Annotated in this window: 46 protein-coding genes (1 of these 46 cut by a window edge); 15 read left to right on the forward strand and 31 right to left on the reverse strand. The window is 74.5% G+C overall.

The features are described 5' to 3' along the window. Positions 1-194 precede the first annotated feature (194 nt). Positions 195-599: a hypothetical protein gene (locus tag MCM47_RS05745; protein ID WP_238859192.1), complete on the forward strand. Its 405-nt coding sequence runs from the start codon at positions 195-197 to the stop codon at positions 597-599. A gap of 162 nt (positions 600-761) precedes the next feature. Here the strand turns inward: MCM47_RS05745 and MCM47_RS05750 are convergent, their stop codons facing one another. Beyond that, positions 762-2,414, reverse strand: a complete 1,653-nt coding sequence (locus MCM47_RS05750) for a cytochrome bc complex cytochrome b subunit (RefSeq protein WP_238859194.1) — start codon at positions 2,412-2,414, stop codon at positions 762-764. Positions 2,415-2,789: 375 nt separating this feature from the next. Between MCM47_RS05750 and MCM47_RS05755 the strand changes: the two genes are divergently transcribed. Continuing rightward, positions 2,790-3,197 carry a hypothetical protein gene (locus tag MCM47_RS05755; protein WP_238859195.1) on the forward strand — a complete coding sequence of 136 codons (408 nt, stop codon included), beginning with the start codon at positions 2,790-2,792 and terminating at the stop codon, positions 3,195-3,197. 68 nt (positions 3,198-3,265) lie between these two features. Here MCM47_RS05755 and MCM47_RS05760 read toward each other — a convergent pair whose 3' ends face one another. Then, a complete protein-coding gene (locus tag MCM47_RS05760) occupies positions 3,266-3,691 on the reverse strand; it encodes a DUF2267 domain-containing protein (protein ID WP_238859196.1) in 426 nt (141 codons plus the stop codon). Between the two features lie 244 nt (positions 3,692-3,935). On the opposite strand from MCM47_RS05760, the gene MCM47_RS05765 reads away from it, so the two are divergent. The 5 genes from MCM47_RS05765 (at position 3,936) to MCM47_RS05790 (ending at position 12,348) form a co-directional block, all read left to right on the forward strand. Then, positions 3,936-4,292: an STAS domain-containing protein gene (locus tag MCM47_RS05765; RefSeq protein WP_238859197.1), complete on the forward strand. Its 357-nt coding sequence runs from the start codon at positions 3,936-3,938 to the stop codon at positions 4,290-4,292. A gap of 280 nt (positions 4,293-4,572) precedes the next feature. Continuing rightward, positions 4,573-8,796 carry a HAMP domain-containing protein gene (locus MCM47_RS05770; protein ID WP_374209091.1) on the forward strand — a complete coding sequence of 1,408 codons (4,224 nt, stop codon included), beginning with the start codon at positions 4,573-4,575 and terminating at the stop codon, positions 8,794-8,796. A 5-nt stretch (positions 8,797-8,801) separates the two neighbouring features. After that, positions 8,802-11,171 carry a SpoIIE family protein phosphatase gene (locus MCM47_RS42500; protein WP_308222288.1) on the forward strand — a complete coding sequence of 790 codons (2,370 nt, stop codon included), beginning with the start codon at positions 8,802-8,804 and terminating at the stop codon, positions 11,169-11,171. Positions 11,172-11,318: 147 nt separating this feature from the next. Continuing rightward, positions 11,319-11,921, forward strand: a complete 603-nt coding sequence (locus tag MCM47_RS43970; RefSeq protein WP_374209080.1) for a hypothetical protein — start codon at positions 11,319-11,321, stop codon at positions 11,919-11,921. Between the two features lie 73 nt (positions 11,922-11,994). Then, positions 11,995-12,348: a hypothetical protein gene (locus MCM47_RS05790; protein ID WP_238859198.1), complete on the forward strand. Its 354-nt coding sequence runs from the start codon at positions 11,995-11,997 to the stop codon at positions 12,346-12,348. A gap of 83 nt (positions 12,349-12,431) precedes the next feature. On the opposite strand, the gene MCM47_RS05795 is transcribed toward MCM47_RS05790, so the two are convergent. Further along, on the reverse strand, positions 12,432-13,352 hold the full coding sequence (locus tag MCM47_RS05795; RefSeq protein ID WP_238859199.1) for a LysR family transcriptional regulator: 921 nt from the start codon (positions 13,350-13,352) through the stop codon (positions 12,432-12,434). A gap of 65 nt (positions 13,353-13,417) precedes the next feature. Between MCM47_RS05795 and MCM47_RS05800 the strand changes: the two genes are divergently transcribed. Continuing rightward, positions 13,418-14,200: an NAD(P)-dependent oxidoreductase gene (locus MCM47_RS05800; protein ID WP_238859200.1), complete on the forward strand. Its 783-nt coding sequence runs from the start codon at positions 13,418-13,420 to the stop codon at positions 14,198-14,200. On the opposite strand, the gene MCM47_RS05805 is transcribed toward MCM47_RS05800, so the two are convergent. The 3 genes from MCM47_RS05805 to MCM47_RS05815 form a co-directional block, all read right to left on the reverse strand. Further along, positions 14,115-14,564, reverse strand: a complete 450-nt coding sequence (locus MCM47_RS05805; protein ID WP_238859201.1) for a hypothetical protein — start codon at positions 14,562-14,564, stop codon at positions 14,115-14,117. The genes MCM47_RS05800 and MCM47_RS05805 overlap by 86 nt on opposite strands. A gap of 36 nt (positions 14,565-14,600) precedes the next feature. Continuing rightward, positions 14,601-16,391 carry a serine/threonine-protein kinase gene (locus MCM47_RS05810; protein ID WP_238859202.1) on the reverse strand — a complete coding sequence of 597 codons (1,791 nt, stop codon included), beginning with the start codon at positions 16,389-16,391 and terminating at the stop codon, positions 14,601-14,603. Positions 16,392-16,857: 466 nt separating this feature from the next. Next, complete coding sequence (locus MCM47_RS05815) at positions 16,858-17,739, reverse strand: MBL fold metallo-hydrolase (protein ID WP_238859203.1); 882 nt, start codon at positions 17,737-17,739, stop codon at positions 16,858-16,860. A gap of 150 nt (positions 17,740-17,889) precedes the next feature. On the opposite strand from MCM47_RS05815, the gene MCM47_RS05820 reads away from it, so the two are divergent. The 5 genes from MCM47_RS05820 (at position 17,890) to MCM47_RS05840 (ending at position 23,119) form a co-directional block, all read left to right on the forward strand. Next, positions 17,890-18,972, forward strand: coding sequence for an AraC family transcriptional regulator (locus MCM47_RS05820; protein ID WP_238859205.1), 1,083 nt, complete (start codon positions 17,890-17,892; stop codon positions 18,970-18,972). Positions 18,973-19,407: 435 nt separating this feature from the next. Beyond that, positions 19,408-20,502: a sugar ABC transporter substrate-binding protein gene (locus MCM47_RS05825; protein ID WP_238859207.1), complete on the forward strand. Its 1,095-nt coding sequence runs from the start codon at positions 19,408-19,410 to the stop codon at positions 20,500-20,502. 113 nt (positions 20,503-20,615) lie between these two features. After that, complete coding sequence (locus MCM47_RS05830) at positions 20,616-21,404, forward strand: ATP-binding cassette domain-containing protein (RefSeq protein WP_238859209.1); 789 nt, start codon at positions 20,616-20,618, stop codon at positions 21,402-21,404. Beyond that, complete coding sequence (locus MCM47_RS05835) at positions 21,401-22,678, forward strand: sugar ABC transporter permease (RefSeq protein ID WP_238859211.1); 1,278 nt, start codon at positions 21,401-21,403, stop codon at positions 22,676-22,678. Before MCM47_RS05830 ends, MCM47_RS05835 begins: the two co-directional genes overlap by 4 nt. 204 nt (positions 22,679-22,882) lie before the next feature. Then, on the forward strand, positions 22,883-23,119 hold the full coding sequence (locus MCM47_RS05840) for a hypothetical protein (RefSeq protein ID WP_238859213.1): 237 nt from the start codon (positions 22,883-22,885) through the stop codon (positions 23,117-23,119). 136 nt (positions 23,120-23,255) lie between these two features. Here MCM47_RS05840 and MCM47_RS05845 read toward each other — a convergent pair whose 3' ends face one another. From MCM47_RS05845 to murQ, 4 genes are all read right to left on the reverse strand, one after another. Next, positions 23,256-24,137 carry a Rieske (2Fe-2S) protein gene (locus tag MCM47_RS05845; protein WP_238859215.1) on the reverse strand — a complete coding sequence of 294 codons (882 nt, stop codon included), beginning with the start codon at positions 24,135-24,137 and terminating at the stop codon, positions 23,256-23,258. A gap of 317 nt (positions 24,138-24,454) precedes the next feature. Next, positions 24,455-25,213 (reverse strand): SOS response-associated peptidase, encoded by a 759-nt coding sequence (locus MCM47_RS05850; RefSeq protein ID WP_238859218.1) that lies wholly within the window; start codon positions 25,211-25,213, stop codon positions 24,455-24,457. A 115-nt stretch (positions 25,214-25,328) separates the two neighbouring features. Further along, complete coding sequence (locus MCM47_RS05855; protein ID WP_238859220.1) at positions 25,329-25,715, reverse strand: hypothetical protein; 387 nt, start codon at positions 25,713-25,715, stop codon at positions 25,329-25,331. 199 nt (positions 25,716-25,914) lie between these two features. Continuing rightward, positions 25,915-26,805 carry an N-acetylmuramic acid 6-phosphate etherase gene (gene murQ, locus MCM47_RS05860; RefSeq protein ID WP_238860030.1) on the reverse strand — a complete coding sequence of 297 codons (891 nt, stop codon included), beginning with the start codon at positions 26,803-26,805 and terminating at the stop codon, positions 25,915-25,917. Between the two features lie 220 nt (positions 26,806-27,025). Here murQ and MCM47_RS05865 point away from each other — a divergent pair, with 220 nt between their 5' ends. After that, a complete protein-coding gene (locus MCM47_RS05865; RefSeq protein ID WP_238859221.1) occupies positions 27,026-27,685 on the forward strand; it encodes an endonuclease in 660 nt (219 codons plus the stop codon). A gap of 172 nt (positions 27,686-27,857) precedes the next feature. Here MCM47_RS05865 and MCM47_RS05870 read toward each other — a convergent pair whose 3' ends face one another. From MCM47_RS05870 to MCM47_RS05915, 10 genes are all read right to left on the reverse strand, one after another. Next, a complete protein-coding gene (locus MCM47_RS05870; RefSeq protein ID WP_238859222.1) occupies positions 27,858-28,538 on the reverse strand; it encodes a DUF6445 family protein in 681 nt (226 codons plus the stop codon). 171 nt (positions 28,539-28,709) lie between these two features. Next, a complete protein-coding gene (locus MCM47_RS05875) occupies positions 28,710-29,279 on the reverse strand; it encodes an SRPBCC family protein (protein ID WP_238859223.1) in 570 nt (189 codons plus the stop codon). A 74-nt stretch (positions 29,280-29,353) separates the two neighbouring features. Then, a complete protein-coding gene (locus MCM47_RS05880; RefSeq protein WP_238859225.1) occupies positions 29,354-30,700 on the reverse strand; it encodes a carotenoid oxygenase family protein in 1,347 nt (448 codons plus the stop codon). Positions 30,701-30,752: 52 nt separating this feature from the next. Beyond that, the gene (locus MCM47_RS05885) at positions 30,753-31,193 is read right to left on the reverse strand and encodes an SRPBCC family protein (RefSeq protein WP_238859226.1); all 441 of its coding nucleotides are present in this window, start codon (positions 31,191-31,193) and stop codon (positions 30,753-30,755) included. Positions 31,194-31,244: 51 nt separating this feature from the next. Next, positions 31,245-32,687: an MFS transporter gene (locus tag MCM47_RS05890; RefSeq protein WP_238859227.1), complete on the reverse strand. Its 1,443-nt coding sequence runs from the start codon at positions 32,685-32,687 to the stop codon at positions 31,245-31,247. Positions 32,688-32,749: 62 nt separating this feature from the next. Beyond that, positions 32,750-33,205 (reverse strand): SRPBCC family protein, encoded by a 456-nt coding sequence (locus MCM47_RS05895; RefSeq protein ID WP_238859228.1) that lies wholly within the window; start codon positions 33,203-33,205, stop codon positions 32,750-32,752. An 82-nt stretch (positions 33,206-33,287) separates the two neighbouring features. Then, positions 33,288-35,993 (reverse strand): AAA family ATPase, encoded by a 2,706-nt coding sequence (locus MCM47_RS05900; protein WP_238859229.1) that lies wholly within the window; start codon positions 35,991-35,993, stop codon positions 33,288-33,290. A gap of 326 nt (positions 35,994-36,319) precedes the next feature. Beyond that, the gene (locus MCM47_RS05905) at positions 36,320-37,318 is read right to left on the reverse strand and encodes a YdcF family protein (protein ID WP_238859230.1); all 999 of its coding nucleotides are present in this window, start codon (positions 37,316-37,318) and stop codon (positions 36,320-36,322) included. 183 nt (positions 37,319-37,501) lie between these two features. After that, entirely contained in the window at positions 37,502-37,984 is a 483-nt protein-coding gene (locus tag MCM47_RS05910; protein WP_238859231.1) for a hypothetical protein, read from the reverse strand. A gap of 242 nt (positions 37,985-38,226) precedes the next feature. Next, on the reverse strand, positions 38,227-39,492 hold the full coding sequence (locus MCM47_RS05915; RefSeq protein ID WP_238859232.1) for an MFS transporter: 1,266 nt from the start codon (positions 39,490-39,492) through the stop codon (positions 38,227-38,229). A gap of 78 nt (positions 39,493-39,570) precedes the next feature. Here MCM47_RS05915 and MCM47_RS05920 point away from each other — a divergent pair, with 78 nt between their 5' ends. After that, complete coding sequence (locus tag MCM47_RS05920; RefSeq protein ID WP_238859233.1) at positions 39,571-40,179, forward strand: MarR family winged helix-turn-helix transcriptional regulator; 609 nt, start codon at positions 39,571-39,573, stop codon at positions 40,177-40,179. Between the two features lie 109 nt (positions 40,180-40,288). Here MCM47_RS05920 and MCM47_RS05925 read toward each other — a convergent pair whose 3' ends face one another. The 11 genes from MCM47_RS05925 to MCM47_RS05975 all read right to left on the reverse strand — a co-directional run. Next, on the reverse strand, positions 40,289-41,746 hold the full coding sequence (locus MCM47_RS05925; protein ID WP_238859234.1) for a phosphatidylinositol-specific phospholipase C domain-containing protein: 1,458 nt from the start codon (positions 41,744-41,746) through the stop codon (positions 40,289-40,291). Positions 41,747-42,174: 428 nt separating this feature from the next. Beyond that, positions 42,175-43,044, reverse strand: coding sequence for a 1-acyl-sn-glycerol-3-phosphate acyltransferase (locus MCM47_RS05930; RefSeq protein WP_238859235.1), 870 nt, complete (start codon positions 43,042-43,044; stop codon positions 42,175-42,177). Next, positions 43,041-44,006, reverse strand: a complete 966-nt coding sequence (locus MCM47_RS05935) for a GNAT family N-acetyltransferase (RefSeq protein ID WP_238859236.1) — start codon at positions 44,004-44,006, stop codon at positions 43,041-43,043. The genes MCM47_RS05930 and MCM47_RS05935 overlap by 4 nt, the downstream gene beginning before the upstream one ends. Before the next feature lie 522 nt (positions 44,007-44,528). Next, positions 44,529-45,908 (reverse strand): serine hydrolase, encoded by a 1,380-nt coding sequence (locus MCM47_RS05940; RefSeq protein WP_238859237.1) that lies wholly within the window; start codon positions 45,906-45,908, stop codon positions 44,529-44,531. A gap of 173 nt (positions 45,909-46,081) precedes the next feature. Beyond that, positions 46,082-48,361: a restriction endonuclease gene (locus MCM47_RS05945; protein WP_238859238.1), complete on the reverse strand. Its 2,280-nt coding sequence runs from the start codon at positions 48,359-48,361 to the stop codon at positions 46,082-46,084. An 86-nt stretch (positions 48,362-48,447) separates the two neighbouring features. Further along, on the reverse strand, positions 48,448-49,797 hold the full coding sequence (locus MCM47_RS05950; RefSeq protein ID WP_238860031.1) for a M1 family metallopeptidase: 1,350 nt from the start codon (positions 49,795-49,797) through the stop codon (positions 48,448-48,450). Positions 49,798-49,928: 131 nt separating this feature from the next. Continuing rightward, on the reverse strand, positions 49,929-53,966 hold the full coding sequence (locus MCM47_RS05955) for a Pls/PosA family non-ribosomal peptide synthetase (protein ID WP_238859239.1): 4,038 nt from the start codon (positions 53,964-53,966) through the stop codon (positions 49,929-49,931). 392 nt (positions 53,967-54,358) lie between these two features. Then, on the reverse strand, positions 54,359-55,225 hold the full coding sequence (locus tag MCM47_RS05960; RefSeq protein WP_238859241.1) for an NmrA family NAD(P)-binding protein: 867 nt from the start codon (positions 55,223-55,225) through the stop codon (positions 54,359-54,361). A 150-nt stretch (positions 55,226-55,375) separates the two neighbouring features. Then, positions 55,376-55,831 (reverse strand): hypothetical protein, encoded by a 456-nt coding sequence (locus MCM47_RS05965; protein ID WP_238859243.1) that lies wholly within the window; start codon positions 55,829-55,831, stop codon positions 55,376-55,378. 198 nt (positions 55,832-56,029) lie between these two features. Then, the gene (locus tag MCM47_RS05970; protein ID WP_238859245.1) at positions 56,030-56,572 is read right to left on the reverse strand and encodes a MarR family winged helix-turn-helix transcriptional regulator; all 543 of its coding nucleotides are present in this window, start codon (positions 56,570-56,572) and stop codon (positions 56,030-56,032) included. Between the two features lie 167 nt (positions 56,573-56,739). Then, positions 56,740-57,671 carry the 3' portion of an FAD-dependent monooxygenase gene (locus tag MCM47_RS05975; RefSeq protein ID WP_238859247.1) on the reverse strand. The gene runs 277 nt beyond the window's last position, so 932 of the gene's 1,209 nt are visible here — the last part of the coding sequence; its start codon lies off the right edge, out of view — the gene reads right to left on this strand; it ends in the stop codon at positions 56,740-56,742.

A 57,671-nucleotide genomic window follows, 5' to 3' on the forward strand; every position in this document is an offset into this window, starting at 1 on the left:
CGGCCTGCTCGGGCGCGGGCGGCGGTCGGGGCGGGCCCCGGCGCGTCGCGGGTCGCCGCCGCCGCGGTCACTGGTAGTAGTTGCGTGGCTGTGCCGAGGGATCGTGTGGTGCCGGGCGGCCGACTCGACGAAGGTGTGCGCCGCTGCCGCCGTGCTGCTCGCCGCGGTGCCCGGGTTCTGGACAAGGAGCGGTCATGGGTGGCAGGCAGCGCCGGCCGAGAGTGCGGAGCCCCCGGCCGGGCGGGAGTGCCGGGGCCGGCCGGGTGCGGGTGGACGCCCGGGTGGAGATCGCCCGCCTGGAGGGCTACCTGGCCTGGGAGGCGGAGGTGTCGGCGGCCGATCGGGACGCCAAGGCCTTCGCCGCACAGTTCTCCTGGCTTTCGTCGGGAGAGCGGGAGAGCCTCGAACAGGCCTACGCAGTCGAGCGGTTGCGCTATGCCGAGGACGTCGTCGACCGCGCCGTGGAGCGATGCCGGCAGCTCGCGGCCCGTTACCGGGAGGAATGCCACAGGATCTGCGCCCGCTGGGCGGCGGTCTGCCTCTCGGTCGCGTTCGGCGTGGTGCTGATCGCCGTGGCGCCGTTCGCGCTGCGTCCCTGACCGGCCGTCCGCCCACCGGCCGTCCGCCCACCGGCCGTCCGCCCACCGGCCGACCGGCCACCGGCCGTCGGCCCACCGGCCGACCGGCCGACTTCCGGCCCGGAACGCCGGGGCCCGCCGCACCGTCGAGGTGTGGCGGGCCCGGGTTCGCCGGTCGCGGGATCAGTGGTGGCCGTGGCCGCTCGCGATCTCCTGGTGCTCCTCGGCGGTGGGCTTGGTGATCTGGCTGCCCCGGCCGTAGAAGCCGCGGGAGAGCTTGACCCGGGTGCGCTCCAGCAGGCCGACCTTGCGGGGCACGCCGTTCTCGTCGACCTCGGGCGGCAGCTTGTGCGGCTGCGGCTGCTCGTGCGAGGTGAGCGTGTACAGCCGGTCCTGCGGCAGCGGGGCGTGCACCTCGACGTACTCGCCGTGCTGCAGCCGCTGGATGACGCCGGTCTCCCGGCCGTGCAGCACCTTCTCCTTGTCCCGGCGCTGCAGGCCGAGGCACCACCGCTTGGTGATCACGAAGATCACCACGGGGACCACGAAGAAGCCGATCCGGGCGGCGTTGGTGATGGCGTTGATCGACAGGTGGAAGTGGGTGGCGAGCAGGTCGTTGCCGCCGGCGGCGAGCAGGACCAGGTAGAGGCTGATCCAGGCCGCACCGAACGCCGTCCGGACCGGTGCGTTGCGCGGGCGGTCCGCGATGTGGTGCTCGCCGCGGTCGCCGGTGATCCACGCCTCGAGGAACGGGTAGGCCCAGATCGCCACCAGCACCAGCGGGAAGATCATCAGCGGGACGAACACCCCCATGTTGAGGGTGTGGCCCCACAGGCCGATCTCCCAGCCCGGCATGATGCGGATCAGGCCTTCGGAGTAGCCCATGTACCAGTCGGGTTGGGCGTCCGTGGAGACCTGGTCGGGCCGGTAGGGCCCGTACGCCCAGATCGGGTTCACGGTGGCGATCGCCGACATGAAGGCGATGACGCCGAACACCAGGAAGAAGAACCCGCCGGCCTTGGCCATGTAGACCGGCATCAGCGGCATGCCGATGACGTTCTGCTCGGTCCGGCCGGGCCCCGCGAACTGGGTGTGCTTGTGGTAGAAGACCAGGATCAGGTGGGCCACCAGCAGACCCAGCATGATCCCCGGGATCAGCAGGATGTGCACGGTGAACAGCCTCGGCACGATGTCGACGCCGGGGAACTGGCTGCCGAAGAGGAAGAACATCAGGTAGGTGCCGACGATCGGCACGGCGAGGACCGCGCCCTCCATGAACCGGATTCCGGTGCCGGAGAGCAGGTCGTCGGGCAGCGAGTAGCCCATGAACCCGTCGAACATGCCGAGGATGAGCAGTCCGGCCCCGAAGAGCCAGTTGAGCTCGCGCGGCTTGCGGAACGCGCCGGTGAAGAAGACGCGCATCATGTGCACCAGCATGGCGGCGACGAACACGATCGCCGACCAGTGGTGGATCTGCCGCATCAGCAGGCCGCCGCGGATGTCGAAGCTGATGTTCACCGTCGAGCGGTAGGCCTCGGACATCTGGATGCCGCGGAGCGGGATGTACTGCCCTTCGTAGATCACCTCGGCCATGGAGGGCTTGAAGAAGAGCGTCAGCCAGACGCCCGTCAGGATGATGATGACGAAGGTGTACAGGGCGATCTCGCCCAGCATGAAGGACCAGTGGTCCGGGAAGATCTTGCGGAGGTTCGACTTGGCCAGGGCGTAGATCCCCAGCCTGCCGTCGGTCCAGTCGGCGAGGGCCTCGACCTTGTTGGCGGGCTCGGCCCGCGTGCTGGTGACCGGTCCCGGGCTCGACTGCTGGTCGGCTCTCACGACGGGCTCCCCGGCGTCCGCTGCGAACCGACCGGGGAGCCTGCCTGCGGGGCTGCCGGCCGGCGGAGTGTTGTGATCATGGGACCTCTCGATACGGGGCGGCCGGGAGGTCCGGCGTCGCGGATCCGCCGATCCGCCGGCCCCGTTGCTCAAAGTGATGGAGCGCTTACTCTGCCATGCTGTCGGCAGCGGGCCGCCTGTGCACGTCCATCGGCCCGTCCGGCGGCTCGTGTCGGTCCGTCCGGGGGGTCTTCGCACCGTTCGGCCGCCGGTGGGGGGTGCCAGGGGCCGCCCGAGTGCTGGTGGCGTCTCGCGGAACCGTTTCGCCGCGCGCCGTACGCCGGGAACGCGTGGTCCCCGTCCTACGCTGCGCCAATGGTGGATCACCGTGAACTCTTCGAGGACGTGACCGCGACCCTGGCCCAGGCCGGGTTCGACACCGGGCAGGGGCCGTCCGGCCTGCGGATCGGCCACCGGCCGCAGGGCGTGGTGGTCGGTTGGACGCCGACGGAGGCGTGCGCCGACGGCCCGTCCGGGGGGCCGGACGGCGGGGAGGCGAGGGACGGCGTCGGCGTGGCGGACGGCGCGGCGGGCCCACTCCCGGCCGAGATCGTCCGGACGGCGGTGAGCGGCGCCGTCGCCGTCGTCCTGCGGGCCTCCGGCTACCAGGTGACCGAGACCGGGCCCGACGGCGTGCTGGTCACCGCCGGCCCGCCGCCGGCCGAGACCCCGCCCGATGCGCGGGCCGAGGCGGCGGCCGTCCCCGAGCAGTGGTGGGGCTGACGGCGGCGTCGGCACAGCAGCGATCCGGCCCCGTTGCGGTGCCGGGGCGGCGCCGTCGCCGGGCCGGGTCAGTCCGCGGGGGCGGCGCGGCGGGAGGGCAACAGTTCGGCGATGTCGTGCGGCAGCACGGCGGCGATCTTGTCCATCAGCTCAGGCGCGAGCGCCGCGTCCAGGACTTCGAGGACGGCGGCCGACTCCCGGATCCCGCCGTCGTCGCTCGTCCCCGCCCGGGCCGCGACCCGGCCGGCGAAGACGGTCAGGCTGAACCGCTCGCCGGAGGCGTGGGCCAGTCCGTGTTCCTCCGCGCGGTGTGCGGTCTCCCGCACGGGGGTCGCCAGCTCGGGCGGGAGCTGGGCGGCGACGTGCGTGGCGAGCCCGGCCGGGAGGCGCTCGCCCAGCGTCTGCAGGACGGCCGCGGTGGCGCGCGCGGCGGCGGCCCGGTCCGGTAGGCCGGTGAGCTGCTGCACGGTGGCGATGATCTCGTCGTACTTCATGGCCGAGTCCCCTTCCGCCCGCCCCGGCGAAGCTCTGTCTGCGAGGCTACGCCGCCCACTTCAAGGGCTGCCACAGCACCGCGCCCCCGGGACCCACAGGTCGCCGTCCGGCCCCGGTACCCCGGGCAGGACCGCGACGGCTCGACCGCGCGCGCCCGACCGGATGAGCGGGGCTGTGGCACCGCCTATGGTGGAAGGACCCGGCGGACGCGGGCGCGAGGAGCGGATCCCGAGGGAGCGTCGCATGCCGAAGAACGAGGACCGGACGACCGAGCCCGGCGATCTGACCGTCTCCGCCCGCCCCTGGTCCGGCGGGACCGTGCTGACCCTGCGCGGCGAGCTGGACCTCGGCTCCGTCGACCGCCTCGACTCCGCGCTCGACTCCGCGCTGCAGACCGCCGGCACGACCGTCGTGATCGACTGCGGCGGTCTGGACTTCTGCGACTCGACCGGCCTGAACGCGATGCTGCGGGGGCGGGCGATCGCCGACGCCGGTGGCAGCCGGATCGAACTCGTGCGCCCCAGCCCGCTCGTCCTGCGGATGCTCGAACTCACCGGCGCCAAGGATGCCTTCCGGATCCGCGATGAGCCGCCCGACTGACCGGCTGCCACGCCCCGGGCCGGTGCGCCGCCGTCCCGGGGGGGGCGTGGCAGCCGGCCTCCGCCACCTGTCACCGCGCGCGAACGGATGGCAGAGTGGTAGCTGGGGCGGCGTAGCCGCTCCCGCGGCCCGGTGGCGTCCGGACGGCCCGCCCCGCCGTACGGACGATCCGTCGATCCGGAGGACGGTACCCGTGAGCGATGCACCGGTGACGCCCCCGTACGGGCGCGGGCCAGTACCGGAGGACGCGGAGCAGCAGGCCCGGGCCGCCGACCAGGGCCTGCGGCAGTTGCTGGCCGGCCTGACGGCGGTGCGCGACGGCGACTTCCGCACCCGGCTGGCCCCCGGGCAGCCCGGGGTGCTCGGGGAGATCGCCGACGTCTTCAACGGCATGGCCGACCAGCTCTCCCGGGTGGCCGCCGAGGTGACCAGGGTGGCGCGGGAGGTGGGCACCGAGGGGCGGCTCGGCGGGCAGGCCGACGTCCGGGACGTCTCCGGGACGTGGCGTGACCTCACCGAGTCCGTCAACGCGATGGCGGGGAACCTGACCTGGCAGGTGCGCAACATCGCGCAGGTGACCACGGCGGTGGCCCGCGGCGACCTCACCCAGAAGATCGAGGTGGATGCGCGCGGCGAGATCCTGGAGCTGAAGATCACCGTCAACACCATGGTCGACCAGCTCTCCTCGTTCGCCGACGAGGTGACCAGGGTGGCGCGGGAGGTGGGCACCGACGGTCGGCTCGGCGGGCAGGCGCAGGTGCCCGCGGTGGCCGGTACCTGGCGCGACCTGACCGACTCGGTCAACTCCATGGCGGGCAACCTGACCAGCCAGGTCCGGGCGATCGCCCAGGTGGCGACCGCCGTCGCCGAGGGCGATCTGACCCAGAAGGTCTCGGTCGCGGCGCGCGGCGAGATCCTGGAGCTGAAGACGACCATCAACACGATGGTCGACCGGCTCTCCTCGTTCGCCGGCGAGGTGACCAGGGTGGCGCGGGAGGTGGGCACCGACGGTCGGCTCGGCGGGCAGGCCGACGTCCGCGACGTCTCCGGGACGTGGCGTGACCTCACCGAGTCCGTCAACGTCATGGCGGAGAACCTCACGGCGCAGGTGCGCTCGATCGCCGAGGTGACCACCGCGGTCGCCGAGGGCGACCTCACGCAGAAGATCCGGGTCGACGCCCGGGGCGAGATCCTGGAGCTCAAGGAGACCATCAACACGATGGTCGACCAGCTCTCCGCCTTCGCCGACGAGGTCACCCGGGTCGCCCGGGAGGTCGGCACCGCCGGGAACCTCGGCGGGCAGGCCACCGTCCGGGGTGTCTCCGGCACCTGGAAGGACCTCACCGACAACGTCAACGTGATGGCGTCCAACCTGACCGGGCAGGTCCGCTCGATGTCGGAGGTGGCCACCGCCGTCGCCCGGGGCGACCTCTCCCGGAAGGTGACCATCGAGGCCGAGGGCGAGGTGGCCGCCCTCGCGGACGCGATCAACACGATGGTCGACACCCTGTCGGTCTTCGCGAGCGAGGTGACCAGGGTGGCCCGCGAGGTCGGTACCGAGGGCATCCTCGGCGGCCAGGCCCGGGTGCCCAACGTCGCCGGGACGTGGAAGGACCTCACCGAGAACGTCAACTCGATGGCGACCAACCTCACCAACCAGGTGCGCAACATCGCCCAGGTGACCACCGCGGTCGCCAACGGCGATCTCACCCGCAAGATCGACGTCGACGCGCGCGGTGAGATCCTGGAGCTCAAGACCACCATCAACACCATGGTCGACACCCTCTCCGCCTTCGCCGCCGAGGTCACCCGGGTGGCCCGCGAGGTCGGCAGCGAGGGCCGGCTCGGCGGGCAGGCCGAGGTCGAAGGCGTCTCCGGCACCTGGAAGCGGCTCACCGAGAACGTCAACGGGCTGGCCGGCAACCTCACCCGGCAGGTCCGCGCGATCGCCGAGGTCACCAGCGCCGTCGCCGCCGGCGACCTCACCCGCTCGATCACCGTCGACGCCTCCGGCGAGGTCGCCGACCTCAAGGACAACATCAACGCGATGGTCGGCTCGCTGCGCGAGACCACCCGAGCCAACCAGGAGCAGGACTGGCTCAAGACCAACCTCGCCCGCTTCTCCGCCGCCATCCAGGGGCGGCGCGACATCCGGGCCGTCGCCGAGATGATCACCGATGAGCTCACGCCGCTGGTGGGCGCCCAGTTCGGCGCGTTCTACCTGGCCGAGGAGGCGCCGGAGGGCACCGAACTCGTCCTGATCAGCAGCTACGGCCGCCCGGCGGGCGAGGGCCTGCAGCGCGTGCGGCTCGGTGAGTCGCTGGTCGGGCAGGCCGCCCGCAACCGTCGCGGGATCACCGTCGACGACCTGCCGCCCGGCTACGCCACCATCGCCTCCGGGGCCGGCCGGACGGACGCCCGCTCGCTGGTCGTCCTGCCGATCGCCCTGGAGGAGTGGCTGATCGGCGTGCTGGAGTTCGCGTCGGTGCACGCGTTCAGCCAGGTCCACCGGGACTTCCTGGCCCAGTTCGCCGAGGCCTGCGGCGTCAACATCGGCACCCTGCTCGCCAACGCCCGCACCGACGAGCTGCTCGGCGAGTCCCAGCGGCTGACCGCCGAACTCCAGGACCGCTCGGAGGAGTTGCAGCAGGGGCAGGAGGAGTTGCGGCGCTCCAACGCGGAGCTGGAGGAGAAGGCGGCACTGCTGGCGGAGCGCAACCGCGACATCGAGGCCAAGAACCTGGAGATCGAACAGGGCCGTCAGGAGCTGGAGGAACGGGCCCGGCAGCTCACCCTCGCCTCGATGTACAAGTCCGAGTTCCTGGCCAACATGAGCCACGAACTGCGCACCCCCCTCAACAGCCTGCTCATCCTCGCCCAGTTGCTCGCCCAGAACTCCAGCGGGAACCTGACGGCGAAGCAGGTCGAGTACGCGGGCGTCATCCACTCGGCCGGCTCCGACCTGCTCCAGCTCATCAACGACATCCTCGACCTCTCCAAGGTCGAGGCCGGGAAGATGGAGCTCAGCCCCGAACCGTTCCCCGTCCGCGAGCTGTTGGAGTACGTCGACTCCGTGTTCCGGCCGCTCGCCGACCAGAAGGACCTGGACTTCACCGTCACCGTCGACCCCGCCGTTCCGGCCGAACTCGTCACCGACCAGGCCCGGTTGCGGCAGGTGCTGCGCAACCTGCTCTCCAACGCGGTCAAGTTCACCGACGTCGGGCGGGTCGAGCTGCGGATCGAGCACGCCGCCGAGGCCGCTCTGCCGAAGGAACTCGGCCACGCCACGGCGGCCGTGGCCTTCCGGGTCGAGGACACCGGGATCGGCATCGCCCCCGAGCACCTGGACACCGTCTTCGGCGCGTTCCAGCAGGCCGACGGCACCACCAGCCGCCGCTACGGCGGAACCGGCCTCGGGCTCTCGATCAGCCGCGAACTGGCCCGGCTGCTCGGCGGCACGATCACGATCCGCTCCGTCGTCGGCGAGGGCAGCTGCTTCACCCTCTACCTGCCGGTCGGCCCGCACGCCAGCGCGGTGCGGCCCGCGTCGGCGGGCGTGGGCGAGGCGGCGGGCGCGGCGGCGGACGAGGCGAACGCGAAGGACGGGGCGACGGCAGCGGAGACGGGCGGCGGGTGGGCCCCGCAGGCGCTCGTGGTCGAGCCGGAACCGCCCGGCCTGCTCACCCTGCTCGCCCACAGCGCGGCGGCCGCGCCCGGCGAGCGGACGGCCCCGGCCCGGGTCCGCAGCGTCGGGCACCCGGCCGAGCTGCGCGCCGCGCTCGGCGACGGCCCGTACCGGTTCGTCGTCCTCGACGTCGGCGGCTCCGCCGACCTCGCCCGGGAGGCGCTCGCCGCCCTCGCCGAACTCGGGGAGGGGGCGGCCGGGGAGGGGCGGCGCGGCGACGAGTGGCCCGTCCTGCTCGGCTACCGCGACGACGGCGTAACCGGCCGGGGAGCGGACACACCGGCGGGGCCCGAATCCGACTGGGACGGGGTCGAACTCATCAGCGGACTGGACGAGTTGCGCGACCGGATGGCGGGGTGCCTGGGCGGTGACCGGCGGTCCGACCCTGCCGGGGCCGGCGCCCCGGCCCCGGCGGCGGGCCGCGGCCCGGCCGACGAACCGCTGGCCGGCCGCACGGTCCTCATCGTCGACGACGACGTGCGCAACGTCTTCGCCCTCACCTCGGCCCTGGAGGAGCGCGGCGTCTCCGTCCTGCACGCCGCCGACGGCCGGGCCGGCATCGACCTGCTGCGCGCCCACCCCGAGACCGCCGTGGTCCTGATGGACGTGATGATGCCCGGTCTGGACGGCTACGCCGCGATCGCCGCCATCCGCGCCGACGAGCGGCTGGCGCACGTCCCGATCATCACCGTCACCGCCAAGGCGATGCCCGGTGACCGGGACAAGAGCCTGGCCGCCGGCGCCGACGACCACGTCACGAAACCGGTCGACACACCCGCACTGCTCGACCGGATGCGCGACCGGCTGGCACCGCCGTGACCGGCGTGGCCGGGCGGCAGGCCGGTGACCCCGGCACCCCCGGGAGCGCCCGCGGACTGGCCGACACCGTCCGCCGACTCCAGCAGGACCTCGACCGGCTCCGCGCCCAGGAGGCCGCCCGCACGGCGGTGGACCTCGCGACCGGCATCCTCGCCGAGCGACTGCGCTGTTCCCCCGACGAGGCGGCCGTCCACCTCGCCCGGGTCGCCAGGGAGGCCGGGGTACGGGTCGCCGATCTCGCCGCGGACATCGCCGGCCGTCCCGGGGCGACGGTCGAGGTCCGGGTGGGTGCGGTGGTCCGTCGCGCCGACGAAGAGGCCCCGCCGGCATCGGGGACGCGACCCGACGAACGGTGGGCGGGACCGGCGAGCCTTCCGCCGATCCGGGCCCTGGCCGCCGTCCCGGATCTGCAGCAGGCCGTCGACGCGGTATTCGCCCAGACCGCCCGGCCGCTGGGCAGCACCGCCGTCGCCGTCTGGCAGCAGCTGCCCGGGGGCGGCCTCGTGCTCGCCGCCCACGCCGGCATCGGTGCCGCGGAGGCCGAGAGCTGGAGCCGGGTGCCGCCGGGCGTCGACACGCCGGCCGGGCGCGTGGTCCGCTCCGGCCGGGCGCTCTGGCCGGAGCCGGCCGGTGGTGCGGACGGCCCCCGGACGGCGGCCGTCCCGGGGACGACCGCCACGCGCGCCGGTGACCGCGCCGTCCTCCCGTTGGTCGACGGCGGCCGCTGCCGCGGCGCCCTGGAGCTCCGGTGGCCGGGACCGGCCCCCGCCCTCAACCAGTCGCTGCGCCGGCAGCTCCACGCCCTCGCCGAACTCTGCGCCGGCCTGCTCGGCGAGGGCGCCCCGGCCGCTCCCGAGGCCGCAGCGGACCAGGCCGGACCGCTGCTCGACGGCCTGCTCACCCCCGGACTGCTGCTCGCGCCGGTGCTCCGCGACGGCGAGCTCGTCGACTTCCGGATCGACCAGGTCAACGCCCACTTCCGCGACCCGCTCGGCCGCCGCCGAACGGCGCTCGAGGGCACCACGCTGCTGGAGAGCTATCCGACCGCCTCCGCCACCGGTCTCTTCGACCGGCTGCAGCACGCCCACCGCACCGGTGAGCCCCAGCCGGCCGAACTGCTGCACCTGGTCTTCCAGAGCGGTTCCACCCCGCTGCCCGCGACCGTGCGGATCGCGGTCGCCCCGTGGGGCCGGCGCCTCCTGGCCAGCTGGCAGGTGGAGACCGACCGCTCCCGGGAGGGCGACCAGGCCGCCCTGCTCCGCCAGGCCCAGCGGATCGCGCGGGTCTGCGGCTTCGAGGAGCACACGGCCACCGGCCGGATCCTCTGGAACGAGGGCCTCCGCGAGCTGTACGGCCTGCCCGCCGAGGCCGACCCCGTCCCGCTCGCGCGGCTGGCCGACCACGTCCACCCGGACGACGCGCCCGCCGTCCGCCGCCTGCTCGACTCCGTGGAGCGGCGGCACCGCACGTCCGCCGCCGTCTTCCGGCTGGCGCAGCCGGACGGCACCCACCGCTACACCCGGGTCGTGGTCGAGCCGGTCCTGGACGAGGCGCGGCGGGTGACCGGCGTCCGCGGTGCGTACCAGGACGTGTCGTCCCAGCGCTGGACCGAGGTCGCGCTCGGCGCCACCCGGGAGCGACTGGCCGACAGCGAGCAGGAGACGGCCGAGAGCGAACAGCTCGCGCTCCGGCTCCAGCAGGCGATCCTGCCGGCCGAGCCGCCGCCGCTCGGTGCCACCGGGCTGAGCGCTGCCGTCCGCTACCGCCCGGCCGCCAAGCGTGACCGGGTGGGCGGTGACTGGTACGACGTCCTGCCGCTGCCCGACGGGCAGGTCCTGCTGGCCGTCGGCGACGTGGCCGGCCACGGCGTGGGCGCGGCGACCGGCATGGTGGCGCTCCGGCACTCGCTGCGCGGCCTCGCGGTGACCGGCGCGGGGCCCGGCCGGCTGCTGGAGTGGGCCAACACCCTCGCGCTCCGCGAGCCGGGCCAGGTCACCGCCACCGCGGCGTGCGCCCTCTACGACCCGGCGGCCGGCGAGATCCGCTGGGCCCGGGCCGGCCACCTGCCGCCGATCCTGCTCGGCGCGGACGGCGCGCACGTCCTGCCGCTGCCGCACGGTGTGCTGCTCGGTGCCATGGAGGACGCGGAGTACGAGGAGTACACCACCCGACTGGTGTCCGGGGAGGTCCTGCTGCTCTACACCGACGGCCTGGTGGAGCGGCGGGACCGCCCGGTGGAGGAGTCGGTCGACCAGCTGATCCGGGCCGCGGGCGCGCCCGGCGCCGACCTGGAGCGCTACCTCGACCGCCTGCTGGAGGTCAGTCCGGCCGACACCGACGACGACACCTGTCTGATCGCCGTCCGGGTGGAGTGAGCGACCGGGCCGGTGGGCCCGGGGCCGCGAGGGCGGCGAGGCCCGCCCGGACCGGGGCTTCGTTAGGTCCGGCGGAAGCGGGGTAGACGCGGCCGGGCAGGAAGGCGAACCGGATGCGGGGGAGCACGGACTGAGAGGACGACCGCCATGCTGCTGCTCGGACTTCTGCTGATGGCGACCACCGGCGCCTTCGCCGGGCTGCTGATCGCCGACAATCTCGACGGCGGCCCCGACTACACCGCGAGCGTCCTCGGCAACGACGTGGCGACCCTGAGCAGTCTCGGGATCTTCCTCGCCGGCATCGCGCTCGCCCTGCTCTTCTGCCTGGGCCTGGCCATGATCGCCCGAGCCCGTCGGGCGCGCCGCTCGGCGCGCCTCGGCGCCGCGCCGGCCTACCGGACCGGGGAGGCCGCCCCGGCCGCCCCGGCCGCGCGGGCCGAGCGCCGCCGGCCGTACGACCGTTGGTACGGCGTGCCGTACACGGACGCCGAGCGGGCGGCGCGCAGCGGCGGGCCCGAGCCCGGGACCGGGGCTCCGCAGCCCGACGGCCCCGGCCGGCCCGGAGCCGCGGAAGCGGAGGCCGGATCCGGCGTGGCCGGCACCTCCCGAGCGCCCGGCGCGCCCGGCACCCCCGAGGGCTCCCAGGCGTCGGATGCGCAGCTCGCCGAGGAGCAGGGCGGCCGGGAGACGCCCGGGCCGGCCGTCCCGGCCCGCTCCGGCGGCCGGTTCCGGCACATGCTCGGCCGCTGACGGCAACCCCTTTGGCGCCGGGGGGTGCTGACGGATTGCCCGGCGCCCCGGGGGTGGCCCTACGATGGTGATCATGACCAAGGAACCCGACCTGGACCGCGACAGAACCGACGTCCGGGTGAGCATCATCGGCGGCCACAAGCTCGACGGGAAGACCCTCCACGAGCGGACCCTCACCGCCTCGCTGATCGGTGGGGCCGACATCGACCTCACCGACCTCGACCTCCCCGACGGGGCCGAGCTGAAGATCACCAAGCTGAGCCTGATAGGCGGCGTCAGCCTCACCGTGCGGCCCGACGTCCGCGTCGTGGTCGGCGGCGTGCGACTGGGCGGCGTGAGCGACGACGGCCCCACCGTGGCCGGCGGCCCGACCGTCCGGGTGGACGCCTGGGGCCTGCTCGGCGGGGTGCGGGTCAACCGGGTGTAGGCGCCTGCGGCACGCCCCCGCGCTCTTCCGGATGATCGTGGGTTCGGGGGAGCCGCCGGTGACCGGACGTCGCCGATGTCGGGTCATTCCCGCTGGTCAGGCGCGGCGGCCGGCGCGCCTGCCGCCGCCTGGCGCAACAGGGCGAGGAAGACGGCGGTGGCCGGCGGCAGCGACCGGGCCCGCAGCGTGGCCGTCTGCACCAGCCGCACGGGAGTGTCCTCGGGGTGCAGGGCCACCAGCGCGACGTCCGGGCGGGCCGCACGGGCGGCCAGGGAGGGGATGAGCGTCGCGCCGAAGCCGGCGGCGACCAGGCCCAACTTGCCCGTCCACCCCGCCACCACGTACTCGACGCGCGGCCGGAAGCCGCTGCGGACGCAGGCGGCGAGCAGGGTGGACTCGGTGTTCCGGCTGCCCGCGATCCAGTCCTCCCCGGCCAGTTCGGCCAGCCGCAACCGGTCCCGCGCGGCCAGCGGGTGCTGCCGGGGGAGCGCCACCAGGACGGGATCCTGGACCAGCGGGCGGAGGTCGAACAGCTCCCCGTCATAGCCCTGTTCGGGATAGCCGGCGACCACGGCGAGGTCGATGGCCCCGTCCTGGAGCCGGCCGAGCAGCTCCGCCGAAAGGCCCTCGGTGAGCGAGATCGCCACTTGCGGATGAGCCGTGCGGAAGGCCGCCAGCGCCCCCGGGACGAGCGCCGCGTTGGCACTGTCGAACGCGCCGACCCGCAGCCGGCCGAGGTTCAGCTCGGTGAGCGCCGCCAACTCCCGCCGGGTGCCGTCGAGTCGGTCGAGCATCGCCTCGGCGTGCGGCAGCAGGGCCCGGCCGTGCTCGGTCAGCCGGACGCCGCGCGCCAGTCGGTCGAACAGCGCCACCCCGAACTCCGCCTCCAGCGTGGAGACCTGACGTGATATCGCCGACTGGCTGAACCCGAGCCGGTCCCCGGCGGCGGTGAACGAGCCCAGCCGTGCGGCGGTGCAGAAGACTTCGAGCCATCCCATGTCCATACCGCATGGCTACCATGCGAGACATTCGCTTGTCGTCTGCCTCGGCCCTCCCTAGCGTGGAGGCCATGGAGAAGATCGCATTTCTTGGACTCGGCCGCATGGGTCTGCCGATGGCCCGTCGACTCGCCGGCAACGGATACCCGCTGACGGTCTGGAACCGGAGCCCCGGCCGCGCCGGCGGTCTCACCGAGGCCGCGAGCCCGGCCGAGGCGGCCCGGGGCGCCGGACTCGTCATCACCATGCTGGCCGACCCGGCGGCGGTCGAGGCGGTGGCCGGGCAGGTCGCCGACGCGCTCTCGCCCGGCACGCTCTGGATCGACATGTCGTCCATCGGCCCGGACGCCACGGCCGCCCTGCGCGACCGGCTGCCCGACGGTGTCGCACTCGTCGACGCTCCGGTGCTGGGCAGCGTCGTCCCCGCCGCCACCGGCGCGCTGACCGTCCTGGCGGGCGGCCGGACCGAGGACCTCGACAGGGCGCAGCCCGTGCTCGGGACGCTCGGTACCGTGCTGCGCTGCGGCGGGCCGGGCTCCGGCGCGGCGCTCAAGCTCGTCGTGATCAGCGCGATGGTCGGGGGAGTCGCGCTGATCGGCGAGACACTGGCACTCGCCGACTCGCTCGGCCTGTCGGAGGAGCTCGCCCTCGGCGTCCTGGCCAACGGTCCGCTCGGCGGAGTGGTGGCCCGTGCGCGCAGCCGGGACTCGGACTTCCCGATCCGGCTGGCCGCCAAGGACCTCGGCCTGGCGGGCGGAGGCCCGGTGCTCACCGCCGTGCGCGAGCTGCTGCTCGCCGACCCGGACCTCGCGGAGCAGGACCTCTCCCGGATCGTCGACGCGATCCGCCGGTAGTCACGCGGGCTGCCGCCGGGTACGGACCCGCCCGGTCCCTGCGGGCGACCAGTCGCTCCGGCCGCTCCTTGCCGGCGTGGTACCGGCGCCACTGGTCGTCGAGGTCGGAGTAGCGGTAGGTGGGCTCCCGGACGGTGCGCCGCTCGATCTGCTCGGCCAGGTGCGGATCGCGCAGCCCCTTGGCGAACGCCAGCCGGCCGCTGTCGTCGGTGGGCGGTTCGTCGTCGTAGGCGAACAACGAGCATGTCCACCGGCCGCGTTCGACGGCCAGGAGCACCCGGGCCTGCCGCACCTCGGGGGCGAAGAGCGTCTGGGAGGCGATCCGGTAGCCCGCCGGCCGGTCCTCGGCCCGGTGGAAGTCCATCGACGTGTGGGTGACGACGGCCGGGCCGGCGCGGACTCAGGAGAGCTTGCGCAGGGCCGTGGTCATCAGGGCCGAGGTCTCCTCGGCGGGTGGGAAGGGGTGGCTGTCGGTGGCGAAGAACTCGACGAGGTAGCCGCCCCTGGCGGCGGTGAACTTCTCCACGACGGCGGGTGCGTAGGGGCTGCCGTCCTCGCTGCAGGTCAGCGTCTCCCGGCGGCCCACGATGTCGAGGCCGGGGGCCTGCGGGGCCGGCAGGGCGGTGACGGCGATCTCGCAGCGCATGGAGGTTCGACCGGTCTTGAGGTCCACGGTGAAGGACGCGCACTCGGCGATCTCGTCCCGGACGGCCTGGAGGTGCCGGGCCGCTGTGGCGGGATCGACCTTCCGGAGGCCTTCGTTGAAGCCGTAGCGGGTGCTCGTGTCGCTGCCGTCCCGGATGTACTCCACGGTGTCGTCCTGCGAGTGCTTCCAGACGACCTGCCGGCTGCGGGCCGCGCACGGCCAAGTGCCGGAGACGGGCTTCAGGTAGCCCATGTCGCCCGCACCCCAGTCGTTCCGGTAGCCGGCCGGCAGGTCGTTCTTCTGCAGGAGCTTGGACTCGATCTCGCCGGTCTGCGAGAAGTAGGGCACCGCGAAGGCCACGCCCAGCGCGGTGGCGCCCGCGACGAGGGAGGCCGTGATCACGCCCCACCGCCGCCTGGGGCGGCTGCCGGGGGCCGCCTCGGGCACTTCGGGGGCGGGAACGCCCGGCGCAGCGGTCCCCGGACCGGACGCGTTCGGCGCGGCCGCGGCCGCGGCCGCGGCCGGTGTCGGAGCCGGGGTCCGAACCGGCGAGGCGTCGAGGACGGTGAACGGCGTGGTGGGCGCGGGGACGGCCGGCCCGGTCGGGTGGGCGGCGATGACGTGCGTGGGTGCCTCGCTGCCGACGGCGGGCGGCGGCGCTGTCGCGGTCGCGGTCGCGGGGCGGGGCACGGCGGCCGCGGCCGGCCCCGCGAGGAGCGCGGTGGCCGCCTCGACGGTGAGCCGTTGCCGCGGGTCCTTGACCATCAGACCGCGGATGACCGTCGCGAGGGTGCCGGTGTGCCGCAGCGGCGGGGCCTCCTCGGAGACCGTTGCCAGCAGCGAGGCGGTCGGCGTGGCCCTCCGGAACGGGGACCGCCCCTCGACGGCCTGGTACAGCGCGACGCCGAGGGAGAAGAGGTCCCCCGCCGGCCCGTCGCCCTCGCCCTGGATCCGCTCGGGCGCCATGTACTCGACGGAACCGATGACGGCGCCGGACACCGTCAGCGCGGTCTCCTCGTGCCGCAGGGCGATGCCGAAGTCGGTCAGCAGGATCTGGCCGTCGTCGGCCAGCATGATGTTGGCCGGCTTCACGTCCCGGTGCACGATGCCCGCCGCGTGCGCGGCACCGAGCGCGGAGAGCATGGCGGTGGCGATCCGGGCGGCCTGCTCGGGTGCGAGCGGCCCACCCGCCTCCAGCCGGTCGGCGAGCGAGCTCCCCGCGACGAGCTGCATCACCGTCCACGGAACCCCGTCCGCCACCACGACGTCGTGCACGGCGACGACGTGCGGGTGGTCGCGGAGCCGGGCTGCGCTGCGCGCCTCGCGCTGGGCCCGGAGCAGCCGCTCGCCGGTCTCGGCGGCGTCCATGGCCGGGGCGAGCCAGACCTGCTTGACCGCGACGTCGACGTGCAACACGGTGTCGGCCGCCTGCCAGACCTGCCCGAACCCGCCGGCCCCCAGCCGGCGCACCAGCCGGTACCTGTCCGCGATGACCAGGCCCTCGCGTGCCTCTTCGCCCGCCGTACCGCCAACCGCGGCTGCCATCGCCGTCCCCCCTCGTCGACCCGCGCCATGATAGCGATCACGTCTCGACGGCCGGTCGGGACGGTCGTGTCCGCGGCTGCTACTCGCCCACTCGCCTCCGGCCCGCTCCGGGCCCGGTGTCGACGTTCCTCGCTCCAGCGCTCCTTCGTCGCTCGTCGCTCGTCGCTCTCGACACCGGCGCGGCCCTTCGGCTCGGGGCGGGCTGCTCCTCGCCCACTCGCCTGCGGCCCGCTCCGGACCCGGTGTCGATGGTCGGGGGCGGCCGTTGGCAATAGGCTCGGACGCGCCCGTGCCGCTTCGGGACCGCCGAGCCCGTCGCGGAGCGCTCTCCGGCCGGACGACGTCGCCGGAGATCCGGCCCGCCGTCTCGGGGCCCGCCGCCGCCGGCCGCCGCTGCGGTCCCGCCCGGGTGCGGGTGCGGGTGCGGCCGACGGCGGCCGGCGGAGGCGAGGTGACCTCGGCCGGTTCAGCCCGCCCAGCGGGTGACCTCGAACCCCGAGCCGTTGCGCCGCACTTCGGCCGCCCCCGTGCCGCCGAAGTGCGCCGGGACCACCAACTCCCGCTCGTCCGCCGCACGCTGGAGGACGCGCAGGCGGCTCGCCGCGGCCCGCTCCGGATCCTCGCAGAAGCAGCTGTTGAAACCGGGGTGCAGGATCTGGACCGGGCTGTGCGTCAGGTCGCCGACGAACACGGCCCGTTCGCCGTGCGAGGCGAGCCGCAGGACCGAGGAGCCGGGGGTGTGGCCGGGCGCCTCCTCCAGAGTGAGGGCGTCGTCGATCCGGTACTCGCCCTCCCAGAGCACCGCCTTCCCGGCCTGCTGGACCGGCAGGACGCTGTCGGCGTACATCAGTGCCGGCGTGCCCGTGCGGTCCCGCTCGGCCTCGACCGCCAGCCAGACGTGGTCGGCGGCCGGCATCAGGTAGACGGCGTTGGGAAAGGCCGGTACCCACGTCCCCTCCTGGTCCACGGTGTTCCAGCCGATGTGGTCGACGTGCAGGTGGGTGTTGACCACCACGTCGACGTCCTCCGGCTGCACGCCGGCCGCCGCGAGCCGGCCGAGCAGGTCGCTCGGCCGCCGGTGGAACAGCGCGTTCCCCGGGCGATCCCGGTCCCGCCCCACTCCGGTGTCGACCAGGACGGTGCGCCCGCCGTGGCGCACGACCCACGTCTGCAGCGCCCCCACGTGGCTGTCGGTCGCCGGGGCCCAGTGGTCGGGCGCCAGCCACTCCTCGTTCTCCTTCCAGACCTCGGCCGCCAGGCCCGGCACGATCGCCTGCGCGGGGGCGAACGGCCCGTCCCACTCCCTGACCCTGGTGATCTCGGCATCGCCGAGCACGATCCGCTCCACGGTGTTCCTCCCGATGAGGTCCTGCGGCGACCCCCTCGGCCCCGCTGCTCCCGAGCCTAGGAGCGGCCTGATGAGCCGTTCAATGCGCAATTAGCTCGTCCGGATACGACAACGGCTCAGATCGGTGCCGGGGGCGCTACCCTGACCCGCATGGACGTGGTGAGCGACGCGATCGCGGCAGTGCGGATCGGACGGCCTTCCACCAATCGGCTGCGGGTCGCGGGCCGGTGGAGCGCCCGGATCCCCGGCTATGACGGGGCCGGCTTCCACGTCGTTCTGGAGGGCGGCTGCTGGCTGCTCCCGGACGGCGGCACGCCGGTGAGCCTGGCCGCCGGCGATGCGGTCCTGCTGCCGCACGGCACCGGGCACGTCCTCGCGGGCGCGCCGCTGGAGCCCGCGGAAGCGGAGCGGGCGGTGCCCGTCGACCAGCTGCTCGGCCCGGGCGGGGCGGTGCCGGGACCTCGACCGCCGCAGCCCGCCGGGGCGGCGGGCTCGCAGCGTCGGGTGGCCGACGGCCCGGTGACCGAGCTGCTGTGCGGGAAGTACCGGCTGGAACACAGCCGCACCCATCCGCTCATGCGCGAGCTCCCCGACGTCCTGCACCTGCCGACCAGGGTCGGCAGCCACCCCGAACTGCGGGCCGCCGTGGATCTGTTGGGCCGTGAGCTGGCGGCGGAGCGGGCCGGCGGCGCGCTCGCCGTGCCCGGCCTGGTCGACCTGCTGCTGGTGTACCTGGTCCGGGCCTGGCTGGAGTGCGGGTTGCCGGATGCCGGACCGGGTCCCGGGACGGCCGGCGACCCGCGGGGCGGCGACGGGGCCGGTGCGTGTGCCGGGTCGGGCGCCCGGACCGTGCGTGGGCGGTGGCCGGCGGCGCTCAGCGACCCCGTGGTGTCCGAAGCGCTGCGCGCCGTGCACGAGGACCCGGCGCGGGACTGGAGCGCGGACGGGCTGGCCGCGCGGGCGGGCGTCTCGCGGGCCACCCTGACCAGGCGCTTCACCGCGCTGGTCGGCCGCCCGCCGATGGCCTATCTCGCCTGGTGGCGGATGACCCGGGCCGCGACCCTGCTGCAGGAGACGGACGACCCGCTGGAGGCGATCGCGCGCCGCGTCGGCTACAGCACGCCGTACGCGCTGTCGCACGCGTTCAGCCGGCTCTTCGGCACCACCCCGGGCCGCTACCGCGCCGCCCGCTGCGCGGCCACGACCGCCGTCGACCGGTCGGCCCCCGCTTGATCCGGCCCCGCCGAACCCGATCCGGCCATCCCGAACCTCATCGGTCCCTCGCTGAACCGCTGCCGTCCATCAGGTGGCCTGCGTTCCGCTACCGATCAAAGTCTTGAACACAAGAGTTGTTTCGCCCTGCCCCTGTCAAGGAAATGTGCTCAAGCGGGGGTGGATCGATGGTGGGGCGCCACCGTTCTATCACCGCTGGTCCGTACCAGGGGGAGGGGTGCAATCGCGGTCATTCGCCCGTTCTGTCCGACTCTGCCGGGTGGGTCTTCGTTGTTTCCTCCAAGTTTCGACCGGGGGTAGGCGTTCACAAAGATAACGAATAGCCGTCGACTCGGGCTGTCTTGAATTTACTTATTGACGTCATGCGAGACGGCCGGGTTAACTCCTCCCACCCCGCCGCAGCGCTGCGGCACCGTCAGGGAGGCACCCCCCACCATGAACGCAACGATGCGTCGCGTCGTCATCGGCACCGCCGCGGTCTCGATGGCCCTGTCCATGGCCGCCTGTGGCAAGGCCGGCGCAGACAAGAAGGACAGCGCGAGCTCCGGCGACAGCAAGTCCATCGGCCTGCTGCTCCCGGAGAACGCCTCCTCCACCCGTTACGAGTCCTTCGACCGGCCCTTCATCGAGGCCAAGGTCGCGGCGCTGTGCCCGGACTGCAAGGTGCAGTACAGCAACGCCGAAGGCAGCGCGTCCAAGCAGAAGCAGCAGTTCGACACCCTGATCGCCCAGGGTGTGAAGGTGATCATCCTGGACGCCTTCGACGCCAAGTCCACCCAGTCCTGGGTCAAGGAGGCGGCCGACAAGGGCGTCAAGGTCATCGCCTACGACCGCCTGGCGACCGGCCCGGTCTCGGCCTACGTCTCCTTCGACAACGAGAAGGTCGGCGAGCTCCAGGGCCAGGCCCTGGTCGAGGCGCTCGGCGCCAAGGCCGCGGACGCCAACATCGTCATGATCAACGGTGACGAGGCCGACCCGAACGCCGCCAAGTTCAAGTCCGGTGCCCACAAGGCGCTGGACGGCAAGGTGAAGAAGGTCGTCTACGAGCAGTCCGGCGAGTGGAAGCCCACCGTCGCGGGCCAGAAGATCGGTGCCGCGATCACCCAGCTCGGCAAGGACGGCTTCCAGGCCGTCTACTCGGCCAACGACGGCATGGCCGGCGCCATCATCACCCAGCTGAAGTCGGCCGGCATCGCCGTCCCGGTCGGCGGCCAGGACGCCGGTCTCGACGCCGTCCAGCGCATCGTCGCCGGCGACCAGGCCTACACCATCTACAAGGCCTACAAGCCGCTCGCCGACAGCGCCGCCGAACTGGCCGTCAACCTGCTGCAGGGCAAGGACCTCAAGTCCGTCGCGCCGTCCACCATCGACAGCGACACCGACAAGGGCATCCCCGCCAAGCTGCTGGAGCCCAAGATCGTCACCAAGGCGAACATCAACGACACCGTGATCGCCGACGGCCTCTACAAGGCCGCCGACATCTGCGCCGGCGACTACGCCGCCGCCTGCGCCGCAGCCGGCCTCAAGTAACGCGCCGCCGGGCCCGGTGGCCACGGCGCTCCCCACCACACCCGGGGAGCGCCGGCCCCGGCGCCCGCGCACCCACCACACCCCACCCCGCCCCGAGCACTACCCCGCAGGAGATGGTTCACGTGACAGGCGCACCCGTACTGGCGCTGCGCGAGGTCTCCAAGCGCTTCGGCGCCGTCCAGGCACTCACCGACGTCGACCTCGACGTCCACGCGGGCGAGGTCGTCGCCCTGGTCGGCGACAACGGCGCCGGCAAGTCCACCCTGGTCAAGACGATCGCCGGGGTCCACCCGATCGACGAGGGCACCATCAGCTGGGAGGGGCGCGAGGTACGCATCGCCCGTCCCCAGGACGCCCAGGCGCTCGGCATCGCCACCGTCTACCAGGACCTCGCCCTCTGCGACAACCTCGACGTCGTCGCCAACCTCTTCCTCGGCCGTGAGCTGCGCCGCCACGGCACGCTGGACGAGGTCGCCATGGAACGCCGCGCCAAGGAGCTCCTGGACACCCTCTCGATCCGGATCCCCAGCGTGCGGATCCCGATCGCCGCCCTCTCCGGCGGGCAGCGCCAGGTCGTGGCGATCGCCCGCGCCCTCGTCGGCGACCCGCGGATCGTCATCCTCGACGAGCCCACCGCCGCCCTCGGCGTCGAGCAGACCGCGCAGGTCCTCGACCTGGTCGAGCGACTGCGCGAGCGCGGCCTCGGCGTGATCCTGATCAGCCACAACATGGCCGACGTCCGCGCGGTGGCCGACACCGTGGCCGTCCTGCGTCTCGGCCGCAACAACGGCACCTTCCCGGTCGCCGGAACCACGTCCGAGGAGATCATCTCCGCCATCACCGGCGCCACCGACAACGCCGTCACCCGGCGCCAGGCACGCATCGCGGAGGAAGCGAAGTGAGCACCAGCCAGACCACCCCCACCGCCGAGACCCCCGCCACCCCCGCCTCCCCGGCGGTCGACCCGCGCCTGCTGGTGCGCCAGGGCGGCGTCGCCGGCTACGTGGACGAGTTCCGCCGCAAGATCAAGAGTGGTGACCTCGGCTCCCTGCCGGTCGTCATCGGCCTGATCCTGATCGCCGTCATCTTCCAGAGCGTCACCGGCCACTTCCTGCAGGCCGACAACCTGACCAACATCACCAAGTGGATCGCCGGCCCCGGCCTGATCGCCGTCGGTGTGGTCTTCGTCCTGCTGCTCGGCGAGATCGACCTCTCGCTGGGCTCCATCGCCGGTGTCACCGCGGCGATCACCTCCGTGCTGGCCGTGCGCGAAGGCCTGAACGAAGGCCTCGCCATCCTGATCGCGATCGCCGCCGCGGTGGCCATCGGCGCCCTGCACGGCTTCTTCTTCGCCAAGATCGGCGTGCCCGCATTCGTCGTCACCCTGGCCGGCATGCTCGCCTGGAGCGGCCTCCAGGACTACGTGCTCGGCAAGCTCGGCACCATCAACAACATCAACGACGGTGTCGTCGCCAACCTGGACACCTACTTCCTGGGCGACGGCGACGTCGCCTTCGCCTGGGTGCTGGCGCTCCTGGCGATCGGCGTCTTCCTGACGGGCCAGCTCATCGAGGCCTGCCGCCGCACCGCCGCCGGGCTGCCGGGCCGCACCACCGGCGAGATCGCGCTGCGCACCGGCGCCCTCGCGGTGCTCGCCCTCGTCGGCGCCTACATGCTCAACCAGGACCGCGGCCTGCCGCTGCCCCTGGTGATCCTGCTCGGCGTGGTCGTGCTGACCGACTTCGTGCTGCGCCGTACCTCCTACGGCCGGAAGATCTTCGCGGTCGGCGGCGGCATCGAGGCCGCGCGCCGGGCGGGCATCAACGTCGCCCGGGTCCGCATCTCGGTCTTCATGATCTCGGCCGGCCTGGCCGGCCTCGGCGGCCTGTTCATCGCCTCGCAGCAGGGCTCCGCGGACAAGGCGCTGGGCAGCGGCAACGTCCTGATGAGCGCCATCGCGGCCGCGGTCATCGGCGGCACCAGCCTCTTCGGCGGGCGCGGCAAGACCTGGTCGGCGCTGCTCGGCATCCTGGTCATCCAGTCGATCACCACCGGCCTGGACATGGTCCACGCCGCGCAGGCCATCCAGTACATGATCACCGGCGCGGTGCTGCTCGCCGCGGTCGTGCTCGACTCGGTCTCGCGCCGGACGCAGAAGTCCTCGGGTCGCGGCTGACCCCGCCCCGAGACCGGCCCGGTACCCACCCCCACGGGTACCGGGCCTTGGCGTGTTCCGGGGCGGTCCGGGCGGGGCCCGGTCGTGAGCACGGGACGTTGGTCCCTGCCGGGCGGCGGGCGGCTGCCCGCACCCTGGAAGCCGTGCGCCCTGTCCCGGGGAGGTCGGCGGCGCGAACCGAGCGAACGAGGAAGTGTTCCCGCCATGCCCGCCGAGTCGATCGTGCACCGTCTGGTGAACGCGTTCTTCAGCCACTGCCACGAGTGCGACGAACCGGCCGACCCCCACTGCCACTCCCGGGCGCACTGGCGGCTCTACCTGGACATCGACCCGGAGACCCTCGGGCGGATCCGCCGGTGGGCGCTGGACCCCGGCAGCCACGCCGGCACCGAGGCGGAGCGGGCCGTCCTGCTGCACTGGCTCGACGCCCAGGAGGCCTGACCAACGCCCCGGAGGCCTGACCCCGGCGGCCGGGCGGGCCCGTACCTCGGCGGCCGCCCGGGCCCGTACCTCGGCGGCCGCCCGTGCCGCGGCGCCGTGCCGTCGCCGCCCGGTGCCTTGCCGCCGGTGCCGCCCGTCATCCGGCGCCGGGGAGCCGGGCCTCCAGGTGGTCGGCGAGCACCCGGGTCTCGAACACCGGCTGCCGGGCGGTGGCGGGCCCGCTGGTGACCTCGCCGTCCCGCAGCCGGAACTGGCTGCCGTGCCAGGGGCAGCGCAGGCATCCGTCGACCACCGAGCCCTGGGAGAGCGGACCGGACAGATGCGCGCAGCGCTCGGCGAGCACCGCGAAGGAGTCGCCGGTCCGGACCACCACGACGGCCAGCTCGCCCGCGGTCCGCAGGGTCGGAACGCCTTCGGCGAACTCGTCCACCGGGCCGAGCGCGAACCAGTCGGGGGGAGCCAGCCGCTGCACCGCGGCCGTGCGGTTCGGGCCCGCGGCCTGGTGGTAGGCGAGATGGCCGCCGAGTGCGGCGGCGGCGGAGGCGACGGTCAGTCCTGCCCAGCCGAGCAGCCGGCCGTGCTGCGGGTGCCCCCGGAGGCGGCACGCCAGCGAGCCCGCGTACAGCAGCACGCCGGTGATGTTCGCCGTGGCGTGGACGAGGCCCGTCCGGCGGCGCGGCGTGTCGAGCTCGGTCCAGTCGGTCCAGCCGGCCAGTGCGGCGGGGCCGACGGTGGCCAGACCCGCGGCGACCAGCACGCCGGCCGCCCGCCGGTGGCGGGTCGCGTCGAGCAGTCCGGCCGATACCCAGCAGCCGAGCGGCAGCTGTGCCAGCGGGGGGTGGAGCGGGTGCCCGAGCGGAACGCCGTGCAGGATGTCGCGGTACCGGCCCAGTGGCAGTGCCTTGAAGACGCTGCGCAGGGATCCGGCCGGTGCGTCCAGGAACTCCCAGTCGGACGGCGCGTCCAGCACGTCGCGCAGCCGTCGGGACCGGAGGGGGATGTGCGCGATGGTGTCCATACCCGGCGGCTAGCCACAGCCCGCACGCTCAAACATCGGTGTGCGCCGCCTCGCCACCGCGCAGGCGGTCGCAGCCAGGCCGGCCGTCGCGGCCCGACGCGCACCGCCGCCGCGTGGACGGCCGCCGCCCGGACGGCCGCCGTGTGCGCGCCGGTGCGCACGTCATGGCGCCGCCGCGCGGCAACGCGGCCGCGAGCACGCGTGGGGGCGAGGCAGAGCAGGCGTTCCAGCAGCGCGCCCGACCAGGAGGCGCGCGAGACCCCGGCCGGTCAGGACGGTCGGGGCCCGCTCCTCGGGCGCAGGGCCGGCGACGGCGCCTACGCGGGGTCGTCTCCGCGGCCGAGGGGGTCCGGGACCGGGGCGAGCAGGTCGGCGCCGTTGTTGCGGACGCTGTTGACGGCGGTGGAGACCGGCCGCACGAGCAGTTCGCCGCCGGCCGGCGTGTGGAGCAGCCTGCGCAGGTCCACCGGGTCGGTGTGCTCCGGGTCGAGCCAGGCGTCCAGGTCGGCCGGGGCGATGGTGAGCGGCATGCGGTCGTGGACGTGGCCGGCCGCGTCGGTGGCATCGGTGGTGATGATCGTGGCCGTGGTCAGCCAGGCGGCCGGGTCGTCCTCGGGAACCGAACGGTCGCGCCAGAACTCGTAGAGCCCGGCCATCACCATCGGCCCGCCCTCGGCCGGGTGGAGGAAGTACGGCTGCTTGTACGCCTTGCGGCCGTCGCCGGCGGGCACCTGCACCCACTCGTAGTAGCCGTCGGCGGGCAGGACGCAGCGCCGCTTGGCGAACGCGGACCGGAAGGCGGGCTTCTCGTGCACCGTCTCGGACCGGGCGTTGATCATCCGGGCGCCGCCGTCCGGGTCCTTCGACCAGGACGGGACGAGGCCCCAGCGCACCGGGCGGAGCTGCCGGGCGAGCTCGCCGGTGTCGTGGTCGACCCGTTCCAGGACCGTCCAGACCGGGTCGGTGGGCGCCACGTTCCAGCTCGGCGCCAGGGTTTCGACCGGGGTCCACCTGGTCACCCCGAGCAGCTCGACGAGGTCCTGCGGGGTCGTGGTGGAGACGAAGCGTCCGCACATGCCCACCACTGTGCCATCCACGGCGGGCCGACCGGCCGCACCGCGCGCCGGTGGCTCCGGCCGGCGCGCGGTACGGCCGGCTCGCCCGGCAGGTCCCGGGGCGGCTCCGGCGGGTTCAGCCGTTGCGCCCCGCGGCCGCCGACAGGTGCCGCTCCGCGGGCTGGTGGTGCGAGCTGCCGGACAGCATCGGCGCGGTGTGCCGCTCCGGCCGGTGCGCGGCCGGCTCGGTGATGCGGCTGCGCGGCACGGTCCCCTCGTCGGTGATCAGTGGCACCAGGCGGCGTGCGGTCAGGTGCCCGACCCAGTGCCGGTGGCACTCCGGGCAGGCCTGCGCGCCGTCGGGGGAGTAGGGGGACGCGACGGGGATGCCGTTGAGGGAGAAGTACTCCCAGTCGGTGCCGTCCTCGTCCCGGACGTGCTGGAGGTCGAAGTCCAGGCTCCACTGGTGCCAGCAGTGACCGCAGACGAACTCGACCCGCTCAACGGCCAGTTCGGTGATCATCTCTCCTGCTCCTCTCCGGTCTCGCCGTTCCGGGGCCTCTGGCAGGGTCCCGTGCGGGACGGCCGCAGCCGGATCCCGCCCACTGCTTCGTATACCCCTGCACGTCTCGGATGGCAAGGGGGTGGCGAGCGGGCAGGCATGCCCGCGACGGCCCGGTGGGGGGGGCGGGTCCGCCACGGCGGTGTGTCCGGCCGGGGCGTCAGCCCTTCGGCGGCGCCGAATCCAGTGCCTCGCGCAGCCTCCCGCCGGAGGCGGCGAGCAGCGCGGCGGCCGCAGGCGCGTCCACGCCGGCGAGGACGACCAGGACGGCGTCCTTCACCCGGCCGCCGGTCGCCGCCAGCGCGGCGTGCACCGTGGCTGCGTCCGCGCCGGTCGCCTCGGCGACGATCCGCTGCGCCCGGTCCCGCAGCTTCGCGTTGACCGCTCGCAGGTCGACCATCAGATTGCCGTACGTCTTGCCCAGCCGGACCATGACGGCGGTCGAGAGCAGGTTCAGCACCAGCTTCTGTGCCGTGCCGGCCTTCAGCCGCGTCGAGCCCGCGACCACCTCGGGGCCGACCTCCACCTCGATCGCCAGCTCGGCCGCGGCGGCCAGCGCCGAACCCCGGGCGCAGGCCAGCCCGACGGTCAGCGCCCCGGCGGCGCGCGCCCGGCGGACGGCGGCCACCGTGTACGGCGTCCGGCCGGAGGCCGAGACGCCCACCAAGGTGTCGGCAGGCGTGAGGGCCAACGGCTCCAGATCGGCGACGGCGAGGTCGGGCCGGTCCTCGGCACCCTCGACCGCGCCCACCAGGGCGGCGGGGCCGCCCGCGATCACGCCCACCACCCGGTCGGGGTCGGTGCCGAAGGTCGGGGGGCACTCGCTCGCGTCCAGCACCCCGAGCCGCCCCGCCGTACCCGCGCCCGCGTAGACCAGCCGGCCGCCCGCGCCCATCCGGGCCGCGACGGCGTCGACCACGGCCGCGATCGGCTCCAGTCGGGCCGCGACGGCCTCGGCGACGGTGCGGTCCTCGGCGTTCATCAGCCGGAGGAGGTCGATCGTCGGCAACCGGTCGATCCCGGACCACTCCGGTCGGACCGCCTCCGTCACTGCGGGCCCGGCCGCCGGGGCGGGCGGGTCGTGGGATGCCGGGGGCTCCGGGCGCGCCGTCGCCGTCGGGGCCGGACCGGTCGGGTGCTCGCTCTTCACGAGGCCCTTCTCCCCGGAGCGGGGCGGAGCCAACCAGCCGGCTCCGCCGGGCGGGTCCTGCGGCCGGCGCACGCATGGGCGGGGCGGACCGGGGCAGGTGCCCGGGGGAGGGAGGCCTGCCATGAACCGGGACCGGACCGTCGCCGCCCTGATGGAGCAGTACGGGCGGACCTACGCCCACGAGGCGGGGATCACACTGCGCGACACCCCGGCGCCGCTCTACCAACTGCTCGTCCTGACGGTGCTCTGCTCGATCCGGATCAGCGCCGCCACGGCCGTCGCCGCCGCGCGGGAGCTCTTCGCGGCCGGGCTGCGGACGCCGCGCGCCATGACCGGATCGACCTGGCAGGCACGGGTGGACGCGCTCGGGCGCGCCCACTACGTGCGGTACGACGAGAGCACCGCGACCGCACTCGGCCGCGGCGCCGACCTGCTGCTCGACCGCTGGCGCGGCGACCTCCGGCGGCTGCGCGACGAGGCCGACGGATCACCCGACCGGGTGCAGGGGCTGCTCCAGGAGTTCCCGCGGATCGGGCCGGTCGGGGCGCGGATCTTCTGCCGCGAGGCCCAGGAGGTCTGGCCCGAGCTGCGGCCGTTCTTCGACGACCGGGTGCTGCGCGTCGCCGCGGACCTCGGCCTGCCGCACTCGGCCGAGGGCCTGGCGGGGCTGGTCGGCGCCGACGAGTCGGCCCGCCTCGCCGCAGCGCTGACCCGGGTCGGCCTGGCGCACGGGGAGCCGAGCCGCCTGCTGGAGGCGTCGGGGGCGGGGGCGCAGGGCTGACCGTGGCCGACCGCGCCCGGCCCCGCCGCTCGCCGGCTCAGGCCGCGGTCCGCCCGCCTGCGCCGTCCGCCCCGCCTGCGCCGTCCGCCCCGCCTGCGCCGTCCGCCCCGCCTGCGCCGCCCGCCCCGCCTGCGCCGTCCGCCCCGCCTGCGCCGTCCGCCCCGCCGCCGGCTCAGGCCATCCAGAAGAAGACCGCCGTCATCCGCCGCTCCTCCAGCGTGAGGCCCGAGTACGCGGTGGCGCTGTGGATCAGGTTGGCGTGGTACAGCAGGAGCCGGTTGTAGCGGTTGGGGACGCGGACGTCTTCGGTGAACGCGTCCCCGGGGACGTGCCGGGTGCCCAGGGCCTCGACCAGGTTGTTGTGGGGCGCGTTGACCAGGTTCCCGCCGAGCCGGCCGCCCGGGAACTGCTGGCGGTAGAAGCTGGTGCCGGCGTCCTTGGGGGCGTCGGGGGAGAGGTAGAGCACCGCGGCGTAGCGGCAGAGCGCCCGCGAGTCGGTGTGCGGGCGCGACTGCGACTCGCCGGCGCCGACGAGCTGGACGCAGTTGTGGTTGAGCGTTCCGCCGCCGGGCGTGCTCTGCACCCAGAGCCGGGAGGCGCCGGTCGACTTGCGGACCAGGGCCTCCACCCGGGCCAGTTCGTCCGGTTCCAGGCCTGGCATGGTGCGCAGGCCGGGCCAGGCCTCGGGCCGGTAGGGATAGCCCTGGGTCCAGTCGTCGCGGGCCAGTACCCGCTCGCGGACGGCGTCGGGGTCCGGCAGCACGTTGTCCAGGACCCAGTAGTCCCGGCCGGGGGTGGGCTTGCGGTAGGGCAGGACGGGCAGTGCCGTCCGCCTGGGGGGTTGTGGGGACATGCGCCGACCATAGGGGCGGAGATCGCCAACGTTCTGCCGTGAGCAGGTCAACGTTTCCCCAACTGCCCGGAGACCCTGGTTCCCCGGTCGCGCTGCGGTGCACCTCGGATGCTCGCCGGGCGGCACGGGCCGGTCGTCGGTGCGCGCGGTGCGGGTGGCGGGGTCAGAGGGCTACCGGGTTTCGGCTTCGTGCTTGAGGTTGGTGAGCCAGTTGTGCAGGGAGTTGTCGAGAGCGGCTTGCAGGGTGGCCTGGTTGGCGGTGACGGGTTCTCCGGTCCAGGATTCCTCGGTGTGGACGAGGACGCCGTCGCGGGTGGGCGTGAAGGTCCAGACGTGGACGGCGGTGATGCCCTGGGCCGGGCCGCCCCAGGCGAGGCGCCTGCCGTGGTCGATCTGCTGGACGGTGGAGGTGATGTCGAGTCCTTCGGTGCTCCAGCGGAACGTCGAGCCGGGGCGCAGCCGGCCAGGGGTGTCCTTGGTGACGGTCTCGACGTTGGGCTGCCAGGCGGGCCAGTTCTCGACATCGGTCTGGATGTTCCAGACGGTGTGCAGCGGGGCGTGGATGAGGATGTCGGCGCGGGTGATGACCGGGGCGTGCTCGTCGATCTGCACGTTGGTGCGGTGGGTGGCCGCTGCAGCGGGTGCCTGGTCGTTGGGGAGGGCGGATGCGGCGGTGGAGGGGGTGGAGGCGGTGAGTAGGGCGAGGGTGAGAGCGGTGGCGGCCGCGGTGGGTGCGCGCATGGTCGTGCTCTTTCCGTGGAGAGGTGTCCACCAGCCCCCGGGGCGGAGGGCCCCGGGGGACGGCTCGGGTGGGGTCAGAGGTTGGTGTCGGGGATCCAGGAGCCGTGGATGCCGGCGGTGACGCGGCGCGGGAGATGGACGGTGGCGATCGTGCCGAGGCCGGCAGCGTCCAGGACGAGCAGCTGGGAGGCGTCCTGCTTGAGGTCGGAGACGACGGTGAGGAGGTAGCCGTCGTCCTCGCGGGTGGCGCCGGCGGCGGGGACGAACACCGCCTCGCTGGGCAGTCGGGCGTCTCCGGCCTGGTGGATGCGGCGCTCGCCGGTGGCGCGGTCGTACTTGACGACACCGTGGCCGCCGAAGCCGTGCTGGTCGGGGAAGGAGACGGCGTACTGGTAGCGGTTCTCGACGCCGAGGAAGTCCTCGTTGAGGGTGGGGAACTCGATGGCGAGGTCGTCGATGACCCGCTCGTCGACCCGTCCCGTGGTCAGGTCGACGGTCCAGCGGCGGTTGTAGGAGCGGGTGTTGGGTTCGCTGCCGCGGCCGGGGGCGCCGACCCACCAGTTCCAGGAGAGCTGGAAGCCCTCGCGGTCGACGGCGGGGCCCTCCAGCACGATGCGGCCGTGGGTGTCCTCGTAGGCGTTGGCGACGTGCAGCATGTTGCCGGGCTCGATCGGGAACCAGCGGATCGCGGCGGTGCCCTGCGCCCCGCGCGGCATGACGCCGATCCGGGCGGGCTGCTCGTCCTGCCAGGAGTAGGGGATGCCGGAGCGCTCGGTGGGGTCGAAGGTGACGGTGCCCTCCACGAAGACCACGTGGTTGCGGGTGAGGGCGAAGTCGTGCTTGAGCGCGGCGCCGGCGCCGGGGACCTCGGCGCTGTGGGTGATGTGCCCGTCCGCGTCTGCGACGTAGTACACCAGGTACGGGGGGAAGGGCGAGGAGCCGAAGAAGTGCAGCTCACCGGTGACGGGGTCGCTCTTGGGGTGCGCGGTCATCGCGCTGCGCAGCTTGCCGTCGAAGTCGTAGGGGCCGACGGTGTCGAGGTCGGGGGTGAGTTCGAAGGGGAAGTTGGCCTCGCACAGGGCGAGCAGGCGGCCGGCGTGTTCGATGACGTGGGTGCCGGCGGTGGAGGCGGTCAGGTCCGGGCCGTGCTCGGTCAGGTAGGGGGCGCCGTCCAGCGCGGGGGTCCGTATCCAGCGGTTGCGGTACCACTCGGCGCGGCCCTCGCGCAGCCGGATGCCGTGCACCATGCCGCTGCCCTTGAACCAGTGGGTGGGGGTGACGCCGGGCTTGGGGTTGTGGCTGTTGCGGATCAGGCGCCCGGTCAGTTCAGGCGGGAGGGGGCCGTCGACGGTCAGGTCGGTGGCGGTCAGTTCGTCGGCGACGGGCTCGTAGTGGCCGGTCAGGTAGGGCTTGGCGGTCATGTTCGCGGTCCTCGGGTCTCTTCGGTTCGGTGAGGGGCGGAGGGAGGGGAGGTCAGGAGAGCTTCTCGGCGCGGTTCTTGAGGCAGGTGAGCCAGTCCTCCAGGGAGGTGCGCAGGGCGGCGGCGAGCTGGTCGGTGGCGGCGTCGACGGGCGCGCCGCTCCAGGACTCCTCGGTGCGGACGGTGACCCGGTCGCCGACCTGCTCGAAGGTCCACACGTGGACGCCGTCGATGCCGCTTGCGGGGCCGCCCCAGACGATCCGGGCGCCGGGCACCAGTTCGCGGACGGTGGAGGTGATCTCAAGTCCGTGGGTGCGCCAGGTGAACGAGGCACCCTCGGCGAGCGGGCCCTGCAGACGGGACTGGTCGATGTCGGGGTTCCAGACCGGCCAGTCGTCGATGCCGGTGTGCAGGGCCCAGACGCGCTCCAGCGGGGCGTTGATCTCGGCGGACAGGCGGACGATGACGGGTGCGCTCTCGTCGACGGTGAGCACGGCGGTTCCTTTCGAGCAGGGTGGGGAGGGAGGGGATGGGGCGTCGGGTGGTCAGGGTCGGCCCGGGAAGGCGCGCTCCGGGGCGGGCGCGTGGTGCGGCCGGTCGGCGGCAGGCGTGCGGCGCACCAGGACGACGGCGAGCAGCGCGGTGGCGGCCAGGACGGCGGCGCCCAGGGCGAAGGCGGTGCGGTAGCCGGCGGTCAGTGCCTCCAGGGGCGGTTGGTGGCGGGCTGCGCTGCTGGTGACGGATCCGGCGACGGTTGCCAGGAGGGCGAGTCCGACGGCGCCGCCGACCTGTCGGGAGGTGTTGGCCAGGCCGCCCGCCAGGCCGGTGTCCGGTCCGGCGACGCCGGCCACGGACAGACCGGTGAGTTGGACGAAGGCGACGCTCAGGCCGAGTCCGACCAGGACGCTCGGACCGAGCACGTCGGTGGGGAAGGTGCCGTCCGCGCCGATGCGGGACAGCCACAGCATCCCGGCCGCCTCGGTCAGCAGTGCTGCGACCAGTGCGGTGCTGCCGCCGACCCGGCGGACCAGGGCGGGGGCGAGGGCCGCGCCGATCATGTTCGCGACGGCGAGGGGGAGTTGGCCCAGGCCGGTGGTCAGCGGGCCCTCGCCGAGGACCTGCTGCTGGTAGAGCGGCAGGAAGAAGAACAGGGCGATCCACACGGAGCCGAACAGTCCGGTCAGCAGGTTGCCGACCGTCACGTCGCGGGCGGCGAACAGCCGCGGCGGCACCAGTGGGGCGGCGCTGGTGCGCTCGATCCGCCAGAACGCCACGGCGAGCACGGCGGCGGCGCCGAACGCGGCCAGCACCCAGGGGTCCGTCCAGCCCGAGCGGCGGGCCGTGGTCAGACCCCACACCAGGGCGGTCAGGGCGAGGGCGCTGGTGGCTGTCCCGGCCCAGCCGAACCCGACGCGTTCCGCCGGGCCCGCCGCGGGGACGTACGCGGCCGTCGCCGCGAGCACCGCGAAGCTGCCGATCGCCACCGTGTGGAAGATCCACGGCCAGCCCCATGCCTGGGTCAACAGCCCGCCGAGCAGCACTCCCGCCGCCCCGCCCGCACCGGAGACCGCGCCCCAGACCGCCAGCGCCCGGCCGCGGGCCTGACCCGGGGGGTACAGGCCCACCGCGAGGGCGAGGGCGGCCGGTGCGACGGCCGCCGCCCCGGCTCCCTGGACGGCCCGCGCGGCGATCAGGACGCCGGGCGAGTTTGCCAGCGCGGCGATGGCGGAGGCAGCCGCGAAGGCGCCGAGACCGGTGAGCAGGACGCGGCGCCGTCCCAGCAGGTCGGCGGCCCGCCCGCCGGCCAGCAGCAGCGCCCCGAACGCCAGGCCGTAGGCGTTGACGACCCAGGTGGTGGCGGAGTCGGAGAGACCGACGCCGTCACGGATCTGCGGCAGGGCGACGTTCACGATCGAGGTGGCGAGCATGACGGTGAACTGGGCGGCGGCCAGCACCGCAAGGACGGTGCCACGGCGCGGACTGGGCATGGGAACTCCAGGAACAGGGCGGTGGGAAGCGGGCCGGTGGGAGGGGAACGGCGCGGTGGGCGTCAGCGCGCGGCGCGCTCGGAGGCGGATTTCAGGTGCAGCAGCCACTGTGCGAGGGAGCGGTCCAGTGCCTGGGTGACGGCGGCGGCATCGGTCCGTACGGGCTCACCGTCCCAGGACTCCTCGGTGACGACGAGGGTGGCCCCGGACGACGGCGTGAACGTCCATTGGTGGACGGCGGTGATGTCCTGAGAGCGGCTGCCCCAGAGAACGAGCCGGGGCGCGTCCACCGCGTACACGCTGGAGGTGATGTCCACGCCGCCGGTGCGCCAGTGGAACACCGCGCCCGGCGTCAGCGGGGTCAGGGCGCGGGCCTCGGCGATGTCCGGTTGCCAGGTCGGCCAGCCGGGCACGTACGTCAGCAGTGCCCAGACGGCGGGGGCGGGGGCCCGGATCGGTAGCTCACGGCGGGCGACGACCGGGGCGGCCCGGTCGATGCCCGAGGGCGTGTTCTTCATGCCCCCGAGTCTGGTCCGACCACCCCGGTGCCCTCGTCGGCGAAAGTCGCCTAGGCGGCTGCCTAAGTGAGCCGACCGGCGCTTAGGCGTTCCGGCCGAGCGCGTCGGCGAGCTGGCGGCGCGAGGTGACGTCGAGCTTGCGGAACACGCTGCGCAGGTGGGCGTCGATGGTGCGCGGGCTCAGGAACAGCCGGTCGGCGACCTCCCGCGAGGTCGCGCCGGTCGCCACCAGGCGGGCGATGTTCAGCTCCTGACCGGTCAGCAGGTCCACCGCGCCGAGCTCGGCGGGCCGAGCCTGTTCACCGGCGGCTGCCAGCTCCAGCCGGGCCCGTTCGGCGAAGCCCTCCGCGCCCATCGCGGTGAACAGCCCGTGAGCGGTGCGCAGCGCCTCGCGGGCCTGCCCGCGGCGGCCGTCGCGGCGCAGCCACGCGCCCTGGTGCAGCAGGGCGCGGCCGTGCCACACCCGCAGGCCGGTGGCGTCCAACCGGGCCACCGCCTCGACGTGGAGGTCCTCCGGGTCGTCCGACAGCAGGGCGGCGAGGGCGGCGCGCACGCCCAGCGCCCAGTCGGTGCCCGCCGCCGACGCGTGCCGTGACAGCCGTGCGAACGCCTCCTGGGCGGTGTCCCGCTCGCCGCACCGGACGGCCGCCTCGATGAGTTCGGGCAGGGCGAGGCTGGACATCCCCAGCTCGCCGTCGGCGACGGCCAGCCGGGCCGAGGCCAGGGCCGCCCGGTGGTCGGCGGTGCCGTTGGCGTGCAGGGCCGCCGCCGCGTGGGCGGTCGCCGTCAGCATGCCTTTGCGCCGGGCGTGCGACTCGGCCAGCACCCGGTCGAACAGGGGCCGCGCCTCCGCGTCCACCCCGCGCACCGCGGCGGCGAACAGCCGGCCGTACCAGTGCGGCGGGACGCCGGTCGCTTCGGCTATGCCGTCGGCCTCGCTGTTCAGCGCCGCCGCCCCGAGCAGGTCGCCGCGCTGGGTGGCGGCCATCGCCTGCATCCACAGGCCCACCGGCAGGACCATCAGTGTCCCGCCGGTGCGCGCGGCGTCCACGGCCAGGCCGGCGAGCCGGTCCTCCAGGGCGACGTCCCACAGCTCGACGGCGAGCAGGGCGGCCAGCGACAGTCGACCCTCCCACAGCGGGTCGGTCACCTCGGACAGCAGTCCGTGCAGCACCGGCGCCGTCGCGAGGTCGCCGTCGAGGTAGCCGACGAGCGCGTCCAGCAGCCCGTCCGCACTCGAGCGTTCACCGGCCGGGGCGGGCGCCCGCCGGGCCGCCGCCAGGGCGTCCCGCGCCGCGGGTGAGGAACGGCCGACCACCAGGCCCGCCTGCAGGGCGTCCAGCAGGTGGACGCGGGCCCGGTCGGGGTCGAGGGCGGCCGCCGCCACCAGGTGGCCGACCGCGTCCGCCGCGCCGTCGCCGAAGAACGCCGCGCGCCCGCGCAGGAGTCGGGCCTGCACCCGCCCGGCGGTGTCGATCGGGCCGCCCTCGGCGGCCTCGACCAGCGTCACCGCCTTTTCGAACGCTCCGGCCGCGAGTGCGGCCCGGGCCGCGGCGAGACTGCGTTCGGCCCGCAGCCGCGGATCGGCCGTCAGGCCCGCGGCCTGCTCCAGGAACGCCGCCTCGGCAGCGGCCCCGCCCCGGCGTCGGGCCCGCTCGGCGCAGTGCAGCAGGTCGGTCGACGCCTCCTCGTCCGGCCGGGACAGGGACTGCGCGCGGTGCCACGCACGACGGTCGGGCGCCGTCAGCGGGTCGGTGGCCGCCGCGAGCGCCCCGTGGACGCGGCGGCGCTCCGCGGGGGAGGCCGCGGTGTACACCGCCGAGCGCACCAGCGGATGCCGGAAGCGCGACTGCCCGCCCAGCTCGATCAGTTCGCTCGCCTCGGCCTCCGGCCCGGCCTGCGGCCCCACGCCCAGCAGGTCCGCCGCCCGCCACAGCAGCCCCGGATCCCCCAGCGGTTCGGCGGCCGCCACCAGCAGCAGGGTCCGGGCGTCCGGGGAGAGCAGGGAGACCTGCTGCTGGTAGCTCTGCTCGATCCGGTTGGCCGGGGAGACCGGCGTCGGTAGCCCGAAGCCGCCCGCCAACGCGGCGGGCCCGAGCCGACGCGGCAGCTCCAGCAGCGCCAGCGGATTGCCCCGCGCCTCGGCCAGAATCCGCTCCCGCACCTGGTCGTCCAAGGTGCCGAGCAGGCTGGACGCCAGCAGCCGGCGCGCCACCTGGTCGGACAGCCGAGACAGCGTCAGCACCGGCAGGCCTTCGAACTCCGCGACGAGGTGCGGGTCGCGCACCCCGAACACGAACGCCACCGACTCCTCCGCCACCCGCCGGGCCACGAACGCCAACACCTGCGCCGACGCCCGATCCAGCCACTGCGCGTCGTCCACCACGCACACCACGGGCTGCTCGCCCGCAGCATCCGACAGCAGCCCCAACAGGGCCAGGCCGACGGCGAAACGGCTCGGCGCACCCCCCTTGCCCAGCCCCAGCGCAACGGCCAGATCGTCCCGCTGCGCAGCGGGCAACTGTCCGATCCGCTCGTGCAGAGGCCAGGTCAACTGGTGCACGGCGGCGTACGCGAAGTCAGCCTCGAACTCCGCCCCGTTCACCCACAGCAGTCGCACACCCGACAGGCCGTCGGTGACGTCGCGCAGCAACGTCGTCTTGCCGATGCCCGCCTCACCGCGCACGACCGCCGCCCCGCCCCGGCCCGCCCGTGCACCGGCCAACAGGTCGACGAGAGCGGTGCGTTCAGCGGGCGGTACGTACTCGGAGCCGGTCACAGGAGCCACTCGGGAATCATGCCATGCCTTCTGACCTCGGGAGTTACCCCCTCTTGTCCGACGGCGTGGGTGCCGGCACCGAGGCGCGCCGGCCCGTTCGCCGCGTCGGTAGGGCGTGCGGGGCAGGGCGCGGAGCACGCCGTGGCCGGGCGACGACACGTGCCTGCAGCGTGGCGCGTCGGACCGGCGGGAGGTACGGGACGGTCAGACGGGCTGCCGCAGCCCGTCATGGCGGGTGGCGCCATGGCAGGGCGACCACCCGCCGCCGCGCGGTTCCGTCGGCCCTGCCGTCGCCGCGGCCGGGGCGCGGCGGCCCGAGGGGGAGGGGCGGTGGGTCAGAGTGCGGCGAGCAGCCCGCAGAGCGCGAGGACGCCGCAGATCCCGAAGTTGATCAGCTTGTGGGAGAGGAAGACCGCCGCGAACTCGCGGATCGTCGCACTCGGCCAGTAGTACGCGGCGGTCGGCGAGCCGAACACCTGCCCGTTGACGCCGGTCGTCCGGGCCGTCAGCGCGGCCCGGAAGGCGTGGAAGTTGTTGGTGACGATGACGCAGCGGTAGCCGGGCTTGGCCTGCTCCATGATCACCTTGCTGAACTGCAGGTTCTCCTCGGTGGTGCGGGAGCGGTCCTCACGGGTGATCCGCTCCTCCGGGAACCCCTGCGCGACCAGGTAGTCGGCCATCGCGTGCGACTCCGGCAGCTTCTCGTCCGGCCCCTGGCCGCCCGAGGTGATCAGCACCGGCGGATTGCCGCGCGCAGCCTGCCTCTCGTAGACCTCGCGGCCGCGGTTCAGCCGGCTGGCCAGCAGCGGCGGCACCCGCTCGCCGCCGATCAGGCCGGAGCCGAGCACCACGACGAAGTCCACGTCCCCCCGCGGCCGGTGGCGGCCGTACAGGAAGGCGTAGCCGACGAAGCAGACGAACAGGAAGGCGATGTACCCGACCACCAGGGTGGCGGTGCCCGCGACGATGCCCAGCCGCACCGAGCCGGTCACCGCGGCGGCGACGAGCAGGGCGATCACCCCGAGGATGCCGAGGCCGGCGAGCAGCGAGAGCAGGTTGGCCGGCCGCAGCCCCTCCTTCCGGATCATGGTCAGGCCGTTGGAGACGAGGAAGCCGATCAGGGCCAGCGTGCCGACCGCGGGCAGCAGGATGATCGCGGCGGCCGCCAGCTCCACCACCAGCGTCGGCGCCTTGCGCAGCTCGGCGAGCAGGGCCACGGCGAGCAGGGAGACGGCGATGCCGAGCAGCACGGCATTGCTGAACCGGCGGCGGTCGCGCAGGACGCCGATCCCGCACAGGACGAAGAACAGGGCCGCTGGGGCGTAGGCGATCATGCCCGTATCGTAGGTTGTTCAGATGTACGGTCTGCCGCGGTCCCGCAGTTCCCCCGGCCGCGGTGGCCCGGCGTCACGGCGGATGCGGGGACCGGCACTTCGGCGGGCAGACCGGCTCCGCGTCCACCCGCTGCTCCGGTCCCGCACGGGGCTCCCGCGCCGCTTCGCCGGTCCAGCGGTCGGTCACTCGTCCACGCCACCTCCGTGCCCTGTCAGCAGCTCCGCGACCCGCCGCCCCATCCGCTGCCCGGCCCGTTGCCGGATGAGCCCTTCCTTCGCCGCCGCGCGCAGGTGGACGAGCGTGCTGCCGGGCTCCGACTCGGGCCCGGCCTCGGACCCGCCCGGGGCGGTGAGACGGATCGTCACCAGGACCGGGTTCAGCCCCCACGCCCCTCCGCCGGCCATCACCCGGAACGTCCGCGTGCCCCGTGTCCGCATGCCCCGTGTCCGCATGCCCCGCGACACCGGAGGGACCTTCCGGCCGAGGCCCCGCAGCACCGCTCTCACCCGGGCCACGGCCTCGGCGTAGGGCAGCGGCAGCTCCAACTCCTCCTCGTGGACGTCCTTCGGCAGCCGGCGCGCCACCCACTCCACACCGCGCCGTCCGCTCACGGCCCAAGCGCCGACCGCGCGGGCGAGCAACGCGTCCTCGTCGTCCCCGTCCATGCACCGCGCCTCCCTTCCGGCGCCGAGCATGCCACCCGCCTACGACAACGCGCCCTGCCGGAGGGGACACCCGCTCAGTCCCGGGGCGGGCGCTGGGCGGTTCGGAGCTTCTGCGCGACCGCGGCCGGCAGGCGGTCTGCGGACGGTGGTGGGTGGTGGGCGCTGGGCGGATTCGGAGTCGGAGCCGGGCTCCGATCCGGTCGTCGACCCGCGCGGCACGGGCGCGCGGGTCGACGACCGAGCTACGAGTCGCCGGCAGCGGCCTTCGCGGACGGGGCAGAGGTGGCGGCCGCGCCCGCCTCGTCCGGCTCCGCCACCGCCGTGCCTCCGATCCGGCGGACGCCGGGTACCAGCGCCGTGCCGGCGCAGCTCACCCCGACCAGGGCGGCGGTGACCAGCAGGGGCGCCGGGGCGCCCCAGGCGTCGGCCGCCGCCGGGGCGAGCGCGTAGCCGAGCGGCGCGGCGGCCAGGGAGAACAGCCAGTCGTAGGAGGTGACCCGGGCCAGGACGTGGGTCGGGAACTCCTGCTGGACGACGGTCTGCCAGACCGGGTTGAGGTAGCCGACGCCGGCCATGGCCAGCCCGTACACGGGAACGGTGACCGGTGCCGGGAGCGGACCGGCGAGAGCGAGCAGCGGCAGTGCGAAGAGCGCGAGGCCGAGGTTGGCGGCGAGCACCGGTCGGCGCGGACGCAGCCGCCCGGCGAGCAGGGAGCCGGCGAGGACCCCGACCGCGCCGGCCTGGGTCATGGCCACCCAGACGCCCTCCCCGCCCAGCTCGCGGGTGGCGATCAGCGGGCCGAGGGTGAGCAGCACCGCGCTGGCGCCGTTCCACATGGCGTGCGCGATGAGGCTGGTCCAGTACCAGTCGCGCGAGCGGACCTCGGTCCAGCCCTTGGTCAGGTCGGCGAGCAGGGCGCGGCGCGGCGCGGGGGTCGGCCGGACGGTGAGCTTGGCGAGCAGGGCGGCGGAGACGAGGAAGGAGACGCCGTCCAGGACGAAGGCCGAGCCGGCGCCCGCGCTGTACACCAGCAGGCCGGCCAGTGCGGGGCCGCCGAGCCGGGCCGCGTTGGTGGTGGAGGCCAGCAGCGCATTGGCCCGCATGCGCTGCGGGCCGTCGACGGTCGCCGCGACGAGGGGCGTGGCGGTGGGGATGGCGAAGGCGGAGGCGGTGCCGCCGATCGCCTCGGCCACCGCGACCGTGGCCAGGCGCGGCTCTCCGCCGAGCAGTTCGACGCCGACGGCCAACTGTGCGGCGGCCCGGACCAGGTCGGTCACCAGGGCCACGGTCCGCGGGTTGAAGCGGTCGCCGACGACGCCGCCGAGCGGGAGGAGCAGCAGTCGGGGCACCATCGTGCAGCCGAGGACGAGGGCGAGGGCGCCGGAGGAGCCGGTCGCCTGGGTGATGGCGATGGCCAGTGCGGTGGGGACGACGGCGTCGCCGAGGGTGGAGACGGCCCGCCCCACGTAGAGCAGGCGGAATCCGGGCAGTCGCAGTGGATGAGTCACGGCGGGACTATATTTCGGCGCCGAAGTTTCGGCAACGAAATATTCGGCGAGTTGATCGACTCCACCTAGACTCGTGCCATGGACCACGCCGCGCGACGACCCGACCCGCCGAGCGACCGGCCGCCCGAGCGGCCGGCCGGCGGCCCGCGCGGCTGTCCCGGCGACCGGCCGAGCGACTCGACGGACGGGCACGTCGAGCGCTGGCAGCCGGTCCTGCCCGAGCTCGACCCGGACATCGAGGGCGCCGTCACGCGGATGAACAAGCTCACCAAGCACCTGGGCCGGGTGCGTGAGCAGGGTGTCGCCGACTACGGACTGCAGAAGCACGAGTTCGACACCCTGCACGAGCTCGCCGGCCGTGGCGGCCGGGCCACCCCCTCCGAGCTGCGCGCCGACCTCAACCTCGCGCCGGCCTCGGTGACCGGTCGCCTGGAGACGCTGGAGCGCCGGGGCTTCGTCGTCCGAACCCCCTCCGACGAGGACCGCCGTCGCGTCCGCGTCGAGCTGACCGATGCCGGCCGGGAGGCCTGGCACGAGGCGCTGGACGTGGTCGGCCGGGAGGAGCGCCGGGTGCTCGGCGTCCTGGCGCCGGACGAGCGGCGCCTGCTCTCCGACCTGCTGCGCCGCGTCCTTCTGGCCGTCGAGACCCCCGCCGCCGCGCCGGACCGGCCGTGCGGGCCGAGCTGATCGACCGCCGAGCCGGCGGGACTCCCGGTCGGGCGGAAGGCCGACGGGTGGCTCCCGGCAAGGTCGGGCCTTGCCGGGAGCGGGCCCGGTCGGATGGCCTGAGTGAACGTCAGGCGTGGTACCAGATCTCGTTCTTGGCACCGTCGACGCAGTCCCAGATGTCGAGTTGGCGGCCGCCGGTCTGGCCGCCGGGGATGTCCAGGCAGCGGCCGGAGGCGGGGTTGAAGAGCTGGCTCTTGCCGTTCAGGACCCACTGCTGGTTCGGGGCACCGGGGACGCAGGTCCAGAGCTCCACCGGTGCGCCGTTGGCGGTCCCGGCGCCGGTGATGTCCAGACAGAGCTCGCCGCCGGGGCGGCTGACGCTGCCCATCCGCACGGTGTTGCCGATCATCGTCCACTGCTGCGGAGCGCCCTGGTTGCAGGCCCAACTGGTGACCTTCGCGCCGGGCTTGAAGACGCCCTGGTAGTCGTCCAGGCAGACGTTCTCGCCCTTGGGGCCCTTCCACGCCGACCAGATCTGGGACGGGTTGCGGTAGATGATGTCGTCGAGCAGGGCCCAGCCGGGGAAGTCCATCATGATGACGCCGAGGTGGTCGCCCCTGCCGCCGTTGTCGTTGAGGTACTTCATCAGTCGTGGGTTGATGCCCTCGATGCGGATGTTGCCCTTGACGCCGCCCAGGTGGCCGCCGGCGAACCCGGCGGGGGTCGGGTCGAGGATGTGCGAGGCGGAGGTGTACGTCACGAACATCTCGCCGCTCGGGTCGGAGGCCGCCCGGTCGAGGTTCCCCTTGACGTAGGGCCACTTGTCGCCGGCACTGGGGAGGTCGAAGTGGTCCTCCATGTGCTTGGTGAAGTCGTTGATGCCGAAGCCGTAGTCTGCGCCGCCGGGGCTGCGGAAGTCGGTGAGCACGATCTTCCCGCGCACCTGGCTGAGCCTCGGCACCGAGGTCTTCTGCCCCTGCTGCACGGACGGGGTGTAGAACAGGCCCTTGTACTCGGGCTTGTCGAGGTACTGCTTGAAGATCCTCAGCCGGTCCGCGTCGGTGGTCGACGACGGGTTGTCGGTGCAGCTGCCGGTCGACTGGTCGCACTCGGCCTTGAGCCGCATCAGGATCGTCTCGCCCGAGTGCTCCTTCAGGAAGTCCCGGGTCCGGATCAGCACGTCGTCGAAGACCGCGTCCTGGTAGAACGCGCCGTGGTGGACAGTGAAGCCACCGCCGATGACCCGGACCCGGATGTCCAACGCCCGCACACCGCGGATCAGTTGGTTGGCCAGGGTGCCGCCGCTGGCGCCGTGGTCCTCCTGGGTCTGCACCAGGGAGCCGCCCTTGACGGCCATCGTGTCGTGGGTGCCCGGGATGGACATCGCCGCGAGCCAGGTGTCGCCGTGCACCAGGGACATCCAGTCCGGGTGGCGGGTCGAGTCGATGCTCTTGAACGAGTCGGCGAGGCTGCTGCCCATGGCCGCGGCCGGGTCGGCGGAGGCGACGGAACCGAGCGCGGCGGTGGCCAGCACCAGGGCCGCACTGGCCAGACGGCGCCCGGCCCGGCGAAGGGTGGTCTTCAACTTCGATGCGTGGGGCGGTGGTTCGAGCACCGGGGAGATCCTCTCGGCAGACTGCGCGCTGCGTCGCCCGACCGGGCCGGGGGCGGCCACCGCAGGGGCCGAGGAGACGGATCGGAGGGGTGGCGCAGGGCGGGGGGACGGGCCCGGACGCGGGCCGCCGCCAGTCTTCGGTCGTCGCTGACTCACCGTCAACGGACGCGGGGCAGGACTGCCCGCCCATCCCGCCGAGGCTGCCTCTCCGGACAGCCGGGCTCGGCACCGCTGTGCATGCCCGGGGCGAGCCGGGGCCGAATGCCGGAGGCCGGGCGGCGCCCCCGCGGCGGCACCCCGGCGGCCGGCCAGGTGCACCCGGCAGGGGCCGTTCAGGCAAACGGCCCCCAGCGCGCTTCATGGAGCGGAGCCGACCGACGATCAGTGAACCGGGTCCTTCAGCGCGCGCCCTCGACGGCGGCCTGCGCGGCGCGCGCCAGCGCCCGGCGCGGGCCCCGGCGGGTGTCGTACGCGGCAGGCACGGGGGCCGGGATCGCGGGCAGGAAGGTCAGTTCGGCGACCAAGCCGCGTACCGCGACCACCCGGGAGAGCGAGGCGAGCAGGCCGTCCTCGCCGACGAACGCGGCAGCGCTGGTCGGCCGGCCGTCCGCCAGCCGGTAGCGGATCGTCGCCGGCTGGACGGGGGCGCCGGTCTGGACGGCGGCCTCGAAGAGTGCCGGGCGGAACCGCCCGCTCTCCCGCCCGCACCAGGTCGACCCCTCCGGGAAGACGATCATCGACCGGCCCGCCCGGAGCTGGGCGGCGACGGCGCCGACCGTGTCCGGGAGGGTGCGGAGCCGGTCGCGGTCCAGGTAGACCGTGCCGCCCCAGGCGGTGACGGGTCCGAGCACGGGCCAGTGCCGCACCTCGGTCTTGGCGATCGAGCGGCCGGGCAGCGCGGTCGCGATCAGCGGGATGTCCAGCCAGGACACGTGGTTGGCGACCACCAGGACCCCCGGCTCCGGTTCCCCGGCCGCTCGGCCCGCCCTGCCGCCCGCCCTGCCGCCCGCCGCGCCGGCGGTGGGCGGGGGCGTCGCACGGACGGTCACACCCAGCGCCCCGAGGAGGGTGCGGGTCCAGAACCGGACCAGCCGGGTGCGTGCCGCGCGGGGAAGCGCGCGCACCGGCAGGGTGAGGGCGATCCCGACCAGCAGGACCGTCATGCAGGCGGTCAGCCGGAGGACCCGCCGGGGCAGGGCCACCGCCGGGGCCCGCTCGGTCAGGCAGGCCTCCGGCGTGCAGGTCGCCGTCGGCAGCCAGACGCTCACGCCGACAGTTCCCGTGACGCTGCGGTCGGGGCGCCCGCGGCGGTCCCGCCGGTACCGCCCGCGGCTCCACCGACCCCCGGGACCGCGCTCATCCCGGAGAGGAAGTGCCGCAGGTAGCGCGGGTCGGTGCGCTCCAGGGAGAGCAGCACGTACAGGTCGGCGGTGGCGAAGTCCGGGTCGTGCGCGGGGGCGCCGCAGACCCAGGCGCCGAGCCGCAGGTAGCCCCGGAGCAGGGCCGGCAGCGGGGCGCGGCCGGCGCGCTGCACGCCGGTGGCGTCCCAGAGCCGGTGCGGGGTGACCCGGTACTCCTCGGGGGCGAGGTGCTTGGCGCTGACGGTGTCCCAGACCCGCGCGGCGGTGGCACCGCCGTCGTCCAGCGGGATGGAGCAGCATCCGCCCACCCAGGTGTTGCCGGTGTCGGCGAGGTAGCGGGCGATGCCGCCCCACATCAGGTTGATCACGGCGCCGTTGCCCCGGTGGTCGGGGTGGATGCAGGAGCGGCCCAGCTCGACCAGGCCGTCGCGCAGGGGGGTCAGGTTGCCGAGGTCGAACTCGCCGTCGGAGTAGAGCCGGCCCGCCCGTCGTGCGGCCTCCGGGGGGAGCAGCCGGTAGGTGCCGACGACGGGGCCGTCCTCGCCCTCGCGGACCAGCAGGTGGTCGCAGTACTCGTCGAACGGGTCGACGTCCAGACCCGCCGCCGGGCTGTGCAGCACGGCGCCGAGCTCGGCGGCGAACACCTCGTGGCGCAGCCGCTGGGCGGCGCGGACGTCGTCCTCGTCGCGGGCCAGCGCCACCGTGTACGTCCGGGCGGGCGAGGCGGCGGGCGTGGTGGCGGCGGGCCGGGAGGCGGGGCCCCGGGCGGGCCGGGCGGTGAACGCCGGCCGGGTCGTCCGCGGGGCGGGGACCGCGGCGGCGTGGTCGGGGGCGACTGCGGGAGGAGTGTACGTGGGGACGACGGTCATGGCGGACCCTCCAGGGCAGCACGGACGACGGCGGCCACGTGGGCCGTGGCGCCTACCGGTCCGCTCGGTCGTGGGTGCGAACCGGTCACCGTATGTTTCTCCGGGGCGGCTGGCGTCCACGTTGTCGTTCGGTGGAGCGCAGATGTGCACCTGCTGAATGGGGCCACTCGATGTCCGCCGTCCACCTGCTCGGTGCCGGGGCGCCTCCGGATGCTCCGCTCCCGGGGGTGGAATCCGCGGCCGAGCCCGCCCTCCACCGGCGCACGCCGGGCGTGCACAGCGGCCGCACCAATCCGGACCGACGACCGGGCACCGCGCCGCCCGGCAACGCCCCGGCCCCCGGGCACCGCGCCGCCCGGCAACGCCTCGGCCCCCGGGCACCGCCTTCCCGCAACGCCTCGGCCCCCGGGCACCGCGCCGCCCGGCAACGCCTCGGCCCCCGGCGTCGAAACGCCGGGGGCCGGGTCCGTCAGCGGGACGACCGCGGGGCGCGGCCGAGGGCGGCGTCGGACGCCCGGGCCGTCAGCCGGCCCGCCACCCCTGCTCGTCGATCCCGCCGGGGACGGCGTCCGCCGGTCCGTACGGCTCGCGGGTGAGGACGAAGGAGTTGAGGTCGAGGTGGCTGACCGAGCCGTCGGCGGCCCGTACCACCCGCAGCGTCTCGCCCGCGTAGTAGCCGTCCAGCCCCGTCCAGGTGCCGTCCGCCTCGGCACGGAACCGGGAGGCGCGGTTACCGGCGGCCAGCGGAGCCAACTCCAGGGCGCGGTCCGCCCTCAGACGCAGCACCTGGGCCGCGGCGCCCCAGTACCAGGGGCCGGTGAGTGCCAGCAGCTCATCGTCGACGGACGGCAGCGGGCGCCACGGCTCGGGCAGTCGCGGCTCGTGCTCGGCGGTGATCGCGATCAGGTCCGCCGCGACGAGCGGCGTGCTGGGGCCGCTGGTCGCGTTGGAGAGGGCGACGGCGGCCAGGCCCTCGTCCTCGCTGATCCAGAGCCCGGCGGTGAAGCCCGGCATCGAACCGCTGTGCCCGAACAGCACGCGCCCGTCGCGGCGCAGCAGTTGGAGGCCGAGCCCGTAGCCGCCGGACCAGTCGGCGTCGTCCGGGCCGACGGCCGGCCGGCGCATCTCGGCGAGGGACCCGGCGGCGAGCACCTTCTCGTCGCCGCGAGCCAGGAAGGCGGCCCAGCGGGCCAGGTCGGCGGTGGTCGACCAGAGCTGGCCGGCCGGGCCCATCAGCCCGGTGTCCGTGAGCGGCTCCGGCAGCACGACGTCGGCCCACGGGTGGACGGCGAAACCGCCGGCGTGCGGGTGCTGCGGGAGCAGAGTGGTGCGGTCCATCCCGAGCGGTTCCAGCAGCTCCCGGCGGAGGACGTCGCCCCAGGGCTCGCCGCGCAGCCGCTCGACCAGGGCGCCGAGCAGTGCGTAGCCGGGGTTGGAGTAGTGGTGGCGGCGACCGGCGGGGTGCCGGAGCGGGCGGTCGTCCTCCAGGACGTCGGCGAGCTGCGGCCGCAGCGTCCCCTCCGTCCGCTCCCACCAGGGCTCCGGCGTCTCGGCGGTGAGCCCGGAGGCGTGGGAGAGCAACTGGGCGACGGTGGCCTCGTCGGCCGCGGTGCCGGGCAGGTGGTGCCCGAGCGGGTCGGCCAGGTCGAGCAGGCCCTCGTCGCGCAGCCGGAGCACCAGGACGGCGACGAAGGTCTTGGTGAGCGAACCGATCCGGTACTGCACGTCGACGGTGGGCGCGTGGTCGTCGATCATGCTGCGGGCGCCGCTCCAGACCACCGCGCCGTCCCGCACCACCGCGGCGACGAACGAGGGGGTGCGGCCCTCGGCCTGGGCGACCGCGATCCGGTGCAGCAGGGCGCGGCGGGTGGCGGGGAGGAGCTCGTCGTGCAGGTCGGTCATCTGATCCTCTGGAGAGTCGGACGGCTCGGGCGGACCCGCGCTCGGGCGGGCGGCGCGCCCAACCTAGCCCGCCCGTCCGCCCGGATCCAGCGAGATTCCGGCCCGTGCCGACCAGGCTGCGGCCGTCCTCCCAGCCCACGCCACGACCTCGACGGAGAGTCACCCACCGGGGATCAGTCGGCGGGATCCGTCCGGTCCAGCCCCCGCATCAGTTCGGCCACCACGGCGTGATCGCGGGTGGCGTCACGCTCGCGCTGACTCAGCACCTGCCTGCTGCCGGGCGGTATGACGGCTGCCGACCTGACGCGGCGCTCCCTCCGGGCGTCGGCGAGGCGCCGAGCCATGGCCGTGACGCGCTCGAACTCCTCCGGCAGGTCGCCCTCCGCCTCGTGGTCGACCAGGAAGCCGAGCAGTTCCTCGATCACGTCGAGATGCCCGTCCGTGAGACGGTCCTCGGTGAGTCCGGCCAGTTCCCGCAGCTCGTCCAGGGCTGCCTCCAGCAGGCTCTCCTCCAGCGCCGGGTCGTCCAGCGCGTTCGCCGACAGGCGCTCGGCGAGGTCCATGGCGTTGCCCCAGCCGCCGGCCGCGAGACAGTCCTGGACCGCGTCGCGGATGCGCTCGTCCACCATCGCGCCGAACCGCTCGGCATGCTCCCGGGGGATCAGCGGGCTGTACCGCATCGCCTCGGCGAGCGCGGCGAGGTGCTCGTCGGGGCTGGTCCAGTAGACGCGGTCCCGCGTCTGTTCCAGCACGATCGCCGCGACCGGACCCGCGTCCAGCAGCTCGGCCGCCTCCAGCGCCCACTGCAAGTGCGCCGCGAGGCCGTAGTCCTCGGCGGAGAGGGAAACCTCGACGGTGTCCAAGGTGCTGCGCACGGCGTCGGCCAATGACTCCGGCGCTGCCCGGAGCTGTTCGCGGATGGCGCCGCCGTCGGGCAGCCGGGCCGCCTCGATGATCCGGTAGAGCTGCCGAGCGTCGACGAAGGCGGCGAGCAACGCGGGGATCCGGGTCCGGCCGGCGTTGAGGTGGAGACGCAGGTAGTCGGCGATCGACGGGTTGTGGAAGGCGGCCTTCCCGCCGTCGAGGGTCACCATCGTGCCCTCCAGGACCTGCAGCGCCCGCCGGAAGAGCCGGCCGTCGGCGTCCCGGTCCAGTTCCCTGCGGTACCACGACCACGACTCCTCCAGTTCCGACAGCGTGGCCGTCTGGAGGGTGAGGAGCACTTCGAGCAGGTGGACGGCCTCGTCGGTGAGCTCGTGCTCGACGATCCGCTCCCAGATCCGCTGCGGATCGTCGAGGTTCGCCAACACGGCCGCAGGAACGTCCTGCTCCCGCCGGGCGGCCAGCCGCAACGTCTCCTCGATCAGCCGGGGATTGAAGTTCCGGTGCGTGACGACCGGCTGCCAGACGGCCCGGTCGGCGAAGCAGCGCTTCTGCGCCGGGGGTACCGCGGAGTTGTGGACGTGGTTGTAGAGGATCTGCCCGCGGATCCGGAGCCCCAGGTCGGTCAGGTGGATCACGCTCGCGGCCTCGGTGACGTCCGCCGCCGCGAGGCGGTCGTGCCTGAGCCGGGCGTGTTCCAGGATGTAGTCGCGGGTGGTCATGATGAGCGCTTTGCCCGGTGTCTCCCGGATCTCGCGGACGACGGCGAGCAGCCGGGAGTCCTCGTTCTTGTTCAGCGGTGACTCCAGCGTCGTCTGGCCGAGGAAGTCGTCGTAGAGGAAGACCTGCGGGATGCCGTCGAGCCAGAGCGCGCCGACCTCGTCGATGTCCTGCGAGACCTCGTGCAGCTCGTAGCCGTTGCCCATGAGCCAGGCCGAGAGCATGAGCGCGACCGTGGTCTTCCCCACCCCCGGGATGCCCGCGACGACGCAGACCCGCTGCTCGTCCAGGACCTGCTTCGCCCGCTCGAAGCCCTCGTGCGGGACGAACGTCTCCGCGACCCGTGGCAGCCGCCTGCGGAGCCAGGAGGACCGCAGGTGCCGCTCCTGGTGGAGCACCGTCTGCAGGACGGTGGTGCTGCTCAACCAGAGCCGGAAGTGCCGCCGGACCAGCGCCGGCCGGTTGCGCAGCTCCGCGACGATCTCGTCCACGCCGTGGATGTCGCCGGTGCTGCGGATGAAGGGGGCGAAGGCGTCGCGGAGCCGCTCCTTGCCGTCGACGGTCAGGCCCACCGTGGTGGCGATGACGTACCGGTCGGGCTTGAGCCGAGCGACCTTCGGCAGCTCCTCCCGGACCAGGCGTCGGATCAGCCCGTTCTGGTCGCCGCGCTGCCAGTGCTTGCACTGCACGACGGTGGACGCGCCGGCGGCGTCGGTGTGCCGGAGGTCGATGCCCTGGTCCCGGCCGCGCGGGAAGAGCTCCAGCGGAACGCCGAGGAGTTCACCGAAGAGGTCGCGGCAGACCAGCTCGAAGTCGTGGTCCGTCAGCCGCCCCAGATCGAAGGAGTCCATCTACCGCTTCCAGGAGAGCCACCGCCGGGACGGGGTCGCCCCGGCGGTGGCATTCTTCCGGAAGGGTCGGACAGCCGGGGAAGGGCTCAGAGGACCGGCGGCCGCCGGGCGGACGGGAAGGCGGGCAGCGCCGGGTCGTGCAGCCAGGCGGAGAACAGGCCGTCCAGCGGTCCGCCCGCGTACCGGGCGCAGTGCGCGCGGAAGTCGGCGGTGGAGACCACGCCGTGCCGGTTGAGGACGGCCCAGTCCTTGAGCAGGCGGAAGAAGGCCCGGTCCCCGACGGCGCAGCGCACCGCGTGGACGGTGAGGCCGCCGCGCTGGTAGACGCGGTCGTCGAACATCAGCTTGCGGCCCGGGTCGCCGAGCCGGAGGTCCTGCGGGAGACCGGCGAGCAGGGCGTGGGCGGCGGCGGCGCGCCTCGCGGCGGACGGGCCGCCGCTGTGCTCGGACCAGAGCCACTCGGCGTACTTGGCGAGGCCCTCGTTGAGCCAGATGTGGCTCCAGTCGGCGATCGACAGGCTGTTGCCGAACCACTGGTGCGCCAGCTCGTGGGCGATCAGGCGCTCGCGGTCCCAGCCGCCGCCCAGGTGGTTGGTGCCGAAGGTGGCGACGCCCTGGGCCTCCACCGGGACGTCCAGCTCCTCGTCCGCGACCACCACCGTGTACTCGCCGAACGGGTACGGCCCGAAGACCTCCTCGAAGAAGGTCATCATCTGCGGCTGCCGCCCGAAGTCCGCGGCGAAGCCGCCGGCCAGCCGCTCCGGCACGTGGCCGGTCTGCGGCACCGCCGGGCGCCCGGCGAGCTGCACCGGCTGGTACTGGCCGATCGAGACGGTCACCAGGTACGTCGAGGTCGGCGCGCTCTGCTCGTACACCCAGGTCGTACTGGACGCCCTGGTGGTACGGGTGAGCAGCCGGCCGCCGATCACCACCGCGTACGGCGACGGCGTCGTGACGGCTATCTGGTAGGTGGCCTTGTCGGCCGGCCGGTCGTTGCACGGGAACCAGGACGGCGCCCCCACCGGCTGGCTGGCCACCAGCGCGCCGTCGGTGAGCTCCTCCCAGCCGAGGCCGCCCCACGGGCTGCGCACCGGGCGCGGGTTCCCGGTGTAGTGCACCTCGACGGTGAAGGCGGCACCCGCCGTGAGCGCCTTGGCCGGGCGCACCCGCAGCTTGCCGCCGCGATGGGTGTATCGGGCGGCCTTGCCGTCCACCAGCACCCGGCCGATCCGGAACTCGGCCAGATCGAGCGCGAACTCCGCCAGCGCGGTGCCCGCGACGGCGCTCAGCCGCGCGGTCCCGCCGAGCCGGTTGGGCCCCGGCCGGTAGTCGAGCGCGAGCTCGTAGCGGTGCACCCGGTAGCGGGGATCACCGCTGTTCGGGAAGTACGGGTCCGAGCCGCCGACGGGGGACGCCGGGGTGTGCTGGTGGTTCACCGGGCGGGATTTCACCGGGTCGTGCGCTCCCTGCGAGTACGAGCTGGGGGACGGGCGGGACGTGGCGGGCGTCGCGGGGTCGGTGGGGGCGGACGGGACGGATCCGGCGGGTGCCGGGGCGACCGGGCCGGTCACGAGGTGGTCTGCCACACCTCGATCGGATTGCCCAGCCACCGGGTGTCCGCGGGAACGGACTCGGCGCGCATCACCAGGGAGGCCGGGCCCAGCGTGCTGCGCGCGCCCACCGTACTGCCGGGCAGCACGATGCCGCCCGGGCCCAGGGTGGCGCCCTCGCGGAGGACCACAGTATCCATCCGCATGATCCGGTCGTGGAAGAGGTGGGTCTGCACCACGCAGCCCCGGTTGATGCTCACGCCGTCGCCGAGGGTGACCAGGTCGGCCTCGGGCAGCCAGTAGCTCTCGCACCAGACGCCCCGGCCGACGCCGGCGCCGAGCGCCCGCAGCCAGAGGTTGAGCACCGGGGTGCCCGGCACCGCGCCGACCAGCCACGGCACCGCCAGCACCTCGACGAAGGTGTCGGCGAGCTCGTTGCGCCAGACGAAGCCGCTCCACAGCGGGTGCTCGACCGCCCGGAACCGGCCGACCAGCAGCCACTTCGCGGCCACCGCGACCAGGCAGGCCGCACCGCCGGCGGCCAGCAGCACGAGGCCCGAGAGCAGCAGCGCCGCCACCGGCGACCAGGCCGCCGTCAGCCAGGAGAGCGCCGCGAGGGTCAGCGCGCCGAGCGCGCCCGACGCCAGCACCGGCAGCAGCCGGCCGAGCTCCACCAGCCCGCGGGCCCAGAGCAGCCGCGCCGGCGGCTCGTAGGTGAGGCTCTGGTCGGCCTCGTCGGCCGCCCGCGGCAGCTTCATCGGCGGCATGCCCAGGTAGGAGCTGCCCTTCTTGGCCTTCGCCGGGGTCGCGGAGAGCACGCCGACCAGGCCGCGCTTGGGCACCGAGCGGCCCGGCGCGGTCATCCCGGAGTTGCCGAGGAAGGCCCGCTCGCCGACCTTCGCCTCGCCGAGCCGCACCCAGCCACCGCCCAGCTCGTACGGGGCGATCAGGGTGTCGTCGGCCAGGAAGGCGCCGTCGCCGACGGTGGTCAGGCTCGGCAGCGCCAGCACCGTGGAGACCTCGGCGCCGCGGCCGACCTTCATGCCCAGCGCCCGCAGCCACAGCGGCGTGACCAGTCCGGCGTACAGCGGGAACAGGACCTCGCGGGCCTGGTCCATCAGCTGGGTCACCGTCCAGGCCTGCCAGCCGATCCGCCCGTGCAGCGGGTGCGTCCCCGGTGCCAGCCCGGTGCTCAGCAGCCGGACGGCCGCGACGAGCTGCGCCGCGTAGACCGCGCCGTAGGCGAGGGTGGCCGGCAGCAGACCGAGCAGGGCAGCGCCGAGCGCGGCGGCGAGCCCCTCGCCCGGGTGGACGAAGCGGCTCAGCACGGCCAGCCCGGCGATCGCCGGAAGCACGGGGAGCAGGCCCAGCGCGGCGCCGCTCGCGCCGTAGAGCGCGGCCCAGCGGGCCCGGCGGTGCGGGCGCTCCTTGGGCCAGGTGCGCTCGGCGCGGCCCAGTTTGACGGCGGGCGCACCGCCCCAGCGCTGTCCGGTCGGGACGTGCCCGGTGACGCTGGAGCCGGCGACGACCTGGGCCCGCTTGCCGATCCGGGCGCCGGGCAGCAGCGTCGACCGGGTGCCGACCACCGCGGCGGAGCCGACCTTGACCTGGCCGACCTCGAGCCGGTCGCCGTCCAGCCAGTAGCCGCAGAGGTCGACCTCGGCCTCCACTGCGCAGCCCCGGCCGAGCTTGAGCATGCCGGTCACCGGCGGCAGGGAGTGCAGGTCCACCTCCGGACCGACCTTGGCGCCGAGCGCCCGGGCGTAGCGGGTCAGCCACGCGCCGGAGAGCGACGTGGCCCCGCTGGCCTCCGCGAGCCGCTCGGCCGCCCAGAGCCGCAGGTGGGTGGAGCCGCCGCGCGGGTAGCTGCCGGGGCGCAGGCCGCGCAGCAGCAGCCGGGCGCCGCCGGCCCCGATCGCGAGGCGGCCCGCCGGGCTGAAGAGCGCCAGCGCGCCCGCGCCGACCGCCCACCAGGAGGCGGTGGGCGCCCACGGGTAGTCGCCGAACCAGGAGAGCACGTTGCCGAGCGCCACCAGCGCGACGCTCCAGCGCAGCCCGACCACGGTGAAGAGCGGGATCAGCAGGAGCAGCTGGAGCAGCTTGGCCCGGGTGGGCACCGGCGCGACGGTCCGTGCCTCGCCGCCCTGCGCTGCGGTGCGTTCCAGGTGGCGGGCGAGCTTGCGCAGCGTCGGCTGCTGGTAGAGGTCCAGCACGGCGACGTTGGGGTAGCGGGTGCGCAGCAGCGTGGTCAGCCGGGCGGCGGCCAGGCTGCCGCCGCCGATGGCGAAGAAGTCCTCGCGCGGCCCGCTCACCGGCACCCCGAGGATCTCGGTCCACTGCTCGGCCAGCCAGGCCTCGGTGCCGTAGAGCTGCTCGGTCGGGCCGGCCGTGTCCAGATCGGGCAGCGGCCAGGGCAGGGCGTTGCGGTCGACCTTGCCGGAGGTGCGGGTGGGCAACGAGTCGACCGGGGCGAGCAGCGGCACCAGGGCGGCGGGCAGCTCGGCGCGCAGCCGCTCGACGGCGGCCTCGCGGTCCCATCCGTCCTTGGTGACCAGGTAGCCGACCAGCAGTTGGTTGCCGCCGCGCGCGGTCCGGACGGCGGCCGCCGCACCGGCGACGCCGGGCAGCGCCTGCAGGGCGGCGTCGACCTCGCCGAGCTCGATCCGGCGCCCGCCGAGCTTGATCTGCTCGTCGGCGCGCCCCAGGAAGAGCAGACCGGCCGGGTCGGCCTGGACGAGGTCGCCGCTGCGGTAGGCGCGCTCCCAGCCGAGCGACGGCAGCGGGGCGTACTTCTCGGCGTCCTTCTCCGGGTCCAGGTAGCGGGCCAGGCCGACGCCGCCGATCACCAGCTGGCCGGTGGCGCCCGCGGCGACCGGCTCGCCGGCCTCGTCGACCACGGCGAGGTCCCAGCCGTCCAGCGGCAGGCCGATCCGGACCGGGCCGTCGCCGGTCAGCAGCGCCGCGCAGGCGACCACGGTGGCCTCGGTCGGCCCGTAGGTGTTCCAGACCTCGCGGCCCTCGGTGACCAGCCGCTGAACCAGCTCGGGCGGGCATGCCTCGCCGCCGAAGATCAGCAGCCGGACCTCGTTCAGCGCCTCGGCCGGCCAGAGCGCCGCCAGCGTCGGCACGGTCGAGACGACGGTGATCTCCTGCTCGGCCAGCCAAGGGCCGAGGTCGGCACCGCTGCGCACCTGGGAGCGGGGGACGGGCACCAGGCAGGCGCCGTGGCGCCAGGCGAGCCACATCTCCTCGCAGGAGGCGTCGAAGGCGACGGAGAGACCGGCCATGACGCGGTCGCCGGGGCCGATCGGCTCGTCCTGGAGGAAGAGCGCGGCCTCGGCGTCGACGAAGGCGGCCGCGTTGCGGTGGGTGACGGCGACGCCCTTGGGGCGGCCGGTGGAGCCGGAGGTGAAGATGATCCAGGCGTCGTCCGCCGGGGTCGGCCGGCCCGCGGTGGTGGCGGGGCGCGACGGCCCGATGGCGGTGAGTGATCGGTCGGCGCCGAGAACGGCGCCGACGGCGGCCTCCTCGAAGACCAGCTGGGCGCGCTCGTCCGGGTCTTCGGCATCCACCGGGACGTAGGCCGCCCCGGCGGCCAGCACGGCGAGGATGGCAACGTAGAGGTCGTTGGTGCCGGAGGGGACGCGGATGCCGACCCGGTCGCCGGTGCCGATCCCGGCGGCGGCGAGCCGGCGGCGCAGCTGCTCGACCTCGGCGGCGAGCGCCCGGTAGCTGAGCACGGTGCGGCCGTCGTCCAGTGCCGCCTCGTGGGGGTGGCTGCGGACCGTGGCGTCCAGGACGTCGACCAGGGTGCGTGGGCCGGGGGCCTGCCGACCGGGGAACAGCGCGCGTGCGGGTTGGGCGGCCTCGGCGGGCTCGGCGGGTGCTTCGGCTCCGGCCGGGGCTGCGACTGCTGTGCCTGCCGTGACTGCCGCGGGTGCGGTGACTGCCGCGGGTGCCGCGCACCCCGCCGGGGTCGCGGCCGGCCCGGCGTCGGGGGCCTGCGGTGCCTGCGGCGCCTGCTCCGTCTGGGTCTGGCTCGGTTCAGCTGTCATGGCAGCCGTGCGCTCCTCGTCCTGGCCCCTCGGTTCCGCCGGTTTCCGGCCCTTGGGGGCGGTGGGAGCACTCACCCGGTTCGTTCGGTCGGGTGATCCCACTCCGGGGCCGGAGCAGACAACCCGACCGATGGTACCTCGGGGCGGTGAACCGGAAGCTGTCCGACACTCCGCTCAACTCGCCCCTGGGCAACCCGATCTGACGACACGTCAGGCAGCAACTGAGCCTTCGTGAATCGATGGTGACGGAGTGTCAGCCATTTTGACGGGCCGTCAGGTTCGGTTTCGGATTGTGGTCCACGCCACACCGGAGCGGTACTCCCTCCGGGTGGCGGCCGCCCGGATCGCCCGTTCCGGGCTACTCCGGGCGGCTGCCGGCGCGCCGCTGCGGATCAGCGGAAACGGGCGAGGTGCTCGCGCAGGAATGCCTCCAGGGTACGCGGAGCGCGTCCGAGCAGGCGGTTGACCGAGCCGTCGGGGCGCTCCGGACGGTCCACCGCGAGCCGCTGGATCTCGACCACGTGGGCGGCCAGCCACTCGGGCATCCCGGCCCGGTGGACCAGGTGCGCGTGCAGTTCCGCGGGCGGCAGGTCGATGTACCGGACGGGCCGCCCGAGCAGTGCGCCGAGGAGCGCGGCGAGCTCCGGATAGCTGTACGCGCGCCCGCCGGTCAGCTCGTACGTCCGGCCGGCGTGCTCGGGTCGGATCAGCACCGCGGCTGCGGCGTCCCCGATGTCCCGGCAGTCGATGTAGTTGCAGGGTGCGGTGCCCATGGCGCCGTGGATCATCCCGGCTGCGGCGATGCCCGGGGCGAGGAGCAGGAGCTTCTGCATGAACGCGTACGGCCGCAGCACCGTCGCGGTGACGCCCGAGGCGCGCAGGTGCTGCTCGACCAGGTGGTGGCCGCGCGAGACGGCGACCGGCGAGTCCGGCTCGGCGGCCGGTGCGGAGACCTTGACGATGTGCTCGACGCCGGCGTCCGCGGCCGCGTCGATGGCGCGCAGCTCGTGTTCGACCTGCTGCGGACCGTTGGCCATGGTGAGGAGGAGCCCGCTGGCGCCGCGGAAGGCCGCCCGCAGGGAGTCCGGGTCGCCCGCGTCGGCGTACACCGGTTCGACCAGGGCGCGGGTGTGGTCGTCCAGGCCGGCCAGGAGCCGGCCGGGGTCGCGACTGAGGGCGCGGGCCGGGACGCCGAGTCGGGCCAGGCTGTCGAGGGTGGCACCGCCGGTGGCGCCGGTGGCGCCCATGATGACGATCATGTCGTCTGCCTCTCTGGTGTGTGGTTGTTCGGTGGACGGGTCGGGTGGACCTGTCCGCTGGGTGGGCTGAGGGGTGAGACCGGTGCGGGTCCCGGTGGGTGGGTCGTCCGGTCCGGTCCGGTCCGGTCTGGTTCGGTCCGGTCGGTCCGGTCAGTGCTGCCGGTGGCGGCGCGGACGGCTGCCGCGCCAGCGCCACGTGGTCACCGTGGCGGCGATGGCCGCGGACACCGGGAGGTCGATCCGGAGCCGGGCCGGCCACGGGCTGTCCGCCAGGGTCGGTATCCGGGGGAGCCAGTGCGCGCCGGACCAGCCGGCCAGCAGTGCGAGGGCGGCGGCGATGATGCCGAACCCGGCGGCCAGCGCGACACGCGGCGGGCGGAGCGTCCAGGAGCGGTCCGGGCGGCGGAGCAGCCGGGCTCCGAGCAGGGTGGCGACCACGGCGGAGGTGCCGCCGATGGTGGTGACCGCTGCGATCATCAGCTCGGACTGCCCGGTCGCGGCGCCGCCGATGCCGGCCATGACGGCGGGCATCGCGTAGGCGACCAGGACCTCGCGCCAGAGGACGAACGGCGGCGGCTCGGCGGGGGAGGCGGTCTTCCTCGGCATGGGTGACTCCTTCGGCAGTTTGATTAGGTAGCTAACCATTGGTGATTAGTTGGCTAACTACATGGGCGTGGTGAAGGCGGGGCGGTCGAGCGGTCCGCCGGTGCGCTTGAGCGGCCTCGACGGCGGGTCGGGCGCGAGTTCGGCGGTGAGTCGGTGAGTCGGTCGGCCAGCCGGTCAGCCGGTCAGCCGGTCGGTCGGTCAGTCGGCGGTGAGGGCGGACATGCCCTCGACCAGTCGGGCCAGGAGGTCCAGGAACACCGTGCGCTCCTCGATGGTGAGGCCGCCGACCATGGCCTCCATGCGGGCGAAGTGCTCGGGGGCCAGCTCGCGCAGGCGCTCGGCGCCGGGTGCGGTGAGGACGACCACGTTTCCGCGGCCGTCCTCAGTGGACGGCCGCCGGGCGACCAGGCCCTCGCGTTCGAGCCCGTCGACCAGGCCCGTCACCGTCGCCCGCGACACGCCGAGGCTCGTCGCCAGCTGGGACGGCGACTTCTCGCCGCCGTGGTCCTCCAGGTCGGCCAGCAGTCGGTAGCGGCCGGTGGAGAGTCCGAAGCGGGCGAAGTGCGCCTCCCCGGCCTGTCCGAGCCGCGCGCCGGCCGCCATCAGCCGCGCCGCGACCAGGACGGCCTGCGGGTCGGCCGAGAGGCCGTACCGGTTGAGCTGGCGGCGGGCCTGGTCGAGCGTGGGCGCGCCGTGGTCGGCGCCCTGGGCGGAGTCGTGCGCGGGGTGGTGCCGGGTCATGAAAGTAGTATGGCGGCTAATCACTTCGCCCGTCAAGCGTGGCGAGCGCGGCTGCGGCCCGGCCCCGACGTCCGGCCGTCGTCGGGGCCGGGCGTCGGGCGTCGGGCGTCGGGCCGGGGCCGGGCACCGGCGGTCGAAGGTGCGGACGGCGGTCGGCGTGCGGACGGTCAGTCCCGCCCGGTGCCGGCCGTGATGCGCGGCGGGGTCCAGTCGGCGTGGCGGAGGGCCGTGCGGACCATCGCGCCGGCTGGGGTCAGCCGGATCGCCGCGTTGCGGACGGCCACCGCGAGCGGATGCGCGAGCTGCTGTCCCATCCGGCCCGCCCGCCGGGCGTCGCGCGCCACCGCCTGGCTGCGCGGGCGCCGCTCGGCGTCGTACCGGTCGAGGGCGGCCTCGACGGTGGCTTCCGCCCCGACCGCGGCGGCCAGGGTGACCGCGTCCTCCAGGGCCTGGCATGCTCCCTGGCCGAGGTGTGGGGTCATCGCGTGCGCCGCGTCGCCGAGCAGGGCGATCCGGCCCGCCGTGAAGGAGGGCAGCGGAGTCGCCAGCTCGTTGACGTCGTGGTGCAGCACGGCCTCCGGGCGGGTCGCCGCCAGCAGTGCCGGGATCGGGTCGTGCCAGTCGGCGAAGCGCCGGCGCAGCTCGGCCAGCGGGTCCCGGTGGCGGACCCCCGCCGGGGCGTTGAGCACCGCGTGCCACTCGGCGCGCCCGTCCGGGAACGCGATGTGGCCGAACTCGGTGCCGTGCCCCCAGGTCAGCTCGAAGTCGGCGTCCAGCCCCTCGACCGGGTGGGCGGTGATCGCCCGGAGCACCGTCGAGCCGCTGTACACCGGTCCCGGGTGGTCCGGGAACAGCCGGCGGCGCAGGGCACTTCCGATCCCGTCGGCGCCCACCACCAGGTCCGCGTCGAGTGCGGCGCCGCCGTACTCGAGCCTGACCCGCGAGCCGTGTGAGGTGTCGACGGCCGTGACCTCCGTGCCGACGACCAGAGCCCCGGCGGGCAGCGCCGCGCGGAGGATCCGGTGCAGCGCGGCGCGCGGTATGCCGACGATCGGCGCGCCCAGCTCGCGTTCCAGCGCCGCGCCGTCCATCCGGGCCA

It is taken from the genome of Kitasatospora sp. A2-31 (assembly GCF_022288725.1).
Lineage (GTDB): Bacteria > Actinomycetota > Actinomycetes > Streptomycetales > Streptomycetaceae > Kitasatospora.

What these genes read in the sequence shown, in the direction of transcription:
- MCM47_RS05745 (WP_238859192.1), top strand. Translation starts at nt 195, where the DNA reads ATGGGTGGCAGGCAGCGCCGGCCGAGAGTGCGGAGCCCCCGGCCGGGC.
- MCM47_RS05755 (WP_238859195.1), top strand. Translation starts at nt 2,790, where the DNA reads ATGGTGGATCACCGTGAACTCTTCGAGGACGTGACCGCGACCCTGGCC.
- MCM47_RS05760 (WP_238859196.1), bottom strand. Translation starts at nt 3,691, where the DNA reads ATGAAGTACGACGAGATCATCGCCACCGTGCAGCAGCTCACCGGCCTA.
- MCM47_RS05765 (WP_238859197.1), top strand. Translation starts at nt 3,936, where the DNA reads ATGCCGAAGAACGAGGACCGGACGACCGAGCCCGGCGATCTGACCGTC.
- MCM47_RS43970 (WP_374209080.1), top strand. Translation starts at nt 11,319, where the DNA reads ATGCTGCTGCTCGGACTTCTGCTGATGGCGACCACCGGCGCCTTCGCC.
- MCM47_RS05790 (WP_238859198.1), top strand. Translation starts at nt 11,995, where the DNA reads ATGACCAAGGAACCCGACCTGGACCGCGACAGAACCGACGTCCGGGTG.
- MCM47_RS05795 (WP_238859199.1), bottom strand. Translation starts at nt 13,352, where the DNA reads ATGGACATGGGATGGCTCGAAGTCTTCTGCACCGCCGCACGGCTGGGC.
- MCM47_RS05800 (WP_238859200.1), top strand. Translation starts at nt 13,418, where the DNA reads ATGGAGAAGATCGCATTTCTTGGACTCGGCCGCATGGGTCTGCCGATG.
- MCM47_RS05805 (WP_238859201.1), bottom strand. Translation starts at nt 14,564, where the DNA reads ATGGACTTCCACCGGGCCGAGGACCGGCCGGCGGGCTACCGGATCGCC.
- MCM47_RS05810 (WP_238859202.1), bottom strand. Translation starts at nt 16,391, where the DNA reads ATGGCAGCCGCGGTTGGCGGTACGGCGGGCGAAGAGGCACGCGAGGGC.
- MCM47_RS05820 (WP_238859205.1), top strand. Translation starts at nt 17,890, where the DNA reads ATGGACGTGGTGAGCGACGCGATCGCGGCAGTGCGGATCGGACGGCCT.
- MCM47_RS05825 (WP_238859207.1), top strand. Translation starts at nt 19,408, where the DNA reads ATGAACGCAACGATGCGTCGCGTCGTCATCGGCACCGCCGCGGTCTCG.
- MCM47_RS05830 (WP_238859209.1), top strand. Translation starts at nt 20,616, where the DNA reads ATGGTTCACGTGACAGGCGCACCCGTACTGGCGCTGCGCGAGGTCTCC.
- MCM47_RS05840 (WP_238859213.1), top strand. Translation starts at nt 22,883, where the DNA reads ATGCCCGCCGAGTCGATCGTGCACCGTCTGGTGAACGCGTTCTTCAGC.
- MCM47_RS05845 (WP_238859215.1), bottom strand. Translation starts at nt 24,137, where the DNA reads ATGGACACCATCGCGCACATCCCCCTCCGGTCCCGACGGCTGCGCGAC.
- MCM47_RS05850 (WP_238859218.1), bottom strand. Translation starts at nt 25,213, where the DNA reads ATGTGCGGACGCTTCGTCTCCACCACGACCCCGCAGGACCTCGTCGAG.
- MCM47_RS05855 (WP_238859220.1), bottom strand. Translation starts at nt 25,715, where the DNA reads ATGATCACCGAACTGGCCGTTGAGCGGGTCGAGTTCGTCTGCGGTCAC.
- MCM47_RS05865 (WP_238859221.1), top strand. Translation starts at nt 27,026, where the DNA reads ATGAACCGGGACCGGACCGTCGCCGCCCTGATGGAGCAGTACGGGCGG.
- MCM47_RS05870 (WP_238859222.1), bottom strand. Translation starts at nt 28,538, where the DNA reads ATGTCCCCACAACCCCCCAGGCGGACGGCACTGCCCGTCCTGCCCTAC.
- MCM47_RS05875 (WP_238859223.1), bottom strand. Translation starts at nt 29,279, where the DNA reads ATGCGCGCACCCACCGCGGCCGCCACCGCTCTCACCCTCGCCCTACTC.
- MCM47_RS05880 (WP_238859225.1), bottom strand. Translation starts at nt 30,700, where the DNA reads ATGACCGCCAAGCCCTACCTGACCGGCCACTACGAGCCCGTCGCCGAC.
- MCM47_RS05890 (WP_238859227.1), bottom strand. Translation starts at nt 32,687, where the DNA reads ATGCCCAGTCCGCGCCGTGGCACCGTCCTTGCGGTGCTGGCCGCCGCC.
- MCM47_RS05895 (WP_238859228.1), bottom strand. Translation starts at nt 33,205, where the DNA reads ATGAAGAACACGCCCTCGGGCATCGACCGGGCCGCCCCGGTCGTCGCC.
- MCM47_RS05905 (WP_238859230.1), bottom strand. Translation starts at nt 37,318, where the DNA reads ATGATCGCCTACGCCCCAGCGGCCCTGTTCTTCGTCCTGTGCGGGATC.
- MCM47_RS05910 (WP_238859231.1), bottom strand. Translation starts at nt 37,984, where the DNA reads ATGGACGGGGACGACGAGGACGCGTTGCTCGCCCGCGCGGTCGGCGCT.
- MCM47_RS05920 (WP_238859233.1), top strand. Translation starts at nt 39,571, where the DNA reads ATGGACCACGCCGCGCGACGACCCGACCCGCCGAGCGACCGGCCGCCC.
- MCM47_RS05935 (WP_238859236.1), bottom strand. Translation starts at nt 44,006, where the DNA reads ATGACCGTCGTCCCCACGTACACTCCTCCCGCAGTCGCCCCCGACCAC.
- MCM47_RS05940 (WP_238859237.1), bottom strand. Translation starts at nt 45,908, where the DNA reads ATGACCGACCTGCACGACGAGCTCCTCCCCGCCACCCGCCGCGCCCTG.
- MCM47_RS05945 (WP_238859238.1), bottom strand. Translation starts at nt 48,361, where the DNA reads ATGGACTCCTTCGATCTGGGGCGGCTGACGGACCACGACTTCGAGCTG.
- MCM47_RS05955 (WP_238859239.1), bottom strand. Translation starts at nt 53,966, where the DNA reads ATGACAGCTGAACCGAGCCAGACCCAGACGGAGCAGGCGCCGCAGGCA.
- MCM47_RS05960 (WP_238859241.1), bottom strand. Translation starts at nt 55,225, where the DNA reads ATGATCGTCATCATGGGCGCCACCGGCGCCACCGGCGGTGCCACCCTC.
- MCM47_RS05965 (WP_238859243.1), bottom strand. Translation starts at nt 55,831, where the DNA reads ATGCCGAGGAAGACCGCCTCCCCCGCCGAGCCGCCGCCGTTCGTCCTC.
- MCM47_RS05970 (WP_238859245.1), bottom strand. Translation starts at nt 56,572, where the DNA reads ATGACCCGGCACCACCCCGCGCACGACTCCGCCCAGGGCGCCGACCAC.